At 73.3% G+C, this 42,394-nt stretch carries 38 protein-coding genes and 1 pseudogene (1 of these 39 only partly in view); 31 read left to right on the plus strand and 8 right to left on the minus strand.

Annotated elements, in window-relative coordinates; genetic code table 11:
* The 20 genes from AB0K92_RS08570 to AB0K92_RS08665 all read left to right on the plus strand — a co-directional run.
* Positions 1-1,083 carry the final stretch of an amino acid adenylation domain-containing protein gene (locus AB0K92_RS08570; RefSeq protein ID WP_365920676.1) on the plus strand. It extends 4,881 nt beyond the left edge of the window, so only the last 1,083 of its 5,964 coding nucleotides appear in the window; its start codon lies beyond the left edge, outside the window; it ends in the stop codon at positions 1,081-1,083.
* 22 nt (positions 1,084-1,105) lie between these two features.
* A complete protein-coding gene (gene proB / locus AB0K92_RS08575; protein ID WP_365920678.1) occupies positions 1,106-2,224 on the plus strand; it encodes a glutamate 5-kinase in 1,119 nt (372 codons plus the stop codon).
* Positions 2,224-3,474, plus strand: coding sequence for a glutamate-5-semialdehyde dehydrogenase (locus tag AB0K92_RS08580; RefSeq protein WP_365920680.1), 1,251 nt, complete (start codon positions 2,224-2,226; stop codon positions 3,472-3,474). The genes proB and AB0K92_RS08580 overlap by 1 nt, the downstream gene beginning before the upstream one ends.
* A gap of 50 nt (positions 3,475-3,524) precedes the next feature.
* A complete protein-coding gene (locus AB0K92_RS08585) occupies positions 3,525-4,691 on the plus strand; it encodes a pyridoxal phosphate-dependent aminotransferase (RefSeq protein ID WP_365920682.1) in 1,167 nt (388 codons plus the stop codon).
* Positions 4,688-5,626, plus strand: a complete 939-nt coding sequence (locus AB0K92_RS08590; protein ID WP_365920684.1) for a pyrroline-5-carboxylate reductase dimerization domain-containing protein — start codon at positions 4,688-4,690, stop codon at positions 5,624-5,626. Before AB0K92_RS08585 ends, AB0K92_RS08590 begins: the two co-directional genes overlap by 4 nt.
* 185 nt (positions 5,627-5,811) lie before the next feature.
* Positions 5,812-7,116: an MFS transporter gene (locus AB0K92_RS08595; RefSeq protein ID WP_365920686.1), complete on the plus strand. Its 1,305-nt coding sequence runs from the start codon at positions 5,812-5,814 to the stop codon at positions 7,114-7,116.
* 171 nt (positions 7,117-7,287) lie between these two features.
* A complete protein-coding gene (locus tag AB0K92_RS08600; protein WP_365920688.1) occupies positions 7,288-8,127 on the plus strand; it encodes a methyltransferase domain-containing protein in 840 nt (279 codons plus the stop codon).
* A 101-nt stretch (positions 8,128-8,228) separates the two neighbouring features.
* Entirely contained in the window at positions 8,229-8,417 is a 189-nt protein-coding gene (locus tag AB0K92_RS08605) for an MbtH family NRPS accessory protein (protein ID WP_365920690.1), read from the plus strand.
* Positions 8,414-9,796 carry an amino acid adenylation domain-containing protein gene (locus AB0K92_RS08610; RefSeq protein ID WP_365920692.1) on the plus strand — a complete coding sequence of 461 codons (1,383 nt, stop codon included), beginning with the start codon at positions 8,414-8,416 and terminating at the stop codon, positions 9,794-9,796. The genes AB0K92_RS08605 and AB0K92_RS08610 overlap by 4 nt, the downstream gene beginning before the upstream one ends.
* 73 nt (positions 9,797-9,869) lie before the next feature.
* A complete protein-coding gene (locus AB0K92_RS08615; RefSeq protein ID WP_365920694.1) occupies positions 9,870-10,157 on the plus strand; it encodes an acyl carrier protein in 288 nt (95 codons plus the stop codon).
* 21 nt (positions 10,158-10,178) lie between these two features.
* Positions 10,179-11,543 (plus strand): TrpB-like pyridoxal phosphate-dependent enzyme, encoded by a 1,365-nt coding sequence (locus tag AB0K92_RS08620; protein WP_365920696.1) that lies wholly within the window; start codon positions 10,179-10,181, stop codon positions 11,541-11,543.
* 8 nt (positions 11,544-11,551) lie between these two features.
* Positions 11,552-12,670: an acyl-CoA dehydrogenase family protein gene (locus AB0K92_RS08625; protein ID WP_365920698.1), complete on the plus strand. Its 1,119-nt coding sequence runs from the start codon at positions 11,552-11,554 to the stop codon at positions 12,668-12,670.
* A 2-nt stretch (positions 12,671-12,672) separates the two neighbouring features.
* Complete coding sequence (locus tag AB0K92_RS08630; RefSeq protein WP_365920700.1) at positions 12,673-14,304, plus strand: amino acid adenylation domain-containing protein; 1,632 nt, start codon at positions 12,673-12,675, stop codon at positions 14,302-14,304.
* Positions 14,305-14,307: 3 nt separating this feature from the next.
* Positions 14,308-15,138, plus strand: a complete 831-nt coding sequence (locus AB0K92_RS08635; RefSeq protein WP_365920702.1) for an alpha/beta hydrolase-fold protein — start codon at positions 14,308-14,310, stop codon at positions 15,136-15,138.
* Between the two features lie 3 nt (positions 15,139-15,141).
* On the plus strand, positions 15,142-16,971 hold the full coding sequence (gene asnB, locus AB0K92_RS08640) for an asparagine synthase (glutamine-hydrolyzing) (RefSeq protein WP_365920704.1): 1,830 nt from the start codon (positions 15,142-15,144) through the stop codon (positions 16,969-16,971).
* Between the two features lie 80 nt (positions 16,972-17,051).
* The gene (locus AB0K92_RS08645; RefSeq protein WP_365920705.1) at positions 17,052-17,720 is read left to right on the plus strand and encodes a 4'-phosphopantetheinyl transferase superfamily protein; all 669 of its coding nucleotides are present in this window, start codon (positions 17,052-17,054) and stop codon (positions 17,718-17,720) included.
* Between the two features lie 92 nt (positions 17,721-17,812).
* Complete coding sequence (ddaH, locus tag AB0K92_RS08650) at positions 17,813-18,634, plus strand: dimethylargininase (protein WP_365920753.1); 822 nt, start codon at positions 17,813-17,815, stop codon at positions 18,632-18,634.
* A gap of 263 nt (positions 18,635-18,897) precedes the next feature.
* Positions 18,898-20,352: a DUF2252 domain-containing protein gene (locus tag AB0K92_RS08655; protein WP_365920755.1), complete on the plus strand. Its 1,455-nt coding sequence runs from the start codon at positions 18,898-18,900 to the stop codon at positions 20,350-20,352.
* Positions 20,353-20,786: 434 nt separating this feature from the next.
* Positions 20,787-21,626 carry a hypothetical protein gene (locus tag AB0K92_RS08660; protein WP_365920707.1) on the plus strand — a complete coding sequence of 280 codons (840 nt, stop codon included), beginning with the start codon at positions 20,787-20,789 and terminating at the stop codon, positions 21,624-21,626.
* Between the two features lie 282 nt (positions 21,627-21,908).
* On the plus strand, positions 21,909-22,238 hold the full coding sequence (locus AB0K92_RS08665; RefSeq protein ID WP_166005043.1) for a rhodanese-like domain-containing protein: 330 nt from the start codon (positions 21,909-21,911) through the stop codon (positions 22,236-22,238).
* A gap of 22 nt (positions 22,239-22,260) precedes the next feature.
* Here the strand turns inward: AB0K92_RS08665 and AB0K92_RS08670 are convergent, their stop codons facing one another.
* Genes AB0K92_RS08670 through paaA form a run of 5 tightly spaced genes read right to left on the minus strand, consistent with a single transcriptional unit; the run spans position 22,261 to position 25,871 of the window.
* Positions 22,261-23,319: a 2Fe-2S iron-sulfur cluster-binding protein gene (locus tag AB0K92_RS08670; protein ID WP_365920709.1), complete on the minus strand. Its 1,059-nt coding sequence runs from the start codon at positions 23,317-23,319 to the stop codon at positions 22,261-22,263.
* On the minus strand, positions 23,319-23,852 hold the full coding sequence (paaD, locus tag AB0K92_RS08675) for a 1,2-phenylacetyl-CoA epoxidase subunit PaaD (protein WP_365920711.1): 534 nt from the start codon (positions 23,850-23,852) through the stop codon (positions 23,319-23,321). Before paaD ends, AB0K92_RS08670 begins: the two co-directional genes overlap by 1 nt.
* Complete coding sequence (gene paaC, locus AB0K92_RS08680) at positions 23,846-24,568, minus strand: 1,2-phenylacetyl-CoA epoxidase subunit PaaC (RefSeq protein ID WP_365920713.1); 723 nt, start codon at positions 24,566-24,568, stop codon at positions 23,846-23,848. Before paaC ends, paaD begins: the two co-directional genes overlap by 7 nt.
* Positions 24,565-24,852, minus strand: coding sequence for a 1,2-phenylacetyl-CoA epoxidase subunit PaaB (gene paaB / locus AB0K92_RS08685; protein WP_166000522.1), 288 nt, complete (start codon positions 24,850-24,852; stop codon positions 24,565-24,567). Before paaB ends, paaC begins: the two co-directional genes overlap by 4 nt.
* On the minus strand, positions 24,849-25,871 hold the full coding sequence (gene paaA / locus AB0K92_RS08690; RefSeq protein ID WP_365920716.1) for a 1,2-phenylacetyl-CoA epoxidase subunit PaaA: 1,023 nt from the start codon (positions 25,869-25,871) through the stop codon (positions 24,849-24,851). Before paaA ends, paaB begins: the two co-directional genes overlap by 4 nt.
* Positions 25,872-26,296: 425 nt before the next feature.
* Here paaA and AB0K92_RS08695 point away from each other — a divergent pair, with 425 nt between their 5' ends.
* The 3 genes from AB0K92_RS08695 (at position 26,297) to AB0K92_RS08705 (ending at position 29,300) form a co-directional block, all read left to right on the plus strand.
* Positions 26,297-27,118: a DUF5819 family protein gene (locus AB0K92_RS08695; RefSeq protein ID WP_365920718.1), complete on the plus strand. Its 822-nt coding sequence runs from the start codon at positions 26,297-26,299 to the stop codon at positions 27,116-27,118.
* A complete protein-coding gene (locus AB0K92_RS08700; RefSeq protein ID WP_365920720.1) occupies positions 27,115-28,332 on the plus strand; it encodes an HTTM domain-containing protein in 1,218 nt (405 codons plus the stop codon). The genes AB0K92_RS08695 and AB0K92_RS08700 overlap by 4 nt, the downstream gene beginning before the upstream one ends.
* Before the next feature lie 92 nt (positions 28,333-28,424).
* Positions 28,425-29,300, plus strand: coding sequence for a TrmH family RNA methyltransferase (locus AB0K92_RS08705; RefSeq protein WP_365920722.1), 876 nt, complete (start codon positions 28,425-28,427; stop codon positions 29,298-29,300).
* On the opposite strand, the gene paaN is transcribed toward AB0K92_RS08705, so the two are convergent.
* Positions 29,297-30,988 (minus strand): phenylacetic acid degradation protein PaaN, encoded by a 1,692-nt coding sequence (paaN, locus tag AB0K92_RS08710; protein WP_365920724.1) that lies wholly within the window; start codon positions 30,986-30,988, stop codon positions 29,297-29,299. The two genes, AB0K92_RS08705 and paaN, sit on opposite strands and share 4 nt — an antisense overlap.
* A gap of 160 nt (positions 30,989-31,148) precedes the next feature.
* Between paaN and AB0K92_RS08715 the strand changes: the two genes are divergently transcribed.
* Positions 31,149-32,666, plus strand: a complete 1,518-nt coding sequence (locus AB0K92_RS08715) for a 3-hydroxyacyl-CoA dehydrogenase (RefSeq protein WP_365920726.1) — start codon at positions 31,149-31,151, stop codon at positions 32,664-32,666.
* Complete coding sequence (locus tag AB0K92_RS08720; RefSeq protein WP_365920728.1) at positions 32,663-33,253, plus strand: TetR/AcrR family transcriptional regulator; 591 nt, start codon at positions 32,663-32,665, stop codon at positions 33,251-33,253. Before AB0K92_RS08715 ends, AB0K92_RS08720 begins: the two co-directional genes overlap by 4 nt.
* 77 nt (positions 33,254-33,330) lie before the next feature.
* Here AB0K92_RS08720 and AB0K92_RS08725 read toward each other — a convergent pair whose 3' ends face one another.
* The gene (locus AB0K92_RS08725; protein ID WP_240926252.1) at positions 33,331-33,831 is read right to left on the minus strand and encodes an Lrp/AsnC family transcriptional regulator; all 501 of its coding nucleotides are present in this window, start codon (positions 33,829-33,831) and stop codon (positions 33,331-33,333) included.
* Between the two features lie 191 nt (positions 33,832-34,022).
* On the opposite strand from AB0K92_RS08725, the gene pdhA reads away from it, so the two are divergent.
* The 5 genes from pdhA to AB0K92_RS08750 all read left to right on the plus strand — a co-directional run bounded on the left by pdhA (position 34,023) and on the right by AB0K92_RS08750 (position 40,316).
* A complete protein-coding gene (gene pdhA / locus AB0K92_RS08730; RefSeq protein ID WP_365920730.1) occupies positions 34,023-35,156 on the plus strand; it encodes a pyruvate dehydrogenase (acetyl-transferring) E1 component subunit alpha in 1,134 nt (377 codons plus the stop codon).
* Positions 35,156-36,160 (plus strand): alpha-ketoacid dehydrogenase subunit beta, encoded by a 1,005-nt coding sequence (locus AB0K92_RS08735; RefSeq protein ID WP_166000539.1) that lies wholly within the window; start codon positions 35,156-35,158, stop codon positions 36,158-36,160. The genes pdhA and AB0K92_RS08735 overlap by 1 nt, the downstream gene beginning before the upstream one ends.
* A complete protein-coding gene (locus AB0K92_RS08740) occupies positions 36,160-37,836 on the plus strand; it encodes a dihydrolipoamide acetyltransferase family protein (RefSeq protein WP_365920732.1) in 1,677 nt (558 codons plus the stop codon). Before AB0K92_RS08735 ends, AB0K92_RS08740 begins: the two co-directional genes overlap by 1 nt.
* 81 nt (positions 37,837-37,917) lie before the next feature.
* Complete coding sequence (locus AB0K92_RS08745; protein ID WP_365920734.1) at positions 37,918-38,826, plus strand: NTP transferase domain-containing protein; 909 nt, start codon at positions 37,918-37,920, stop codon at positions 38,824-38,826.
* Positions 38,823-40,316 carry a molybdopterin molybdotransferase MoeA gene (locus AB0K92_RS08750; RefSeq protein ID WP_365920736.1) on the plus strand — a complete coding sequence of 498 codons (1,494 nt, stop codon included), beginning with the start codon at positions 38,823-38,825 and terminating at the stop codon, positions 40,314-40,316. The genes AB0K92_RS08745 and AB0K92_RS08750 overlap by 4 nt, the downstream gene beginning before the upstream one ends.
* Positions 40,317-40,399: 83 nt before the next feature.
* Here AB0K92_RS08750 and AB0K92_RS08755 read toward each other — a convergent pair whose 3' ends face one another.
* Positions 40,400-41,515 (minus strand): potassium channel family protein, encoded by a 1,116-nt coding sequence (locus AB0K92_RS08755; protein WP_365920738.1) that lies wholly within the window; start codon positions 41,513-41,515, stop codon positions 40,400-40,402.
* Between the two features lie 92 nt (positions 41,516-41,607).
* Between AB0K92_RS08755 and AB0K92_RS08760 the strand changes: the two are divergent.
* A pseudogene (locus AB0K92_RS08760) lies at positions 41,608-42,282 on the plus strand (NAD(P)-binding protein); the annotation flags it as partial.
* Positions 42,283-42,394 lie beyond the last annotated feature (112 nt).

Raw genomic sequence — 42,394 nt, forward strand, 5'->3', positions numbered from 1 at the left:
GCCGGCACCGGCCTGCTGGTCGCGCCCCTGTGCCGCGAGGCCGGGCTGGAGCGGTACGTGGCCACCGACTACGCCGACGCCGCCGTCGAGATGCTCCGGCAGGCCGCGAGCGGTTCGCCCGGGCCCGTGGTGGTCGCCCGAGCCGAGGCACCGGAGGCGGTCGAGGCGGTCCCGGGCCCGCACGACACCGTCGTGCTCAACTCCGTGGTGCAGTACTTCCCGTCGCTCGCCTATCTGCGCAGGGTCGTCGAGCGGACGGTCGCCGGCATCCCGGACGGCGGCCATCTGTTCATCGGCGATGTGCGCAACGGCGCACTGCTGGAGGCCTTCCTCAGCCTGCGCGAGCACCTGCGGCAGGGCCCGGGCGCGCAGCCGCGGCAGGTCGCCGAGGCGGTCGGCCGGGCGCTGCGCACCGACACCGAGCTGAGCGTGGACCCACGGTTCTTCACCGCGCTGGCCGGCGGTCACGAGCGGATCACCGCGGTGGAGATCGCGCCCCGGCGGGGCCTCGCCGGCAACGAGATGGCCCTGTTCCGTTACGACGTCGTTCTGCACATCGGCTGTGCCGCCGAGGCGGACGACACCGACTGGGCGCCGGACGCGCCGGCCGGCCCTGCCGAGATCGAGCGGCGGCTGGCTCACGACACTCGCGCGTTCGGATACCGGCGGATCCCCAACGCCCGGCTTGCCGAGGCGCTGCGGCTGCGCGACACCTATGGGGTCACCCCGGAGGGGGCCGACGGCCGCGGGGGACCGGGCCTGCACCCGGAGGACCTGTGGCGGCTGGGCGCCCGGCACGGCAGGACGGTCCGGATCGGCTGGGGGCACGGGGACGCCGACGGCACGCTGGAGGTGTCGTTCCTCGCACCGGGCGCGCACTCCCACTACACGCTGAGCGAACCGGTCACCACCGGCCCGGACCCGCGGCAGCCGCCCGTGCGAGTCCTGGCCCCGCAGCTGGAGCGCGCGCTGACCGCCTCCCTGGAGCGGGAGCTGCGCCGCGCCGGCCTGCCCGAGGAGTCACTGCCCGGCCGGTACGTCTACCACCTGGGCCCCCGTGTCCACCCGACCCCGTCCGCCTAGACCGGAAGGTGCCTCCACGCCCATGCACCCGGAACGCAATCCGGACCACGCCCCGGAGCCGGCCCCGCGCCGGCACCCGGACCGCGTCGTCATCAAGGTCGGGACGTCGTCGCTGGTCACCGACGGGCGTCTGGACCCGGCCAAGGCCGACGCCCTGGCGGCGTCCGTCGCGGAGCTGACCCACGCGGGTGTGCGCCCGGTGCTGGTCGCCTCCGGCGCCATCGCCCAGGGATGCTTCCTGCTCGGCGGCGAGGGCGCGGGCGCGGACGAGGACCGGCGGCTGGCGGCAGCCGTCGGCCAGGCATCGCTGTTCGAGGCCTTCCGCGCCGGCCTGGCCCGCCGCGGACTGACCGCGGCCCAGTTCCTGTTCACGCCACTCGACCTGTGTGACCGGGAGCACCGCGAGGGCCTGCGGTCCGCCCTGGAGCAGGCCCTGGGCCGAGGGGTCGTACCGGTCGTCAACGAGAACGACGCGGTCCGGGTCCGCAACAACGACGTGCTGTCCGCGTTGCTCGCCGTGGTGCTGCGGGCCCGTCTGCTGGCCCTGCTCACCGATGTGCCCGGGCTGTACGCGAGCGACCCGCGCACCGATCCCACCGCCCGGCTCGTTCCCGAGGTCAAGGGGATGTCGGCCGAAGTGGAACAGCTCGCGGGAGCGTCGGCGGGCGGCCCCGGCACCGGCGGCATGGTCAGCAAGCTCGGCGCGGTGTGGATCGCCACCCTCGCCGGTGTCACCGCCGTGATCGCGGACGCCCACGCGCCCCGGGTGCTGCGGCGGCTGCTGGCCGGTGAGCCGGTCGGCACCGTCGTCCGCCCTCGCTGCACCGTCCGGGAACAGGGCCTGGAGCCGCTGTGGCGGGCCTTCGCCGCACCGCCCCGCGGAACGCTCCTGTGCCATCCGGCGGCCCGCTCCGACATCGCCGCCGGCCGGGCCGTGCCGCTCGCCCGACTGGTCTCGGCGCGAGGGGAGTTCACCGACGGGGACGTCGTCGACGTCGCCACCGCCGGCGACCCGCACCCGATCGCCCGGGGCCGGGTCCGGCTCGGCGTCACGTCCCTGTCCGCCGCCCGGACCGCGGGCGACGGCGCGCACGTTCTGCTCCACCCCAACGAATACGTCAGTCTTCTGGAGGTCTGCTGATGTCCGTCACCGAGATCTGCCGCGCCGCGGCCGTCGCCGCACGCGTCCTGCGTGAGACACCCACCGAGGTCAAGGACCGGGTCCTGGGGAGCATCGCCGACGCCCTCGATGCCGGCCGTGAGCGGCTGAAGGAGGCCAACGCGCTCGACATCGAGGCGGCCCGGGCCACGGGCACCTCCGCCACCCTCATCGACCGGCTCACCCTGACGGACAAGCGCATCACCGGCATGGTCGAGGCGATCCGCACCATCATCGGCCTGCCCGACCCGGTGGGCACGGTCACCGGCGGCTGGTCCCGGCCCAACGGCCTGCGCATCGAGCAGGTGCGGGAGCCGCTCGGCGTCGTCGCCGTCGTCTACGAGGCCCGCCCCAACGTGACCGCCGATGTCGCCGCCCTGTGCCTGAAGTCCGGCAACGCGGCGGTGCTGCGCGGCTCCTCCATCGCCCGGCACAGCAACACCGCCATCGCCGCGGTCGTCCGCGAGGTGCTCGAGGCCCAGCGGGAGGTGCCGGCCACGGCGGTGCAGCTGGTCCCCGACACCTCCCGGGAGGCCGTGCTGGAGCTGCTGGCGGCCGAGGACTACGTGGACCTCGTGGTGCCGCGCGGCGGCCCCGGTCTGATCAGCACGGTGAAGGAGAACGCCAAGGTGCCGACCGTCATCGACGGCGACGGCAACTGCCACGTCTATGTGGACGCCTCGGCCGACCCCGTCCGCGCCACCGACATCGTCGTCAACGCCAAGACGTCCCGGCCGAGCGTGTGCAACGCCCTGGAGACGCTGGTCGTCCACGAGGCACTGGCGGAGAGCTGGCTGCCGGGCTGCCTGGACGAGCTGGCCGCGCGTGGGGTGACCGTCCGCGGCGACGAGCGGACCCGCCAGGTGTGGCCCAAGGCCGAGGCCGCCCGCGCCGAGGACTGGGCCACCGAGTACCTCGACCTCGTCGTCGCGGTGAAGGTGGTGCGCGACCTGGACGAGGCGCTGGACCACATCCACCGCTACGGCACGCGCAACGCGGAGGCGGTGGTGGCCCAGGACATCTCCGTCGCCCGGCGGTTCGCGCTGTCGGCCGACTCCGGGAGCGTGTTCGTCAACACCTCCACCCGGTTCTCCGACGGCGGCGAGTTCGGCTACGGCGTCGAGATCGGCGTGTCCACCCAGAAGCTGCACGCCCGCGGCCCCATGGGCCTGGAGTCCCTCACCTGCGTCAAGAACGTGGTGTGGGGCGAGGGCCAGATCCGCGTGCTGTGACGGCCTCCCGCAGGCGGTCACCGCATCCGTGCCACGAGAGGAGAGACACGATGGCACCCCTACGTCCTTCGGCCCTGGTGGACGGCATCACCGAGGCCGCGTCGATCAAACAGAACAACCTGGTCTACGAGCTTCAGGCCGACGGCGCGGACATCATCACGCTCTCTCTCGGGGAAGCCTTCTTCGACATCCCGGCCCCGGCCTTCGAGGGACTGTCGCCCGCCGTTCACCACTACTCGCACACACGGGGCGTACCGCTGCTGCGGCAGAAGCTCGCCAAGTATCACGAGATGACGACCGGGATCCCGGCCGATCCGGACCGCGAGATCATGGTCACCGCCGGCTCCAAGTCGGGCACGTTCATGACGCTGGCGGCGATCCTGGAGCCTGGTGACGAGGTGATCATCCCCGAGCCCCTGTGGGTCAGTTATCCCGACCAGGTCAGGCTCTGCGGCGGTGTGCCGGTCACGCTGCCCTGGCACGCGACCGTGGACGACATCGCCGCCCGGATCACCCCGCGTACCCGGGCGATCATCGTGAACAACCCGCACAATCCGACCGGACGGCGCCTGTCCGACGGCGAACTGCGCACGCTGCACGCGCTCGCCGACACCCACGGCCTGCTGCTGATCGCGGACGAGGTGTACAGCGAGTTCGTGCCGCCCAACGAGCCGTTCCGCTCCGCGGCCGCCCTCGACCCCGACAAGCGGCATACCGTGATCTGCAACTCGATGTCGAAGAACTTCGGGATATCCGGCTGGCGGGTGGGCTACGTCATCGCGCACGAGAGCCTGATCCGGCAGCTGGCCAAGCTTCAGCAGCACTTGGTCACCTGCGCCCCGACGATCCTGTGCCAGTACCTGGCCGAGCACTTCGAGGACATCCTGGCGCGCACCCGGCCCCAGATCCGGGAGGTCGTCAACCGGCGCAACCGGGTCGCCGAGGCCTTCGCCGCGCGGGGAGTGACCAGCCTGCCGGGCGACTCCACGTTCTACCTCTTCCCGTCGCTGGGCTCCTCCCGGCTGGACTCCACCGAGTTCGCCGCCGAGCTGCTGCGCCGCCACCGGGTGAGCACGGTCGCGGGTGTGTCCTACGGCGCCTCCTGCGACCGGTTCCTGCGGGTCTCGGTGGGCGCCGAGCCGGAGGAGCGGATCCTGCGCGGGGTCACGGCCATCTGCGATCTCATTGACGAGACCGGCACCGAGGGGCAGGGATGAGCGCACCGGCGGTGGCCTTCCTCGGCTGCGGGCGGATCACCCGCGCGATCGTGACCGGACTGGTCGGGTCCGGCCTGCCGGCGCAGCGGCTGTACGGAGTCTCCCGGCACGGCGGCAGCGCCCGCGCCCTGGCCGCCGACACCGGGCTGATCCCGGCGTCGGACATCGCCGGGGCGGTTCGCCCGGTGAACCTGGTCGTGCTGGCCGTACACCCGCACGAGGCCGCGGACGTGCTCGCCGAACTGCGGCCGTTGCTGAGGCCCGGTCAGGTCCTGGTGTCCCTGGTGGCCTCCTGGCCGGTGGCCACGGTCGCCCGGGCGGCCGGGGACGCGGTTCCGGTGGTGCGGGCGGTCCCGAACGTGGCCGCCGCGGTCCGGGCCGGTGCCACAGCGCTGTCCGCCGGGCCGGGCGCCGAGCCGGACGAGCTGGCTCGGGTGACCGGGCTGTTCGAGCGGCTCGGCCAGGTCTTCGTCGTCGACGACGAGCACATGGAGACGGTGAGCGCGCTCTCGGGGGCGGGCCCCGCGCTGATCGCCCGGTTCGCCCAGGTCCTCGCGGAGGCGGCGGCCGGGCTGGGACTGCCGTACCGGCTCGCCGAGGATCTGGCGCGGCATGCGGTGCACGGCACGGGAGTGCTCCACGCCGGGCCCGACGCGTCCCTGGCCGGCACGGTCGCCGCCGTCAGCTCGCCCGGCGGCATGACGGAACAGGCGCTGGCCACGATGGACCGTCACGGACTGACCCCGGCGACGGCCGCCGCCCTACGAGCCGCCGTAGCCCTGTCACTCGCCCGCACACCGAACCTCGCCCCCGCCCCCGGCCCCGGCCCCGGCCAGGATCCCGGCCCCGGCCAGGATCCCGGCTCCGGCCGCGCACCGGGTGCCGGCGGGGGCGCCCCCGACACCGTTCCCACCCCCGGTCCGTCTCCTCTGTAGGCCTTCCCGTCGTTCCCGAGCACCTCGACTGTGGGAACCCCGGGCCTTGCCCGGGGCAACCCTCGGTCCGTCGCCCGCGGGAGCCCGGGTGGGTCCGTCCGCCTCCGTCCGTGAGCCATCCGCCGTCCGCTCCGATCCCGCCCCGTCCTCGCCGCCGGGACACCGCAGAACTCGCAGGAGTGTTCTTGTCATCAGCGAAAGCCCCCTCCTACCTCACCGTCCTCCGACTGCCCGGAGCGGCCCGCACGTTCGGCGCCGCGCTGGTCGCCCGGTCCGCCTACGGCATCGTCTTCCTGGCGCTGGTGCTGACGGTCGAACGGGCGACGGGCTCGTACGCCGTCGCCGGCGGTGTCCTGGCCGTCTTCGGCCTCACCAGCTCGCTGCTGGCCCCGTACCGCGCCCGCCTCATCGACCGGCACGGCGCGCACCGGGCGCTGCTGCCCATGGCGGTCGGCTGTGCCACACTGCTCGGGCTGTTCGCGGCGGTGGGCTGGCAGCCCGGTGCCTCCCGGGCCGCGCTGTGGGTCCTCGGCGCCGCCGCCGGCGCGTGCGCCCCTCCGCTGGGCCCCTTCATGCGCACACTCTGGCGCGAGCTGGTCGCTGACGACGAGCAACTGCTGCAACGGGCCTACTCGTTGGACACGGTCGCGGAGGACCTGCTCTACGTCGTCGGCCCGTTGCTGACCGGGGCGCTCACGGCGCTCGCGGAGCCCGCCCTCGCGGTGCTGTCGAGCGCGGTGCTGCTGCTCGGCGGCACGGCCGTGCTCGCCACCTCCCCGGTCGCCGCCTCCTTCCGCGGGGCCGTCACCCCGCCGGACACCGGTGGTGAGCGGGCGTCCGTCCCGCCCCGTCGGCAACGGCGCTGGTGGGTGGGCCTGGTCGACCCGGTTCTCGTCACGGCCGGCCTGGGGGCCTGCATGGGCGCCTTCAACCTGCTCGCCGTCGCCTTCGCGGACCGGCACGGGGCGGCCGCCTCCGTCTCCTGGGTGTCGGCGGCGCTCGCGGTCAGCAGCGCGCTGGGCGGCCTGCTCTACGGCGCGGTTCGCTGGCGGCTGTCCACCCGTACCAGGCTGCCGCTCCTGACCGCATTGCTCGGAGTTTTCTGCGTGCTGTCGGGACAGGCCACCGGAATGGTCGGACTGGTCGCACTGGCCGGTGCCGTCGGCTTCCTGATGGCTCCGACCCTGACCACGGCCTATCTGATCGCCGGCGAGGTCGATTCCGAGTCCCGTGGCACGGAGGCCGGTACCTGGGTCAATACGGCCTTCAACACAGGTAATGCGGCCGGGTCGGCGGGTATCGGCTTGCTTCTGTCGCCCCTGCCGCTCGCCTGGTGCTATGCCGTGACCGGCGCTTTCGTGCTGCTGCCCGCGGCGATCGCGGCCCTGTCCGGCACTGCTCGAAAAATTGGTCGAAGTAATCCGGGTGACATTCCGCCGACCGCTGCTACGCTGAATTCCAGTGAAGGTGAGACGCCCTGGAGGGAATAACCTCGGGCTTGTTCTCCGGAGGCTGTTCACCCGGCTTCCAGCTCCTTCCCGGTCTTCCTCCTCAGGCCTCCCTTGGATTTCCCGGATTCCCTCGGTTTCCTTCCCTCTCTTTCGCTCGCCCTGAAATCGCCTCGATTCCCCTCCGCTGCCTTTCCTCGACGGGAGAATTCCGTGACCGTTATCGACAACGCCCCGACCCAGATCGCCGAGGCCCAGAAGGTCCAGGTCCGCTCGGTCTACCAGGAGATCGCCGCCGAGTACGACGAGCGCATCCCGGGCGAGGGCCCCACCGACGAGGGCTTCACCCAGTCCGAGCACGACTTCGTCCTGAGCAAGGTCCGGGCCGGCCAGAAGGTGCTGGACATCGGCTGCGGCACCGGCCGCTTCACCGTCCCCATGGCCGCCGCCGGCGCCCAGGTGACCGGCCTGGACATCTCGCGGGCGATGCTCGACGTCACCGAGGGCAAGCTCGCCGCCCGAGGCCTCTCGGCGGACCTGCACGAGGGCGACATGGCGAACCTGCCGTTCGAGGACGACTCCTTCGACGTGGTCACCAGCATGCTCGCCCTGATGCACATCCCGCTGGAGGACCGCGAGCGGGTCTTCGCCGAGGTGAGCCGGGTGCTGCGGCCGGGCGGACGCTTCGTCATCGGCGTCAAGAACGGCCTGTTCGAGCAGTTCTTCAAGGGTGACCGGTTCGCCGCCGTCGACATCACCGATGTCGAGGGCAAGCAACTGCTGTTCACCGGGACGCGCGGCGGCAACGACCTGACCGCCCCCTGGTACAGCTTCACCCCGCACGAGCTCAAGGCCCTCTTCGCCGCCTCCGGCCTGGTCATGACGCACCTGCGCGGCAACTCCACGATCTCGGCGTGGCTGGCCGACGAGGTCCTCGCCGACAGCGGCGTGGCCGGTGTGGTGCGCGCCCTGGAGAAGAACCTGGGCGACGTCCCGCCGTTCAACTACCTCGGCTACCACATCCTCGTCGAGGCCGTGAAGCCGGGCCGCTGACCGCCCCCGCCCCTCCGTCGGTCGCACCGCCCGAGCGGTGCGGCCGACGGAGACGGCCCCACCCGTGGGCCCTCGCCCCCTCCCACGTCCCGAGGTGTTGCATGGACACGCAGATCGTCGTCGTCAACGACGAGGACCAGTACTCGATCTGGCCCGCCGACCGCCCGATCCCGGACGGCTGGCGTGCCGAGGGCTTCACCGGAGACCGGCAGGCCTGCCTCGCCCGCGTCGCCGAAGTGTGGACCGACATGCGCCCGCGCAGCCTGCGGGAGCCGGAGCCCACCCCGTGAGCAGCGCGACACACGCCCTGACGCACCGGCCGGAGCACGATCCCGGTGCCACCCTCCCGGCGCTGTTCGAGCGGCAGGCGGACCGGCACCCAGAGGCCCTGGCCGTGTCCGCCGAGGACGGGGAACTGACCTACCGTCAGCTCGACGAGGCGGCCAACCACCTCGCCCTGGACCTCATCGCCCAGGGCCTGCGCCCGGGACAGGCCGTGCTCGCCGCGTTCCCGCGCAGCGCCCGTGCGCTCGTGGCCCAGCTGGCCACCTACAAGAGCGGGGCGGTGCACGTGCCGGTCGACCCCGACGCCCCCGGGGAGCGGCTGCGGCTGCTGGCCGCTCGCACCGAGGCGGCCGCGGTGCTGGGCACGGCGGAGCGGATCGGCGACCTGGCCGGCCTCGCCCCACTGTGCCGGGCCGTGCGCCTCGACGAGCGCAGCGCTGAGCGGCCGGCCGCCCGGTCCGGCTCCGAGGATCCCGCCTACATCGTCTTCACCTCGGGCTCGACCGGTGAGCCCAAGGGAGTCGTCGTTCCGCACCGGGCCATCGTCGCCATGACCCTCGCGAGGTTCCTGCACTATCCCGAACCGGTCCGCCGGTTCCTGATGATCTGGCAGATGACCTTCGACGCCGCCATCGGCTGCGTGTGGTGGACCCTGGCCGGCGGCGGCACCGTCGAGCTGGCCCCCGCCTCCCTCGACGGCGTCATGGCCGCGGTGGACGCCCTGCTGGTGTGCGGCGGCCGGATCTCGCACACCGCGATGACGCCTTCGCACTACCACGGTGCGTTGCAGCGGCTGCCCGGCCCGGCGAGCGGCCCCGGCAACGTCGTCGTGGCGGGTGAGCCGTGCCCGCGGCCGCTCGTGGACGATCACGCCCGCCTCCAGCCGGACACCCGGCTGTACAACGAGTACGGGCCCACCGAGGCGGCCGTGTGGTGCACGGGCACCGAGCTGCTGCCCGGCCGGGAGGTCACCGTCGGCCGGGCCGTCGACGGCGCGGAGATCCTCGTCCTGGACGAGTCCGGGCAGGCCCTGCCGCCCGGCGAGCTGGGGGAGATCCACGTCCGCGGCAGCGGCCTCGCCGAGGGCTACCTCGGCGACCCGGAACTCACCGCCCGGCGGTTCACCGACCACCCGGACGGGCGCCGCTACCGCACCGGCGACCTGGGCCGGCTGCTGCCCGACGGACAGCTCGTCGTCATCGGCCGCAGCGACGACCAGCTCAAGATACGTGGCCACCGCGTCGAGCCCGGCGAGATCGAGGCCGTTCTCCAGACCCACCCCGGGGTCGCCCAAGCCGTGGTCACCGAGCGTGACGGCCGCCTGGTCGCCTTCGTCGTACGCCGCGACACCGCGCCGGCCGCGGGTATCGCCGCCCTGGCCTGAGCCCTGCCCGCACAGCCTCTCAGGCCCTGTCATCCGATCGGCACGGCACGTGCTGTGCACTGGAGGGACTTCCATGCCCGATTCAATCTCCCTGCAGGTCAAGCAGGTCTTGGTGGACATCCTCGACCTGGACCTGCCGGCCGGGGACATCCCGGACCAGGCCTCGCTGTACTCCACCACCATCAGCCTGGACTCCCTGACCCTGCTGCGCGTCATCACCGCGATCGAGCGAGGGTTCGACTGCGAGATCGATGACGAGGCCGTGATGACCGCCGAACTCGTCGACGTGGGCAGCCTGGTCGACCTGGTGCGATCCCAACTCGCCCCGACCGGTGTCGGCCCGGAGCTCGCCAGCAGCTGACCCATCCCAAGGAGACGCACCGTGAACACCGGCGCCGAACCGCGCCCCGCCGCCGCGGGCCAGGTTCCCACCCACTGGTACAACGTCATCGCCGACCTCGCCGGCTATGTGCCCGAGGAACGCAAGCCGGCCCAGCAGCCCGGCCGGCACGGACTGCGGCCACAGCTGCCGCTGTCGATCTACCGGCAGAGCGTCAGCGACGAGCCGTACATCGAGATACCGGCCGAGATCCGCGCCCAGTACGAGCGCTGGCGGCCCACCCCGCTGGTCCGGGCGCGCCGGCTCGAGGAGTTTCTCGGCACGCCGGCCCGGATCTACTACAAGTACGAGGCCGCGAGTCCCTCCGGCAGCCACAAGCTGAACTCGGCCATCGCCCAGGCCTACTACTACAAGAAGGCCGGCATCCGGGAACTCGTCACCGGCACCGGCGCCGGGCAGTGGGGCACCGCCCTGGCCATGGCCTGCACCGCCTACGACATGGAGTGCACCGTCTACATGGTGCGGTGCAGCTACGAACAGAAGCCGCAGCGGCGCGTGATGATGGAGCTCAACGGGGCCCGCGTCATCCCCAGCCCGAGTGTGATCACCGAGGCCGGCCGGTCCATCCTGGCCGACGACCCGGACTGCGCCGGCAGTCTGTCGGTGGCCAGCTCCGAGGCCCACGAGCACGCCAACGAGGGCGACGGCGTGCGCTACGCGGCGGGCAGCGGCGACAACCACGTCCTGCTGCACCAGTCGGTCATCGGGCAGGAAGCCCTCGCCCAGCTGCGGGAACTCGGCGAGTACCCCGACACCGTGGTGGCGGCCCTCGGCGCCGGCAGCAACTTCGCGGGCCTCGCCATGCCCTTCCACCGTGACGCCGTCGCCACCGGCCGCCGTACCCGGCTGGTCGCGGTGGAGCCGGCGTCCTGCCCCAAGCTGACCCGCGGTGTGTACACCTGGGACCACCACGACGCGCTCGGCAACACGCCCATGTCGAAGATGTACACGCTGGGCCACACCTTCATCCCCTCGCCCATCCACGCCGGCGGGCTGCGCTATCACGGCGCGGCCCCTGTGATCAGCTGGATGTACCACGAAGGGCTCATCGACGCCGTCGCCTACGGCCAGCGCGCGGTGTTCGAGGCCGGGGTGACCTTCGCCCGGGCGGAACAGGTCATCCCCGCACCGGAGTCGGCCCACGCCATCCGGCACGTCATCGACCGCGCCGTACGCGCCCGCGAGACCGGGACGGCCGAGACCATCCTGTTCAACCTCAGCGGGCACGGACTGATGGACCTCGGCTCGTACGAGAAGTACCTCAAGGGCCTCATGGACGACGATTCCGCGGACGAGGCCGACATCGAGCGGGCCCTGGCCAGGCTGTCCGAGACGGCGATGCGGTAGGGCCGGCCGTGGACCTCACCTGGACCTCCGAGCAGCTCGCCCTGCACGACCGCCTGCGCACCGAGGGCGTCGCGGCGGCCGACTGGCAGGCGCTGGCCGACCTGCACGTCATGGCCCTGCCCGTACCGCGCGAACACGGCGGCCTCGGCCACTCGGCGCTCAGCTGCGCCCTGGCCCTCGAGGGCCTCGGCCACGGCTGCCGGGACCTCGGCCTGCTGATCGCGGCCGGCGCCCACCTGTGGGCCGTCGCACTGCCACTGATGACCTTCGGCACACCGGAACAGCGGCGGGCCTACCTGCCCGGACTGGCCTCGGGCCGGCTGGTCGGCGCCCACGCCATCACCGAGGCCGACGCCGGCTCCGACGCGCTCGCCCTGCGTACCGTGGCCCGGCGCGAGGCCGGCGGTTATGTGCTGACCGGGCGCAAGCGCTTCGTCACCAACGCCCCCGATGCCGACCTTTTCCTCGTCTACGCGACCCTGGACAGCCGGCTCGGCTTCACCGGCGTCACCGCGTTCCTCGTCGAACGCGGCCAGCCCGGCGTCCGGGTGGAGACCGAGCAGCGGAAGATGGGGCTGAACTCGTGCCGCTGGGGCCAGGTCGTGCTCGACGAGTGCGTGGTGCCCGACCGGATGCGACTCGGCGCCGAGAAACAGGGATCGGCGGTCTTCTCGACCGTCATGGCCTGGGAGCGCACCCTGCTGCTCGCGCCCCTGCTCGGCGCCATGGAACGGCAACTGGAGGAGTGCGTCGAGCGAGCCCGGGCCCGGCGGCAGTTCGGCCGGCGCATCGGCTCCTTCCAATCGGTGGCCAACCGGATCGTCGACATGCGGCTGCGCCTGGAGACCTCACGCGCTCTGCTGCGCTCGGCCGCCTGGGAACTGGACCACGGCCCCACGGGCGGCGGCCGGCGGTCCTCCTCCCCGCTGCCCGAGCTGGTCAAGTTGCAGGTGAGCGAGGCCGCGGTGGCCACCTTCGAGGACGCCATGCAGATCTTCGGTGGCCACGGCTACACCGAGGACGCCGGAATCGAGGAGCGGCTGCGCGACGCGCTGGGGACCCGGATCTCCTCCGGGACCTCTGACATGCAACGCGACGTCGTCGCCGCCAAGCTCGGAGTGAGGTGAACGTGTCGGAGCAGACAGACGTTCCCGTGACGCGGCGGACGCCCGCCCACGAAGGAACGCTGACCGCCCTGCTGGAAACCGCGGTCCGCGATCACCCCGACGCCGTCGCGGTCCGGGAGCGGCGGCGCCGGGTCGACTACAGGGAACTGGACGGCGTCAGCAACTGCGTGGCCACCGCTCTGACCGGCCCGGGGCCGCTCGCGGGCCGCCGGGTCGGCGTCTGGCTGAACAAGTCGGTCGAGGCCGTCGCCGCCCTGCACGCCGTCCTGCGGTGCGGGGCCGCGTACGTGCCCATCGACCCGACCGCGCCGCCGCGGCGCGCCGCGGCCGTGCTGGCCGACAGTGGTGCCTCTTGGCTGATCACCACCCCGGAGCGGGCCCGGAGCCTGCGCCATCACGCCCCGCGGGCGGCGGACGGGCTGGCCGTCCTGTCCGTCGGCGCGGATGACACCGCTTCCCCGGCGACCGGAGCCGACGCCACCTGGGAGGAGGCCCTCACCCGGTACGCCGACGCCCCGCCCGTGCGGGCCTCGGTCGCCCCGGACGACATCGCCTACCTCCTTTACACCTCCGGCTCCACCGGTACCCCCAAGGGCGTGGTGCTCACCCACGCGGCCGCCCGGGCCTTCGTCGACTGGGCCGCCGACGAGTTCGCGCTGACCTCCGGGGACGTCCTGGCCAGCCACGCCCCCTTCCACTTCGACCTGTCCGTCCTGGACCTGTTCGGCGCCGCCGCCTGCGCCGGCTCCGTCGCCCTCGTCCCCGAGAGCGCGCAGGGGCTGGGCCGCGCCCTGGCCCGGTTCGCCGTCGAACAGGAGGTGTCGGTGTGGTACTCGGTGCCCACCGCGCTGCGGCGCATGGTGGAGGCTCCGGGCGGCGAGCTGGCCGGGGCCCGGCTGCGGGTGGTCGCCTTCGCCGGGGAGGAGTACCCGACCCGGCACCTGCGCGCCCTGCACGGCGCGCTGCCCACCGGCACCGCCCTGTACAACCTGTACGGGCCGACCGAGACCAACGTGTGCACCTTCCACCGGCTCGGCCCGGACGACCTCGCCGAGGACGCGCCCCCGGCCCCGCCCATCGGACGCCCCTGCCCCTACGCCACCGTGTTCCTGCGGGGACCGGACGGCGCCGCCCTGCCGGAGACCGGTGAGCAGGCCGGGGAACTGTGCGTGGCCGGGCCCTCGGTCATGCGTGGGTACTGGAACGACACGCAGAAGACGGCCGCCGCCTTCACGGAGCACGCCGGCCGGCGGTACCACCGCACCGGAGACCTGGTGCGGCGCCGTGCCGACGGCCTCCTGGTCTACGTCGGACGCGAGGACACGATGGTGAAGGTCAAGGGCCACCGCGTCGAACTGGGGGAGATCGAGGCGGTCCTGGACGGCCGCGGCGACGTGGCGGAGGCCGTGTGCGTCATCATCCGGGACCCCGAGGGCGGCGACCGGCTGGCCGCGTTCGTCACCGCCGCGCCCGGCACCGCCCCTGACCCCCGCGAACTGAGGCGGCACTGCCGGGACTTCCTGCCGGGATACATGGTCCCCGAGCACGTCGAGGTGGTGCCCGCCCTGGACTACACCTCCACCGGCAAGATCGACCGCAGGTCCCTGGCCCTGCGCGTACCCGCGGGGCGGTGAGCGGTGCACACGCTCGTCCACAAACGCCAGCTGGCGGCCCACACCCTGGAGACCTGGGAGTGGGCGAGCCCGTCGCTGGGCCGCGTCAAACGCGCCAGCGTGCTGGTGCCCCGGTCGTGCACGGCCGAGGGGCGCGACGTGTCCGCGCTCTATCTGCTGCACGGGTTCGGCGGCAGCCGCACCACCTGGCTGACCGGCACCCGGCTGACCGAGCACCTCGCGGGCATGGAACTGCTGGTGGTCCTGCCGGAGAGCGGCCGGCGCTGGTTCATCAACGACCACCGCGGATTCCGCTACGAGGACTATCTCGTCGACGAACTGATCCCGTTCGTCGACGACCGTTACGCCGTGCACCTGAGAGAGGGCGTCCGCGGTGTGGGCGGGTTCTCGATGGGCGGCGCCGCCGCGTTGATGCAGGCGCTGCGCCATCCCCGCCTGTTCGACGTGGTGCTCAGCCACGCCGGCGCGTTCGAGGCGCCTTCGCGGGTCGGTGACCCGTACGCCGGGCTGCGCCGCGACCCGGTCACGGCGATCCCCACCACGGAGGCCCACGAGCGAGTGTGGGGACCGCCCGGCAGCGCGGTGCGCGGCCGGTACGACCTGAAGGCGCTGCTGGCAGCCCACGACGGAGGCGGCCTGTCCGTCTACGCCGACGTGGGAGTCGACGACTATCCCCGGATCCTGCGGATGAACCGGGAGACCGCGCGGAAGCTGGCCGCTTCCGGGATCGACACGGAGTTCGCCGAGCGCCCCGGCGGTCACGATCTGGCATTCCTGGACCGGGCGCTTCCCCATTCCCTTTCCTTCGCCGCGAACAGGCTCAAGAGGAGCTGACAGATGTGTGGAATTGCCGGCTGGGCGGACGTGCGGCGCGACCTGACACAGAGCGGACCGGTCGTCGAACGCATGACCAAGACGCTCGTCCCCCGGGGGCCCGACGCCCAGGAGACCTGGCTCTCGCCGCACGCCGTCCTGGGGCACAGCCGCCTCGCCGTCATCGACCTCGACGGCGGACGGCAGCCCATGGTGCGCACCGGCCGGGCCGGTGGCCGGGTGGCCCTCACCTTCAGCGGCGAGATCTACAACTTCCGTGAACTGCGCGCCGAACTGTCCGCGCTGGGCTGGACGTTCCGCACCCGTTCGGACACCGAGGTGCTGCTCACCGCCTACCTCGAATGGGGCACCGACTGCGCCCACCGGCTGAACGGCATGTACGCCTTCGCTGTCTGGGACGAGCGGGAGCGCCGGCTGGTCCTGGTCCGCGACCGGTTCGGCGTCAAGCCCCTCTACTACGCCCGCGTCGGTGGCGGGGTGGTCTTCGGCTCCGAGCCCAAGGCCCTGCTCGCGCACCCGGAGATATCGGCTGAGCTGGACGCGGAGGGCGTCGCCGAGCTGATGGCGGTGCCGAGGGCCCGCACCCCCGGGCACGGCACCTTCCGGGGCATCCACGAGGTCAGGCCCGGCCACCTGGTGGTCGCCACCGACACCGGCGTACGGGAAAGCGCGTACTGGAGGCTCGAAGCGCGCCCGCACACTGACGACTTCACCACCACGACCGCCACCGTGCGCTCCCTGCTGGAGGACATCGTCGACCATCAGGTGGTCGCGGACGTGCCCGTCGGCACGCTGCTGTCCGGCGGCATCGACTCCAGTGCGGTGACCGCGCTGGCCGCCCGGGCGCTCGGCGGCGGTCTGACCAGCTTCGCGGTCAACCCGCCCGCCGCCGAAGGCCCCGGCTCCGACACCTGGCGGCCCAGCCCCGACGGGCCCTTCGCCGCGCTGGTGGCCTCTTCGCTGGGCATCGGGCACGTGGTGACCGACATCGACGTGGACACCCTCGTCGAGCGGTTCGACGCCGGGTTGCAGGCCCGCGACCTGCCCGGCTGGGGTGACCTCGACACCACCATGTACCTGTTGTTCCAGACGATCCGCCACCACTGCACGGTCGCGCTGTCCGGTGAAGCGGCGGATGAGATGTTCGGCGGTTATCTGTGGCAGCTCGACCCCCGGTATGTCTCCCATCCCTCCTTCCCCTGGATGTACGGCCGCCGCCGCCCCGAGTTCCTGCTGCGCGAGGAGGTACGCCGGCTGATCGAGCCCGACCGCTACGAGGCCGACCGCTATCACCAAGCGCTGGCGGAGGTGGACCGGTTGGCCGGCGAGGACGCCGAACGGCGGCGCGAGCGAGAGGTGTTCCACCTGGGCCTGACCCGCTGGCTGCCGGCGCTGATGGACCGCCAGGACCGGCTCAGCATGGCGGTGGGCCTGGAGGTCCGGGTGCCGTTCGCCGACCACCGCCTCGCCGAGTACCTCTTCAACGTCCCCATGCGGCTGAAGCGGCACGCCGGCATGCCCAAGGCGGTCCTGCGCGAGGCGGCCCGCGGCCTGCTGCCCGACGAGGTCGTCGACCGGCCCAAGAGCGCCTACCCGGTCAGTCGTAACGACACCTATGTGGCCCGGATGCGCGAGCTGGTCATGGACCTGCTGGCCGACCCGCACGCCCCGGTCTTCGACCTCGTCGACCGTGAACGGGTCCGTACGGCGCTCACCGCGGACCTCGACGACCTGCCCGGCCCCATCACCGCGGTCACACCCGCCATCAGCCTGTCCTACCTGCTGGAGCTGAACAGCTGGTTCCAGCGGTACGACGTACGCCTCACCCTGTGAGACGGCACAACGCACGGAGCGGCCATGAGCACCCGACCACCCGCCTCGGCCGAACTCGGGACATCCGCCGGAGGCGCGCCGTGATCGAGGGAATCCTGCCGGCCACGGTGGCCTGCGCCGAGGTGTTCCGCGACCTGCCGGACGCGGTCCTCTTCCCCGAGGAGCAGGCCGCCGTCCGCGGCGCGGTGGAGACCCGGCGTACCGAGTTCCGGACCGTGCGGCACTGCGCCCGCACGGCCCTCGGTGATCTGGGGGTGCCACCCGCCCCCATCCTGCCCGGGCCGCGCCGCGAACCGCGCTGGCCGGACGGCATCGTCGGCAGCATGACGCACTGCGCGGGCTACCGGGCCGCCGCCGTGGCCCGCGCCGCCGACATCGCCTCACTCGGCATCGACGCCGAACCGCACAAGGCGCTGCCGGACGGGATGCTGCCATCGGTGGCCCGCCCGGAGGAGATCGCCCGGCTCACCCGGCTGTACGCCCGCAGCCCGGATGTCCACTGGGACCGGCTCACCTTCAGCGCCAAGGAGTCGGTCTACAAGGCCTGGTTCCCGCTCGCCCGCCGCTGGCTCGGCTTCCATGACGCCAGTTTGACGATCGACCCGGACCGGCAGGCCTTCGAGGTGGTCCTGCTCGACCACCAGCTGCCCGTGGACGGGCGGACCCTGGTCGCCCTGTCCGGGCGATGGACCGTCGAGAACGACCTGATCACCACCAGCGTGGTGATCGACGCGCCCACCGCGGCCTGACCTCCCGCCCCCTGCGCAACCCGAGGAGCCCCGCCATGCGCTGGACCAGCACCCTGCCCTCCCGACCGGCTCCGGGCCAGGACCCGAGCGCCATGCCGAGCCCCGTCCGGACCGCGGTGCCCCGGCGGCTGCTGATGTGCCGGCCCCAGTACTTCGAGGTCAGCTATCGCATCAACCCGTGGATGGACCCCGACCGGCCGGTGGACACCGCGCTGGCCCTGGCACAGTGGGAGCGGCTGCGCGGGCTGTACGAGTCGCTCGGGCACACCGTGGAGGTGATCGACCCGCTGCCCGGGCTGCCGGACATGGTCTACGCCGCCAACGGGGCCACTGTTTTCGACGGCAAGGTGCTCGGCGCCCGCTTCCGCCACCTGGAGCGGACCGCGGAGGGGCCCGCCTACCTCGACTGGTTCACCCGCCGGGGCTTCACGGAGATCCTGTGGCCGGAGCACGTCAATGAGGGGGCGGGCGACTTCCTGCGGGCGGGTGGGACGATCCTCGCCGGTACCGGCTTTCGCACCGACCCCCGCGCACACGCCGAGGCCCAGGAGTTCTTCGGCCTGCCCGTGGTCGGTCTGACCCTCGTCGACCCCCGCCATTACCACCTGGACACCGCGCTGGCCGTCCTGTCACCGGACGAGATCATGTACTACCCCGAGGCCTTCACTCCGGGCAGCCGCGCCGTCCTGCGCTCGATGTTCCCGGACGCGATGGTGGCCTCGGACGAGGATGCCGCGGCCTTCGGCCTCAACGCCTTCTCCGATGGGTTGAACGTCCTCCTTCCCAAGGCCGCCACGGGCCTCATCCGGCAACTGAGGGACCGTGGTTTCCAGCCCATCGGCATCGATCTCGCCGAACTCCTCAAGGGCGGAGGCAGCGTCAAGTGCTGCACCCTCGAGCTCCAGGGAGCCTGAGACCGACATCCCTGGGCACCGGCTCGCCGAAGGCCCACCGGGAGGCGGGTCCCGCGCTCGCGCAGCTGCGGGAGCTCATCCCCGGCATCCACCCCGCGGTGCCGGCCGACTACGGGGTCCCACCAGCACGGGTGACGGTGTTCTCCACAGCCGTGCGGTTGTCCACAGGGGCTGACACGGGGCGGGTGAGCGGCTGTACGGTCGGCACGAACCGATGCAGGGACGGGTGCGTGAGGACGGGGGAGGCGGTCGGAGTGACCGAGGTGACGGAGCGGGAAGAGGGCCGGGCCGAGCGCGGCGAGGGCGGGGCCGAGCGCGGCGAGGGCGCCGCGGGGCGGAGGCTGCCTCGCGTGCGGGGATTCGCCGAGTGGCCCGCGCAGGGCTCACCCAAGGAGGAGGGCAAGGCGCTGCGGGCACGGGTGCCGCGGCACGCGCACGCCCTGCTCGCCCTGGAAGCCTCCCGCCCCGACGCGGTGACCGCGGTCGAGGAATCCAGCCGCGACCGCATACCCGAGCTGGCGCCGCTCCGGATCGGCCGGATGGCGGCCACGCCGTTCGCCTTCCTCCGGGGCTCCGCCGGACTCATGGCGTACGACCTCGCGCACAGCCCCGTGACCGGGATCGGCGCCCAGATCTGCGGCGACGCGCACGCGGCCAACTTCGGCCTCTACGGTGACGCCCGCGGCGGCCTGGTCATCGACCTGAACGACTTCGACGAGACGGTGCACGGCCCCTGGGAATGGGACCTCAAGCGGCTGGCCGCCTCGCTGGTCCTGGCCGGCCGGGAGGCGGGCGCCGACGAGGACACCTGCCGTGCGGCGGCCCACGACGCGGTCGGCGCCTACCGCCGGACCATGCGGCTGCTGGCGAAGCTGCCCGTGCTCGACGCGTGGAACGCCATCGCGGACGAGGAACTGGTCTCCCACACCGACGCCCACGACCTGCTCGGCACCCTGGAACGGGTCTCGGAGAAGGCCCGGGGCAACACCAGCGGACGCTTCGCGGCGAAGTCGACGGAACCGACCCCGGACGGCGGGCGCCTGTTCGTGGACGCCCCGCCGGTGCTGCGCCGGGTGCCGGACGCCGAGGCGGCGATCGTCGCGGCGGCACTGGAGGAGTACACGACCACCCTGCCCGAGGACCGGCTGCCGCTGCTCGCGCGGTACGCGGTGCACGACGTGGCCTTCCGCGTGGTCGGCACGGGCAGCGTCGGCACCCGCTCGTACGTCGTCCTGCTCCTGGACCACCGCGGGGAACCGCTGGTGCTCCAGGTGAAGGAGGCGCGTCCGTCGGCGCTGCTGCCGCATCTGCCGGCGGCCGGATTCGACGCGCCGACGGTGGATCACGAGGGACGGCGGGTCGTCGCCGGACAGAAGCGGATGCAGGTGGTCAGCGACATGCTGCTCGGCTGGACGACGGTCGACGGCCGGCCCTTCCAGGTCCGCCAGTTCCGCAACCGCAAGGGCAGCGTGGACCCCGCCGCCCTCGCCGCCGACCAGCTGGACGATTACGCCCGCATGACCGGCGCCCTCCTGGCCCGCGCCCACTCCCACAGCGCCGACCCGCGCCTGATCGCCGGGTACTGCGGCAAGAACGACGAGCTGGACGAGGCGATGGCCGCGTTCGCTGTCACCTACGCCGACCGCACGGAGGCCGACCACGCGGAGCTGGTGGCGGCGGTGCGGGCGGGGAAGGTCGCGGCGGAGGTGGGGGTGTGAGGGTGGGGTGGTAGGGCGGTGCTGAGGTGCTGAGGTGTTGGTTGGTGACCGGTACCGGGTCTGGTTGGTGAGTGGGGCCTGGTCTGGTTGGTGACTGGGGCTTCAGCCGGGTGGAGGTGAGGCGGGCCCGGGTTCAGGCGAGGTGAGCTCGGGCAGGCCCGGGCTCGGGTGAGGTGGGCTCGGGCAGGGCGGGCTCGGGTGAGGTGGGCTCGGGCATGGTGGGCTCGGGTGAGGTGGGCTCGGGCAGGGCGGGCTCGGGCGAAGGTGTTGCCGGGGTCCTGAAGGCCGTGCGTGCCCTGCGCGGCTTGGTCTTGGTGCGTGGTGGGGCCTGGGGAGGGTTCGGAGGGGTTGGCGGGGGCGGAGGGGGAGGGGGGAGGGAGGGGGGACCCCCCGGAGGACGTGGAGCGGGTGGTGGTGTGGCCTACGCTGGTCGGGTGACCACCCCGGAAGCTGAGCAGCCCCAGTCCGTGTCGGCCGATGGTCCGCAGGCCCGGCCCGAGGAGCGGCTGGAGCGGGCCGTGCGGGCGGCCGAGCAGGCGCTGATCGAGTTCGAGATCGCGGTGGAGACGTTCCGCGTCGAGGTGGAGAACTTCTCCCGGCTGCACCATCAGCGGCTCGGCCCGATGTACGCCCGCCTGGAAGAGCTGGACGCGGAGATAGCCGAGGCCAAGGCCGCGTTGACCGGTGATCCCGAGGATCTGCGCAGGGCGCAGGAGCTGCGCGCCCGGGTGATGCCGATGCCGTCCGTGGAGGAGTTGTTCCACGGGTGGATGGACGGCCACGGCCTGTTCCCCGAGGCCGCCGCGATGCTCACGGACCAGCCGGTACGGCCCCCGCAGCGGGTGCGTCCGAGCGAGGAGGCCCGTCGGCTCTACCGCGAGCTGGCCCGCAAGGCCCACCCCGACCTTGCGCAGGAGGAGGGCGAGCGGGCGCGGCGCGAGGAGTTCATCACGCGGGTGAACGCCGCCTACGCGCGCGGCGACGAGGCGCTGCTCAAGGAGCTGGCCGAGGAGTGGGCGGCCGGCCCGGTGCAGAAGGAGCGGCTGCCGAGCCGCAGCGAGGAGCTGTACGCCCGCCTGGACTGGCTCGCCCAGCGCAAGGAGCTGCTCACGGTGGTCGCGCGGGAGCTGGAGGAGAGCGCGATCGGCGCCATGCTGCGGCTCGCGCCGGACGACCCGGACCGGCTGCTCGACGAGATCGCCGAACAGCTGCTGGCCGAGGTGGCCCAGCGGGAGTCCGAGCTGGCGGCGCTGCGGGCGCGGACGGGACCCTGAGCCGACGTCCGGGCGGGACGGCGGTACAGCGGATACGACGCATACGGCGGATACGGCGGATACGGCGGCAGGCATCCGCGACAGGCTGCACGGGACTGCACAGGACTGCACGGGACTGCATGGCGCCGTAAGGGCCTTACGGGCCACGCGGGCCACGCGGGCCGTGCGGGCCGTGCGGCCACCCGAGCTCTGCCCCACGGGCTGGGTGCGCCCAGAGGTCCGGTGCCGCGTCGCTCGCCGCGTCGTTCCGGTAGCGTCGGGAGCATGAATTTCGGAGCTGGGGTGCCCACGGTGCAGGTCACCGATCTGAAGGACGACGACTTCCTGCTGGACGTCCGTGAGGACGACGAGTGGCAGGCGGGTCACGCCGAGGGGGCGCTGCACATTCCCATGAGTGAGTTCGTCGCGCGGTACGGCGAGCTGACCGAGGCGGCGCCGCAGGACGGCCGCGTCAACGTCATCTGCCGCTCCGGCGGTCGCTCGGCCCAGGTCACCATGTACCTCGCCCAGCAGGGCATCGACGCCGCCAACGTCGACGGCGGTATGCAGGCGTGGGAGGCGGCCGGCCGCCCCGTCGTGAACGGGGCGGGGCAGCCGGGCTACGTGCTGTAGCCGCAGGGAACGCCGGAGCGGCTCAGCGGTCGAAGTCCAGTTCCACCCGCTCCGTCACCGGATGCGACTGGCAGGCCAGTACGTATCCGGCTTCCGTCTCCTCCCTCTCCAGCGCGTAATTGCGGTCCATGCGTACCTCGCCGGAGACCAGGAAGGCCCGGCAGGTGCCGCACACGCCGCCCTTGCAGGCGTACGGCGCGTCGGGCCGGTTGCGCAGCACCGTCTCCAGCAGGGATTCGCCGTCGCGTACGGGCCAGGTGCCGCCGCGGCCGTCGAGCCGGGCCGTCACCGTGCTGTGCGTGAGGGCGGGTCCGGCCGGCGCGGTGGCGGGGCCGGCGTCCACGTGGAAGATCTCCTCGTGGATCCGGGCGCGCGGCACCTCCAGGTCGCGCAGTGCCCGCTCCGCGCCCTGGACCAGTCCGTACGGCCCGCACAGGAACCATCCGGCGACGTCCGCCACGGGCAGCAGTGCGGGCAGCAGGCCGGTCAGCCGTTCCCGGTCGAGCCGCCCGGACGGCAGGCCCGCCTGCTGTTCCTCCCGGGAGAGCACGGTGACCAGCTGCAACCGCTCCGGGTAGCGGTCCTTCAGGTCGGCGACCTCTTCGAGGAACATCGTCGAGGTGGTCGTGCGGTCGCTGCGGATCAGGCAGAACCGGGCGCGGGGCTCGCGGGCGAGCAGGGTGGAGACGATCGACAGCACCGGGGTGATGCCGCTGCCGCCGACGATCGCCGCGTACAGCCCCGGTGCGGGCTCCAGGGTGAAGCGGCCGGCGGGGGTCATCACCTCCAGCTCGTCCCCGAGGTTGATCTCTTTCAGCGCGTACGTCGAGAACGCGCCGCCCTCGACCATCCGCACTCCGACGCGCAGTTCCCGGGGGCCCTCGCCGTCGGGTGCCGGGGAGCAGATCGAGTACGTCCGGCGGATCTCCGTGCCGTCCACGGTGCGGCGCAGCGCCAGGTGCTGGCCGGGCGCGTGCCGGTACTGATCGCGCAGCTCCGGGGGGACGGCGAGGGTCAGGGCGACGGAGTCGTCGGTGAGCCGGTCGACCGCGGTGACCCGGAGTGTGTGGAAGCGGGCCATCACAACTCCTTGAAGTGGTCGAACGGTTCACGGCAGGCGAGGCAGCGGCGCAGCGCCTTGCACGCGGTGGAGGAGAAACGGCTGAGCAGTTCGGTGTCGGCGGAGCCGCAGTGCGGGCAGCGGACGGGGTCGTCTTCCGGGCCGGCCTGCCGGGTGCGGGTCGGGCCCAGGGTTACCGGCACCGGTCCGCGGGCGCGGTGGGCGCGCGGCGGGGCGATGCCGAACTCCCGCAGCTTGCGGCGGCCTTCGTCGGTGATGTCGTCCGTGGACCAGGCGGGCGCGAGCACCGTGCGGACGGTGACGTCGCGTACGCCGTGCTCGTGCAGCACCCGTTCTATGTCCAGCGACATGGTCTCCAGGGCGGGGCAGCCGGTGTACGTCGGGGTCAGCTCGACCTCGACGGTGTCCGCGTCGCGGACGTGCACCGCGCGCAGGACGCCCAGCTCGCGCAGGGTGAGGACGGGCAGTTCGGGGTCGGGGACCGAGCCGGCGAGTTCCAGCAGTTCCGCCTCCAGCGGGGTGACCGTCACCATGACGCCCCCGGGTGGCTGCGGTGCAGGTGCTGCATCTCGGCGAGCATCCGGCCGAACGGCTCGGTGTGCAGTCCCTCCCGGCCGGCGCCGGCCGACCAGGCGCCGGTGCGCGGGCCTTCGGGCACGGTCAGGGTGGCCCGGCGCAGTACCTCGCCGACGGACTCCAGCCAGGCGGCGTCCAGTGCCGGGGCGTCCACGTCCAGGCCGTCCACGGGACGGAACATCTCGCCGGTGAACCGCCACAGCGCGTCGCAGGCCCGCTGCATGCGCCGCCGGCTCTCCTCGGTGCCGTCGCCGAGGCGCAGGGTCCACTGTTCGGCGTGGTCGCGGTGGTAGGCGACCTCCTTGACGGCCTTGGCGGCGAGTCCGGCGAACGGGCCGTCACCGCTGGCGAGGCGGTCGTAGAGCAGGTGCTGGTAGGTCGAGAAGTACAGCTGGCGGGCGATGGTGTGCGCGAAGTCGCCGTTGGGCTGTTCCACCAGCTGGAGGTTGCGGAAGGCGCGCTCCTCGCGCAGGTACGCCAGTTCGTCCTCGTCGCCGACCATCGACAGCAGCACCCGGGCCTGGCCGAGCAGGTCCAGGGCGATGTTGGCGAGGGCGACCTCCTCCTCCAGGACGGGGGCGTGGCCGGCCCATTCGCCGAGGCGGTGGGAGAGCACCAGGGCGTCGTCGCCGAGGGCGAGGGCGGCCGTCGTGGGAACCGTGCTGGTCGTCACAGGTGCTGCACCCCCTCGGGGATCTCGTAGAACGTCGGGTGGCGGTAGGGCTTGTCAGCGGCCGGCTCGAAGAACGGGTCCTTCTCGTCGGGGGAGGACGCGGTGATCGCCGAGGACGGCACGACCCAGATGGAGACGCCCTCGCCGCGCCGCGTGTACAGGTCGCGGGCGTTGCGCAGGGCCAGCTCCGCGTCCGGCGCGTGCAGGCTGCCGGCGTGGGTGTGGGCGAGGCCCCGGCGCGAGCGCACGAAGACCTCCCACAGGGGCCAGTCGGTGGTGGTCATGCCCGCGCCTCCTCGCGCTCGCCGGTGTGCTTGGCCGCGTAGGCGGCGGCCGCCTCGCGGACCCAGGCGCCCTCTTCGTGGGCGCGCCTGCGCTGGTTCAGGCGCTGTTCGTTGCACGGTCCGTTGCCCTTGAGGACCTCCCAGAACTCCGTCCAGTCGATCGGGCCGAAGTCGTAGTGCCCCCGCTCCTCGTTCCACCGCAGGTCCGGGTCGGGGAGGGTGAGGCCCAGGGACTCGGCCTGCGGGACGCAGATGTCGACGAAGCGCTGGCGCAGCTCGTCGTTGGAGTGCCGCTTGATCTTCCAGGCCATCGACTGCGCCGAGTGCTGCGACTCGTCGTCGGGCGGGCCGAACATCATCAGGGACGGCCACCACCAGCGGTTCACCGCGTCCTGTGCCATCGCGTGCTGTTCGGGGGTGCCGCGGCTGAGCGCCAGCAGCAGTTCGTACCCCTGGCGCTGGTGGAAGGACTCCTCCTTGCAGATGCGGACCATCGCGCGTGCGTACGGGCCGTAGGAGCAGCGGCACAGAGGGACCTGGTTGGTGATCGCGGCGCCGTCCACCAGCCAGCCGATGGCGCCGACGTCGGCCCAGGTCAGCGTGGGGTAGTTGAAGATCGACGAGTACTTCTGGCGGCCCGCGTGAAGCTTGTCCAGCAGCTCGTCGCGGCTCGTGCCGAGCGTTTCCGCCGCGCTGTAGAGATACAGGCCGTGGCCGGCCTCGTCCTGGACCTTGGCCATCAGGATGGCCTTGCGGCGCAGTGAGGGCGCGCGGGTGATCCAGTTGGCCTCCGGCTGCATGCCGATGATCTCGGAGTGGGCGTGCTGGGCGATCTGCCGGACGAGCGTCGCCCGGTAGGCGTCGGGCATCCAGTCGCGCGGCTCGATGCGCTCGTCGGCGGCCACCGCGGCGTCGAAGGCGCGCTGGTACGCGGCCGTGTCGCCGGCCGTCTCACCGGCGGTGTCCTGTGTGCCGTACGCCTGACCGCGGGCCGTGTGCGGCGCGGCTGCTGTCGCCATGAGGTCCCCCTCGACCTGGGCTCCGCGAGGAGCAAGCTCCCGACCGATCGTTCGGTTCGTGCGCTTCCATGGTGAGACGGGCGCCGTAAGGTGTCAACCGCTGTGGATAACCTGCGGCGGTGGCTGTGGACGACGGGCGCGGCCGGCCGAAAGGGCTGTGCCGGGCGGGCGCCGCTGAGTAGCGTTCGCCTGCGGGCGCCCGCGGGACTGGTGTGCGCGGGTGTGCGGGGCGGTGAGGGCTTCGCGCCGGTCTCGCCGCCGGCGCCACGGCGGACTCAGGGCTTCGCGGACGGGCGGGCGGAGAAGACGGACCGGATATCGGGAACGGGGCGGGCGGAATGGACGCGCACGGCGGCGCAGAGGACGCGTACGGGGAAGGCGCGGGTGTTCCGGCCGAACGGGCCGATGGAAGGCCTTCGGCGAGTGTGGCCAAGGGCGCCGACGGGCCTGACGGCGCTGGTGGTGCGTTCGGTGTTCAGACGGCCGACTCGCCGCAGCCTGCCGGGTCCGCCGGGTCCGCCGGGTCCGCCGGGTCTGCCGGGTCCGCCGAGTCTGCCGGGTCCGCCGAATCTGCCGCGTCCGCCGAGCCGGTCAGCGCCCGCACCGGGGTCGCCGCGCTCTCCCTGCGCTATCAGATCGGCGTGGCCCTGGCGCTCGCCGTGGTCGCGGCGACCGTCTGCGTGCACTTGGGGATGGTGTTCCTGCACGTCGCGCCGTCGAACACGGTGACCAAGGCGCACGGTGAGGCGATCGACGACTGGATCTACCCCGAGTTCGAGCAGAACTGGAAGCTGTTCGCGCCGAACCCGCTCCAGCAGAACATCGCCGTCCAGGTGCGCGCCCAGGTCCGCACCGCGGACGGCGCCACCCGCACCACCGGCTGGTACGACCTGTCCGCCGAGGACGGCCGGGCCATCGACGGCAATCTGCTGCCCAGCCACACCCAGCAGAACGAGCTGCGCCGCGCGTGGGACTTCTACACCGCCACGCACACCGGTGGGAACCGGGCCACCGCCTCGCGCGGCGCGCTCGCCGAGACGTATCTGCGCCGGATCGTCGTGCTGCGGCTGCACCGCGCGGAGGCCGCCGGACCGGGCGGCGCCGTCGAACGCGTCCAGGTCCGCTCCCGTACCACCCCCGTGCGCCCGCCGCGGTGGAGCGACGAGCGGATCTCGCTGAAGCCGGTCTACCGGGAGCTGTCCTGGTGGACGGTGCCGGCGGACGAGACCCGGGGAGGTGTGGGGTGAATCGCTTCGCCCTCGCGCTCTCCGGCGCCATCGCCCGGGTCACCGAGACCGCTCACGGCCCGTACCAGACCGCCGTCGTCCGTATCGGCTTCGCCGCGACCTGGCTGCTGTTCCTGCTGCGCGAGTTCCCGCACCGCGCGGAGCTGTACGGCCCCGACGGACCGTGGAGCTGGCGTCTCGCCGACGAGCTGATCGCGCAGAACGGCGCCTTCACCGTGCTGATGTGGTCCGGCGGGCGGGTCTGGTTCGAGATCGTCTACGGCTTCGCCGTGCTGGCCGCCCTGCTGCTGCTGGTGGGCTGGCGGACCCGCACCTCGGCCGTGCTCTTCATGGTGGGCGTGCTGTCGCTGCAGAACCGCAGCGTCTTCATGGGCGACGGCGGCGACAACGTCGTGCACCTCATGTGCGTCTACCTGGTCTTCACGCGGTGCGGCCGGGTCTGGTCGCTCGACGCGCGACGCGTCCGCCGCGTCCGGGAAGCGCACGCGCGCGGGGAGCGGTTCCCGGACCGGACCGGGCCCGCGCTGTGGGCCGTACTGGGGCTGGCGCTGGCCGCGGCCACCGCGGCGGGCCGGCTCGACGGCGACCCGATGGTGCCCGCGCTGCTGTGGGGCTGCCTGCTGGCGCAGGCCCTGTGGTGGCTGGTCGGCCGCTACGCGCGTACCGCGCAGCCGCGGATCCTGCTCGACGTGATCGCCAACATCCTGCACAACGGCGCCCTGCTGGTGATCATGGCCGAGGCGTGCCTGATCTACGCCACGGCCGGCTGGTACAAGATCCAGGGCTCCCGCTGGCAGGACGGCACCGCCGTCTACTACCCCCTCCACCTCGACTACTTCTCCCCGTGGCCCGCCCTCGCCGACGCGCTCGCCGCCAGCGGCACCATGGTGATGCTGGTGACGTACGGGACGGTCCTGGTGCAGGTGGCCTTCCCGTTCACGCTGCTTCACCGGCGGGTGAAGAACGTGCTGCTCGCCGCGATGATCACCGAGCACCTGGTGATCGCCGTGGTCCTCGGGCTGCCGTTCTTCTCGCTGGCCATGATCGCGGCGGACGCGGTGTTCCTGCCGACGGCCTTCCTGCGCCGCCTGGGCGGCTGGGCGGCACGCGCGCGGGGCCGGCTGCTCCCCCGCGCGGGTCGAGGCGGCCCGGTGCCCGGCCCGCCCGCCCCGGAGCGGGCCGCACCCAGCCACGCCGGCTCTCCGGCCGCGTAGGCGGCACGACCGCAGGCCGGCCGCAGGGGTTCCGCACGGTCACTCAGGCTGCACGGCCGTACGGCCCGTACGTGGCCGCGTAGGCTGCCCGCATGAACGACCCCGTGAGCCGCAGGCACGGTCACGACGCGGCGGGCCCCACCGATTCCACCGATGCCGGAAGCCGCGCGGTGGACGGCTCCTCCGGGCCGCCGGAACCGGCGCGTCCCACCGACCCCGTGTCCGCGTGGCACCGGCTCACCGCCACCTGTGTGCTGCTGGACGGCTTCCACGCCCTCAAGCACGCCGTCCGCTTCGGCGCCGAGATCCCCGTGGCCGTCGCCGTCGACCGGGGCGCCGCGCTCGCCCTCGCGGAGGAGCTGGCCCCGGACGTACGGCCGGCGCTGGACGCGCTGCTCACCGAGGTCCCCGAGTCGGCGTACGCCGCGCTCGTGCCGCGCCCGCACCCCACCGCCGTGGCCGCCCTCGCCGTACGGCCGTCCCGCGCGGCGAACCTGGAGCGGCTGGCGCGCGCCCCGCGCACCGCCCCCGTGGTCGTCCTCGACAACCCCCGCAACCTCGGCAACGCGGGCGCGGTGATCCGGCTGGCCGCCGGGTTCGGCGCGACCGGTGTGGTCACCACCGGCACCCTCGACCCCTGGCATCCCACGGTCGTGCGCGGCGGGGCGGGGCTGCACTTCGCCACCGCGGTGGAGCGGCTGGAGCCGGCCGAACTGCCGCCGGGCCCCTTGTTCGCGCTGGATCCGGAGGGTGACGACATCCGGGGCGTGAAGCTCCCGGACGACGCCGTCCTCGCCTTCGGCTCCGAGCGCAGCGGGCTGTCCGAAGGGCTGCGCGCGCGGGCCGACCATCTGCTGGCCCTGCCGATGCGTCCCCAGGTCTCCAGCTACAACCTCGCGACCAGCGTGGCCATGACGCTGTACCACTGGAGCCTGAGGGCGGGAGCGGGCCACGGGGGTCCGGTCTAGGACTCCCGGCGGACCTCCACCACGCGGAACCGGTTCGCCACGAACGCCGCGTCGGTGAGGGCCGCGTTCGCCGCCGGGTTGCCGCCCGAGCCGTGGAAGTCGGAGAAGGCGGCCGTCTGGTTGACGTACACCCCGCCGGTCAGGTTGAGGGACAGCTGGGCGGCCTCCTCCAGGCAGACCTCCTCGACGGCCCGCTCGAACTCCTCGTCGGTGGTGTACGCGCCGACCGTCATGGCGCCCTTCTCGCGGACCGTGCGGCGCAGCAGCTCCAGCGCGTCGGCCGGCGAGTCGACGGCGACCGCGAAGGAGACCGGGCCGAAGCACTCGCTCATGTAGGCGGCCTCGTCGTCGGGCTTGGCGCCGTCCAGCTTGACGATGACCGGGGTGCGCACCACCGCGTCGGGGAAGTCGGGGTTCGTGACCTCGCGGGAGGCCAGCGCGACCTCGCCGAGCCCGGCGGCGCCCTCCAGGCGGGCCTTGACGTCCGGGTTGACGATCGCGCCGAGCAGCGCGTTCGCGCGGGCGTCGTCGCCGAGCAGGCCGTCGACCGCGCGGGCGAGGTCGGCGACCACCTCGTCGTAGGTCTTGGGGCCCTGGTCGGTGCGGATGCCGTCGCGCGGGATGAGCAGGTTCTGCGGGGTGGTGCACATCTGGCCGCTGTACAGCGACAGGGAGAAGGCCAGGTTGGACAGCATCCCCTTGTAGTCACCGGCCGACTCGACGAGGACGGTGTTGACGCCGGCCTTCTCGGTGTAGACCTGCGCCTGGCGGGCGTGGGTCTCCAGCCAGTCGCCGAAGGCGGTGGAGCCGGTGTAGTCGATGATCCGGATCTCGGGGCGGGTGGCGAGCGTCTTGGCGATGCCCTCGCCGGGCCGCTCGGCGGCCAGGGCGACCAGGTTCGGGTCGAAGCCCGCCTCGGCGAGCACCTCGCGGGCGATCCGCACGGTCAGCGCGAGCGGCAGCACCGCGCGGGGGTGCGGCTTCACCAGCACCGCGTTGCCGGTGGCGAGGGAGGCGAACAGGCCCGGGTAGCCGTTCCACGTGGGGAAGGTGTTGCAGCCGATGACCAGGCCGATGCCGCGCGGGACCGGGGTGAAGCGCTTGGTCAGCTCCAGCGGGTCGCGCTTGCCCTGGGGCTTGGTCCACTCGGCGGACTCCGGGGTGCGGGTCTGCTCCGCGTACGCGTACGCCACCGCCTCCAGGCCGCGGTCCTGGGCGTGCGGGCCGCCCGCCTGGAACGCCATCATGAACGCCTGACCGGAGGTGTGCATGACCGCGTGCGCGAACTCGTGCGTCCGGTCGCTGATCCGCTTCAGGATCTCCAGGCACACCACCGCGCGCAGCTCCGGTCCCGCGTCGCGCCACGCGCCCTGGCCGGCCCGCATGGCGGGCAGCAGCACGTCGACGTCCGCGTGCGGATACTCCACGCCCAGCTCGATGCCGTACGGCGACACCTCGCCGCCCACCCAGCCGTCGGTGCCGGGCTGGTCCAGGTCGAGGCGGGTGTTCAGGACGGCGTCGAAGGCGGCCTTGCCCGCCGCCGCGTCCAGGCTGCCGTTCTCGCCGTAGGCCTTGGGGTGCTCGGGGTGCGGCGACCAGTACGCGCGCGTGCGGATGGCTTCCAGCGCCTGGTCCAGGGTGGGCCGGTGCCGGGTGATCAGCTGGGGCGCGGTGAGTTCGGCGGCCATGCGGGACCAACTCCTCGTCTCAAGAGCTCCTCGTCGAGCTCATGACCTGGACAAAGACAGGGGCGGGAACAGGCGGACAGAGTTAGAGTAACCGAACGATCGGTCGGGACAAGGGGGTCCGCCGCATCTGTGGACAACGCCGTGCGGGAGGATCGCGCTCATGACAGCACTCGACCTCAGCAGCCCCGTGGCCGTCGTCGGCACCGGCACCATGGGCCAGGGCATCGCCCAGGTGGCGCTGGTCGCGGGCCACCCCGTACGGCTCTACGACGCCGCTCCCGGGCGCGCGGCGCAGGCGGCGGCGGCGATCGGCGCCCGCCTCGACCGGCTCGTCGAGAAGGGCCGGCTCACCGGCGCCGGCCGGGACGCGGCCCGCGACCGGCTCCGCCCCGTCGACAGCCTCACGGACCTCGCCGACTGCGCGCTGGTCGTGGAGGCCGTCCTGGAGCGGCTGGACGTCAAACAGGAGCTGTTCCGCGCGCTGGAGGACGTCGTCGCCGATGACTGCCTGCTCGCCACCAACACCTCGTCCCTGTCGGTGACCGCCATCGGCGGCGCCCTGCGCCATCCGGGCCGGTTCGTCGGACTGCACTTCTTCAACCCCGCGCCGCTGCTGCCGCTGGTGGAGGTCGTCTCCGGGTTCGCCACCGACGTCACGTCGGCCACGCGCGCGTACGAGACGGCCCGCGCGTGGGGCAAGACGCCGGTCGCCTGCGCGGACACCCCCGGCTTCATCGTCAACCGCATCGCGCGCCCCTTCTACGCCGAGGCGTTCGCCGTCCACGAGTCGCAGGGCGCCGATCCGGCCACCATCGACGCGGTGCTGCGCGAGTCGGGCGGCTTCAGGATGGGCGCCTTCGAGCTGACCGACCTCATCGGGCAGGACGTCAACGAGTCCGTCACGCACTCCGTGTGGCAGTCCTTCTTCCAGGACGTGCGCTTCGCCCCGTCGCTCGCCCAGCGCCGGCTGGTCGAGTCCGGCCGTCTCGGCCGCAAGAGCGGGCAGGGCTGGTACGACTACCGGGACGGCGCCGAGCGGCCCGAACCGCACACCGCGGAGGGGGCCGAGCCGCCCGCGTACGTCGTCGTCGAGGGCGGTCTGGGCCCCGCCGCCGAGCTGCCGGCGATGATCCGCGAGGCGGGCATCCAGGTCCGCGAGGAGGACGAGGACAACGGCACCCGCCTGGTGCTGCCCAGCGGCGGCCACCTGGTCCTCGCCGACGGCCAGACCTCGGCGGAGTTCCGCGACGTCGTCTACTTCGACCTCGCCCTCGACTACCGCGCGGCGACCCGGGTCGCCCTGTCCGCCTCCCAGGACACCAACCCGCAGACCGTCGCCGAGGCCACCGGCCTCTTCCAGGCGCTCGGCAAGAAGGTCAGCGTCATCGGGGACGTCCCCGGCATGATCGTGGCCCGCGCGGTGGCCCGCATCATCGACCTCGCGTACGACGCCGTCGCCAAGGGGGTGGCCACCGAGGAGGACATCGACACCGCGATGCGCCTGGGCGTCAACTACCCTCTGGGACCCTTCGAGTGGAGCCGCAGGCTCGGCCGCCGCTGGGCCTACGACCTCCTCGACGACCTGCACCTGCGCGATCCGTCCGGCCGCTACGCGCCGTCCCTCGCGCTGTACCGCCACGCGTACGCCACCGACCGACGGGAGGGCGGCACCTCATGACCACCGCCAGGCGCGACACGTACACCCCGGAGAGCCTGCTGTCGGTCGCCGTGCAGGTCTTCAACGAGCGCGGCTACGACGGCACCTCCATGGAGCACCTGTCCAAGGCGGCGGGCATCTCCAAGTCGTCGATCTACCACCACGTCGCCGGCAAGGAGGAGCTGCTGCGCCGGGCCGTCAGCCGGGCGCTGGACGGGCTCTTCGCGATCCTCGACGAGGAGCACGCGCGCGTGGGGCGTGCCGCCGACCGCCTGGAGTACGTCGTCCGGCGCATGGTCGAGGTGCTCACGGCCGAGCTGCCGTACGTCACCCTGCTGCTGCGGGTGCGCGGCAACACCGGCACCGAGCGCTGGGCCCTGGAGCGCCGCCGCGACTTCGACCACCGGGTCGCCGAGCTGCTGAGGGCGGCGGCGGCCGACGGGGACGTGCGCGGCGACGTGGAGTTCCGGCTGGCGACCCGGCTGGTCTTCGGAATGATCAACTCCATCGTGGAGTGGTACCGCCCGGACGGCCGCGGCGCGGGCGCGCGCGAGGTGGGCGACGCGGTGGTCCGGCTCGTCTTCGACGGGTTGCGGCGAACGGACTGAGACGGCCTCGGGGCGGTGCGGCGTCCGAGGGTGCCGTCGGGCTCGGGTCACCGCGATCCGCCCCGCGTGGTGCGCGGTCAGCTCTGCGGCTCCAGATCCTCCTCCTCGAAAACCAGCAGGGTGCGGGTGGAGAGCACCTCGGGGATGGCCTGGAGGCGGGTGAGGACCAGTTCGCGCAGGGCCCGGTTGTCGGGGGTGTGGACCAGCAGCAGGACGTCGAAGTCACCGCCCACCAGGGCGATGTGCGAAGCGCCGGGCAGCTTCCGCAGCTGTTCGCGGACCGTGCGCCAGGAGTTCTGGACGATCTTCAGGGTGATGTACGCCGAGGTGCCCTGCCCGGCGCGCTCATGGTTCACGCGCGCCCCGAAGCCACGGATCACGCCGTCCTCGACGAGCCGGTTGATGCGCGCGTAGGCGTTGGCGCGCGAGACGTGCACCCGCTCGGCGACGGAGCGTATGGACGCGCGGCCGTCCGCCTGGAGCATCCGGAGAATGTCCTGGTCGATGGCGTCGAGGGGGCGGGGCGGCGGAAGCGGGACCCCGGGGCTGGCGGCCTCGGCCATTTGTTCAGGTGCCATGTCCCCCCGCCTCTCTACCATGGACGTACTGCGTCCATCTCAGGTTGTGCAGAACCGTTTGTCCACAGCCTGGACCCGCCTGTAGCCAAAATGTGCCGTCGACCGAACAATCGGTAGGTGAGGCGCGTCACAGACGCCGCGCCTCTCGAAGCCGCTCCCACGAGGAGCCGCTCCCACGAGGAGGTGCCGTCATGACGGTCATGGAGCAGCGGGGCGCTTACCGGCCCACACCGCCGCCCGCGTGGCAGCCCCGAACCGACCCGGGGCCGCTGCTGCCGGACGCGGAGCCGTACCGCGTCCTGGGCACCGAGGCGGCGGCGAAGGCCGATCCCGAGCTGCTGCGCACGCTCTACGCCCAGCTGGTCCGCGGCCGCCGCTACAACGCGCAGGCCACCGCCCTCACCAAGCAGGGCCGGCTCGCCGTCTATCCGTCCAGCACCGGCCAGGAGGCCTGCGAGGTCGCCGCCGCGCTCGCCCTGGAGGAGCGCGACTGGCTCTTCCCCAGCTACCGCGACACCCTCGCCGCCGTCGCCCGCGGCGTCGACCCCGTCGAGGCGCTGACCCTGCTGCGCGGCGACTGGCACACCGGCTACGACCCGCACGAACACCGCGTGGCCCCCCTGTGCACCCCCCTCGCGACGCAGCTCCCGCACGCCGTCGGCCTCGCCCACGCCGCCCGGCTCAAGGGCGACGACGTGGTCGCGCTGGCCATGGTCGGCGACGGCGGCACCAGCGAGGGCGACTTCCACGAGGCGCTGAACTTCGCCGCCGTATGGCAGGCACCGGTCGTCTTCCTCGTCCAGAACAACGGCTTCGCGATCTCCGTCCCGCTCGCCAAGCAGACCGCCGCCCCGTCCCTCGCCCACAAGGCCGTCGGGTACGGGATGCGCGGCCGCCTGGTCGACGGCAACGACGCGGCGGCCGTGCACGAGGTGCTGACCGACGCCGTACGGCAGGCCCGCGCGGGCGGCGGCCCCACCCTCGTGGAGGCCGTCACGTACCGCGTCGACGCCCACACCAACGCCGACGACGCCACCCGCTACCGCACCGACGACGAGGTCGAGGCCTGGCGCGCGCACGACCCGATCCAGCTGCTGGAGCGGGAGCTGACCGGCCGCGGCCTGCTCGACGAGGCCGCGATCCAGGCCGCGCGGGACGACGCCGAGACCATGGCCGCCGACCTGCGCGCCCGGATGAACCAGGACCCCCTGCTCGACCCCATGGACCTGTTCGCCCACGTCTACGCCGAACCCACCACCCAGCTGCGCGAGCAGCAGGCCCAGTTGCAGGCCGAGCTGGCGGCGGAGCAGGAAGGGGCCCACTGATGACCACCGTCGCCGTCAAGCCGGCCACCATGGCGCAGGCCCTCACGCGCGCGCTGCGCGACGCCATGGCCGCCGACCCGTCCGTGCACGTCCTCGGTGAGGACGTCGGCACGCTCGGCGGCGTCTTCCGGGTCACCGACGGACTCGCCAAGGAGTTCGGCGAGGACCGCTGCACCGACACCCCGCTCGCCGAGGCCGGCATCCTCGGCACCGCCGTCGGCATGGCGATGTACGGGCTGCGCCCGGTCGTGGAGATGCAGTTCGACGCCTTCGCGTACCCGGCGTTCGAGCAGCTCCTGTCGCACGTGGCGAAGATGCGCAACCGCACCCGCGGCAGGATGCCGCTCCCGATCACCATCCGCGTCCCCTACGGCGGCGGCATCGGCGGCGTCGAGCACCACAGCGACTCCTCCGAGGCGTACTACATGGCGACTCCGGGTCTCCACGTCGTCACGCCCGCGACCGTCGCCGACGCCTACGGCCTCCTGCGCGCCGCCATCGCCTCCGACGACCCGGTCGTCTTCCTGGAGCCCAAGCGGCTGTACTGGTCGAAGGACTCCTGGAACCCGGAGCAGCCGCAGCACGTTGAACCCATCGGCCGCGCGGTCGTGCGGCGCTCCGGCCGGAGCGCCACGCTGATCACGTACGGTCCGTCGGTGCCCGTGTGCCTCGAAGCCGCCGAGGCGGCGCGGACCGAGGGGTGGGACCTCGAAGTCGTCGACCTGCGCTCGCTGGTGCCGTTCGACGACGAGACGGTCTGCGCCTCGGTGCGGCGGACCGGGCGAGCGGTCGTCGTCCATGAGTCCAGCGGGTTCGGCGGGCCGGGCGGGGAGATCGCCTCCCGGGTCACCGAGCGCTGCTTCCACCACCTGGAGGCGCCGGTGCTGCGCGTGGCCGGATTCGACATCCCCTATCCGCCGCCCATGCTGGAGCGGCATCATCTGCCCGGCGTCGACCGGATCCTGGACGCCGTGGCGCGTCTGCAATGGGAGGCCGAGAGCTGATGGCACAGGTGCTGGAGTTCAAGCTCCCCGACCTCGGCGAGGGGCTCACCGAGGCGGAGATCGTGCGCTGGCTGGTGCAGGTCGGCGACGTCGTCGCCGTCGACCAGCCGGTCGTCGAGGTCGAGACGGCCAAGGCCATGGTCGAGGTCCCCTGCCCCTACGGCGGTGTGGTCACCGCCCGCTTCGGCGAGGAGGGCACCGAGCTGCCCGTCGGGGCACCCCTGATCACCGTCGCGGTCGGCGCCGCCCCCGGCTCCGACACGCCCGCCCCGGACACCGGTACCGGTGCCTCCGAGACCGCCGCGGCGCCCAGCCGTACGACCGGCGGCGCCGCCGAGGCGTCGCGGCAGAGCGAGGGCTCCGGCAACGTTCTGGTGGGCTACGGCACGGGCGCGCCGCCGGCCCGCCGCCCCCGGGTGCGCCCCCAGCCGCCGGGCACGGGCACGGCCGCGCGGACCCCCGAGCGCACACCGGCCGCCGCGGCCACCCCGCCGGCCACCGCCGACCGCGAACGCGTCCACGGCGACCGCCTCGACGGGGGCAGGGACGGCCTCAACGGCAGCGGTGAGCACGTCAACGGCAGCGGTGACCACGTCAACGGCACCGGTGACCACCTCGACGGCACCAGCGACCGCCTCCTCGGGGACGGCCCCGTACCCGTGATCTCCCCGCTCGTGCGCCGGCTCGCCCGCGAGAACGGGCTGGACCTGCGGGAGCTGACCGGCTCCGGCCCGGACGGGCTGATCCTCCGCGCGGATGTGGAGTACGCGCTGCGCGCCGCGGCGGCCCAGGGCGGCCGTACGACGGCTCCGCAGTCTCAGCCGCAGTCGCCGCAGCCGCAGCCGCAGTCTCAGCCGCAACCGCAGGGGCAGCCGCAACCGCAGGCGCAGCCGCGCGCGGCCGCCGCCCAGGCGTCCGCGACGGCCCCCGCAGCCACCGCCGGTACTCCGGCATCCGCGGCTTCCCCCGCCTCCCGGACCATCGGCGCGGGCACCCGTGTGCCGCTGCGGGGTGTGCGCGGCGCCGTCGCGGACAAGCTGTCCCGCAGCCGGCACGAGATCCCGGACGCCACCTGCTGGGTGGACGCCGACGCGACCGAGCTGATGCGGGCCCGCGCCGCGATGAACGCCGCCGGGGGACCGAAGATCTCCCTGATCGCCCTGCTGGCCCGGATCTGCACCGCCGCACTCGCCCGCTACCCGGAGCTGAACTCCACCGTGGACATGGCCGCGCGGGAGGTCGTCCGGCTCGACCAGGTCCACCTGGGCTTCGCCGCGCAGACCGACCGGGGCCTCGTCGTCCCCGTCGTCCGCGACGCGCACGCGCGCGACGCCGAGGGCCTGACCGCGGAGTTCGCCCGGCTGACCGAGGCGGCCCGGGCCGGGACCCTGACGCCGGGGGAGCTGACCGGCGGCACGTTCACGCTGAACAACTACGGCGTGTTCGGCGTCGACGGCTCCACGCCGATCATCAACCACCCCGAGGCGGCCATGCTCGGCGTCGGCCGGATCGTCCCCAAGCCGTGGGTGCACGAGGGCGAGCTGGCGGTCCGCCAGGTCGTGCAGCTCTCGCTCACCTTCGACCACCGCGTCTGCGACGGCGGCACGGCCGGCGGATTCCTGCGCTATGTCGCCGACTGCGTCGAACAGCCGGCGGTGCTGCTGCGCACCCTGTGACGCGCGCACCTCTCGTCGCCACCCCTGTCCACATGGTGTGACAGGGGTGGCAACGATCTTCGGGGCGCTCATACTCGGGGCATGACTCCGCACGCGCCCCCACCCGGCACCCACGCCCCGCGCGGCGACGTCCAGTGCGACGCCGTGGTGCTCGCGGGTGGTGCCGCGCGGCGGCTCGGCGGCGCCGACAAGCCCGCCGTACGGGTAGGCGGCCGGCCCCTGCTCGACCGGGTGCTCGCCGCCTGCGCCGAGGCCCGCACCACCGTCGTCGTCGCCGACCCGCGCCCCACCGCCCGCCCGGTGACCTGGGCGCGGGAGGACCCGCCCGGCGCCGGCCCGGTCGCCGCCCTCGACGCCGGACTGCGGCACACGGCCGCCGAGCACGTCGTGGTGCTCTCCGCGGACCTGCCGTTCCTCGACGCGGGCACGGTACGGCGGTTGCGGGCCGCCCTGGCCGCGAGCGGCGCCGAGGGCGCGCTGCTCACCGACGCCGACGGCCACGACCAGCCGCTCGTCGCCGTCTACCGCACCGGCGCACTGCGCCGCGAGCTGGCCGCGCTCAGCGCCGCGCACGGCACGCTCACCGGTCTTCCGCTGCGCCGGCTGACCGGTGCGCTGGACCTCATCCGTGTCCCGGACCCGGTCGCCTCCTTCGACTGTGACACCTGGGACGACATCGCCTCCGCAAGGGCACGCATCAGGGAGCATGGGTACGTGTTGGATGAATGGATCTCCGCAGTCAAGGACGAGCTGGGCATCGACCTCGACGTCGACACCGGTGTGCTGCTCGACCTGGCCCGCGACGCCGCGCACGGCGTGGCACGCCCCGCGGCCCCGCTGACCACCTTCCTCGTCGGCTACGCCGCCGCCCGCGCGGACGGCGGCCCGGAGGCCGTCGCCGAGGCCGCCCGCAAGGCCGCCGCGCTGGCGCAGCGCTGGGCGGACGAGGCCGCCGCGGCCGGACCCGGCACGCGTCCGGACGCCGGATGACCGCCCCCGGCACCCGGGCCGGTGAGGACGCCCACGACCTCGACGTCGAGGAGGCCCTGGCCCTCGTGAAACCGCCTCACCGCCGCACTCCCGGCGACCACGTCCCCGCGCGTGGCGACCACGCCTCAGCGCCTGGGGACCGGGGCGCCTCGCCCGGCGACCAGGCCCCCGCCCCCGCGCCTCAGGACGCCACGACCGCAGGGCAGGGCACCGGCCCCACCGCCTCCCGGCAGCACGCCCACCACCGCGCCCACCACGGCGCCCACCACCGTGCCACGCCCTGGCCGGAGGCCCGCGCGACGGCCGAACGGGCCGGACGCGCCACCCGCGCCGGCGCGGCGGAGGCGGGACGGTCCGCCGTCACCCTTCCCCTGGACGGGGCCCTCGGCCTGGTCCTCGCCGCGCCGCTGACGGCCCTCACCGACCTGCCCTCCTTCGACACCTCGGCGATGGACGGCTGGGCCGTCGCCGGCCCCGGCCCCTGGACCCTGCGCGAGGACGGCGTGCTGGCGGGACACGCGCAGCCCGCACGCCTCGCCGACGGCGAGGCCGTCCGCATCGCCACCGGCGCCCGGATCCCGCCGGACACCACGGCGGTCCTGCGCAGCGAGTACGGCCTCACGGACGACAAGGGCCGCCTCCATCCGACCCGGAACCACCTCGGCCACGGCCAGGACATCCGCCCCCGCGCCCAGGAGTGCCGCAGCGGGGACCAGCTGCTGCCCGCCGGCACGCCCGTCACCCCCGCCGTCCTCGGACTGGCCGCCGCGGCCGGGTACGACACCCTCACCGTGGTCCCCCGCCCGCGCGTCGACGTCCTCGTCCTCGGCGACGAACTGCTCACCGAGGGCCTGCCGCACGACGGACTCATCCGCGACGCCCTCGGCCCCATGCTTCCGCCGTGGCTGCGGGCGCTCGGCGCCGAGGTCACGGCGGTCCGCCGGATCGGCGACGACGCCGACGCGCTGCACCGTGCGATCGCCGACAGCGAGGCGGAACTCGTCGTCACCACCGGCGGCACCGCGGCGGGCCCCGTCGACCACGTCCATCCCACGCTGCGCCGCATCGGCGCGCGGCTGGTCGTCGACGGCGTGAAGGTACGCCCCGGCCACCCCATGCTCCTGGCCCGCCTCACGGAGGGCCGGTACCTCGTCGGCCTGCCCGGCAACCCGCTCGCGGCCGTCTCCGGACTGCTCACCCTCGCCGAGCCCCTGCTGCGCGCCCTCGCCGGGCGTCCGGCCCCGGAGCGCTACGCGCTGCCGCTGAGGGACGGAGCCCACGGGCACCCGTACGACACCCGGCTGATCCCCGTCCTCCTGCGCGGTGAGCGCGCCGTGCCGCTGCACTACAACGGCCCGGCGATGCTGCGCGGCGTCGCGGCGGCCGACGCGCTGGCCGTCGTACCGCCGGGCGGGGCGGAGCCGGGTCAGGAGACGGAGATCCTGGAACTGCCCTGGGCGACGGCCGGGCTCGCCGCGTGTTTCACGTGAAACAACCCGGCTGACGCGCCATCTTCGACCCCGTCGACCCCTTCGACCACTTAGGGCGATTCGGTCGAGTCGGTGGAGTCGGCCTACTCCGCCCCGTCCATCCCCGGGCGGCTCACCGTGATCAAGTGGTCGCCGGGCTGGAGCTGGGTGTGCCAGCCGGTCGCGTAGTCCAGCCGCTTGCGGTCGCGGATGACGGCGAGCACCAGGTCACCGCATTCGCGGGGCGTGCGGCCGATCTCCTCCGGGGTGACGGTGCGCTCGATGAGGTCCAGGCCGCTGCCGAGGGTCATCAGGTCCTCCAGGGCGCGGGCCGCGGGCGGGCTGGCCATGAAGGTGCCGAGCAGCCGGCCGGCCGAGCTGGAGCTGGTCACCACGGTGTCCGCGCCGCTCTGCTTGAGCAGCGGCACGTTCTCGTCCTCCCGGACGGCCACCACGATCGTCGCGCGCCGGTTCAGCTGGCGCGCGGTGAGGGTGATCAGCGTGGCCGTCTCGTCCCGCTGCGGGGCGACGATCACCTGGGAGGCGCGCTGCAGCTCCGCCTTGAGCAGCGTCTCGGACAGCGTGGCGTCCCCGTTGATCGCCACCAGGCCGTCGTCGCCGGCTGCGGTCACCGCCTTGTGCTGGGCGTCCACGACGACGATCCGGCTCTTGTCGATGCCCTGCCCGACCAGCGTCTGCACGGCGTGGCGGCCCTTCGTGCCGTAGCCGATGAGCACGATGTGGTCCCGGGTCCGGGTGCGCCAGCGGTGGATGCGGACCTGCTGGCGGGTCCGCTCCGTGAGGACCTCCAGGGTGGTGCCGACCAGGATGATCAGGAACAGCACGCGCAGCGGGGTGATGACGAAGATGTTGGTGAGCCGCGCGGCGTCGCTTACCGGGGTGATGTCGCCGTACCCGGTGGTGGAGAGGGTGACGGTGGCGTAGTAGGCCGCGTCGACGAGGTCGACGGAGCCGTCGGAGTTGTCGTTGTAGCCTTCGCGGTCGAAGTAGACCAGCACGATGGTGACGACCAGCACCACCAGCGCCATGACCAGGCGTTTGATGACCTGCTGGAGGGGCGGTACGACGGTCTCCGTCGGCATCGTGATGGCGCGGCCCGCCTCCGCGTCGTCGCGTGCCTCCTTGCGCGAGCGGTACCACAGCGCCCGCAGAAGAGCTGCTCTCTTCTGCGGGGAATGCGGTTGTTCGTCGCCCTTCATCGTGAGCCCCCTGTGACGCTGATCCGGACAGTCGGCACCATGGTTCCCGACGAGCGCCCGTCCGTCACAACGCACACCCCTGGAGGCCTGTCTTGCGGGACCACACCGTCGTCGTCGGTTTCGGCACGAAGGGCCGGTCGGCGATCCGTGCCGCCTGCGCCACGGGGCTGCGCAAGGAGCGGGTCGTCGTGGTCGACCCGAGCAACAAGGCGATCGACGCCGCGACGGCCGAAGGCTATGCCGCGGTGCTCGGCGACGCCACCCGCAGCGAGGTGCTGAAACGCGCCGAGGTGCAGCGGGCGGGCCAGATCATCATCGCCACCCAGCGCGACGACACGGCCGTTCTGGTGGCGCTGACGGCCCGGCAGCTCAACGCCCGGGCGAAGATCGTGGCCGCGGTGCGCGAGGAGGAGAACGCGCCGCTGCTGAAGCAGTCCGGCGCGGACGAGGTGATCACCAGCGCGGGCGCGGCCGGCCGGCTGCTGGGGCTGTCCGTGCTGAGCCCGGCGGCGGGCCGGGTGATGGAGGACCTGATCCGGCAGGGCAGCGGCCTGGACATCGTCGAGCGGCCCGTCACCCGGGCCGAGGTGGGACTGAGCCCGCGCGAGACGCCCGACCTGGTGGTGAGCGTCGTCCGCGGGCACCGGGTGCTCGGCTACGACGACCCGGCCGTCGGCCGGCTGGAGCTGACGGACCGGGTGATCACCATCGTCCCGGCGGAGGAACAGGAGGAGCGACCGGGCCTGCCGCCCACCATGGGCCGCTGAGGGCCACACCGCGGGGGCACCCTTTCCGGGCGCCGAGCGCCGGGCGCCGGGCGCCGGACGGACATTGAAGTCGTAGGTACTGCTACGCCGGGAGCCCGTTTCGCTCTGCAGA

Origin of the sequence: Streptomyces sp. NPDC052687, assembly GCF_040678395.1 — a bacterium.
Taxonomy (GTDB): domain Bacteria; phylum Actinomycetota; class Actinomycetes; order Streptomycetales; family Streptomycetaceae; genus Streptomyces.

Excerpts from the sequence above, each read along its gene's own strand:
- AB0K92_RS08585 (WP_365920682.1), top strand. The coding sequence starts at position 3,525 with ATGGCACCCCTACGTCCTTCGGCCCTGGTGGACGGCATCACCGAGGCC.
- AB0K92_RS08750 (WP_365920736.1), top strand. The coding sequence starts at position 38,823 with ATGACCGCCCCCGGCACCCGGGCCGGTGAGGACGCCCACGACCTCGAC.
- paaN (WP_365920724.1), bottom strand. The coding sequence starts at position 30,988 with ATGGCCGCCGAACTCACCGCGCCCCAGCTGATCACCCGGCACCGGCCC.
- AB0K92_RS08715 (WP_365920726.1), top strand. The coding sequence starts at position 31,149 with ATGACAGCACTCGACCTCAGCAGCCCCGTGGCCGTCGTCGGCACCGGC.
- AB0K92_RS08590 (WP_365920684.1), top strand. The coding sequence starts at position 4,688 with ATGAGCGCACCGGCGGTGGCCTTCCTCGGCTGCGGGCGGATCACCCGC.
- AB0K92_RS08615 (WP_365920694.1), top strand. The coding sequence starts at position 9,870 with ATGCCCGATTCAATCTCCCTGCAGGTCAAGCAGGTCTTGGTGGACATC.
- AB0K92_RS08670 (WP_365920709.1), bottom strand. The coding sequence starts at position 23,319 with ATGGCCCGCTTCCACACACTCCGGGTCACCGCGGTCGACCGGCTCACC.
- paaD (WP_365920711.1), bottom strand. The coding sequence starts at position 23,852 with ATGGTGACGGTCACCCCGCTGGAGGCGGAACTGCTGGAACTCGCCGGC.
- AB0K92_RS08755 (WP_365920738.1), bottom strand. The coding sequence starts at position 41,515 with ATGAAGGGCGACGAACAACCGCATTCCCCGCAGAAGAGAGCAGCTCTT.
- paaA (WP_365920716.1), bottom strand. The coding sequence starts at position 25,871 with ATGGCGACAGCAGCCGCGCCGCACACGGCCCGCGGTCAGGCGTACGGC.
- AB0K92_RS08580 (WP_365920680.1), top strand. The coding sequence starts at position 2,224 with ATGTCCGTCACCGAGATCTGCCGCGCCGCGGCCGTCGCCGCACGCGTC.
- AB0K92_RS08720 (WP_365920728.1), top strand. The coding sequence starts at position 32,663 with ATGACCACCGCCAGGCGCGACACGTACACCCCGGAGAGCCTGCTGTCG.
- AB0K92_RS08740 (WP_365920732.1), top strand. The coding sequence starts at position 36,160 with ATGGCACAGGTGCTGGAGTTCAAGCTCCCCGACCTCGGCGAGGGGCTC.
- AB0K92_RS08745 (WP_365920734.1), top strand. The coding sequence starts at position 37,918 with ATGACTCCGCACGCGCCCCCACCCGGCACCCACGCCCCGCGCGGCGAC.
- AB0K92_RS08725 (WP_240926252.1), bottom strand. The coding sequence starts at position 33,831 with ATGGCACCTGAACAAATGGCCGAGGCCGCCAGCCCCGGGGTCCCGCTT.
- asnB (WP_365920704.1), top strand. The coding sequence starts at position 15,142 with ATGTGTGGAATTGCCGGCTGGGCGGACGTGCGGCGCGACCTGACACAG.
- ddaH (WP_365920753.1), top strand. The coding sequence starts at position 17,813 with ATGCCGAGCCCCGTCCGGACCGCGGTGCCCCGGCGGCTGCTGATGTGC.
- proB (WP_365920678.1), top strand. The coding sequence starts at position 1,106 with ATGCACCCGGAACGCAATCCGGACCACGCCCCGGAGCCGGCCCCGCGC.
- AB0K92_RS08735 (WP_166000539.1), top strand. The coding sequence starts at position 35,156 with ATGACCACCGTCGCCGTCAAGCCGGCCACCATGGCGCAGGCCCTCACG.
- AB0K92_RS08605 (WP_365920690.1), top strand. The coding sequence starts at position 8,229 with ATGGACACGCAGATCGTCGTCGTCAACGACGAGGACCAGTACTCGATC.
- AB0K92_RS08705 (WP_365920722.1), top strand. The coding sequence starts at position 28,425 with ATGAACGACCCCGTGAGCCGCAGGCACGGTCACGACGCGGCGGGCCCC.
- paaB (WP_166000522.1), bottom strand. The coding sequence starts at position 24,852 with ATGACCACCACCGACTGGCCCCTGTGGGAGGTCTTCGTGCGCTCGCGC.
- pdhA (WP_365920730.1), top strand. The coding sequence starts at position 34,023 with ATGACGGTCATGGAGCAGCGGGGCGCTTACCGGCCCACACCGCCGCCC.